Raw genomic sequence first — 57,671 nt, forward strand, 5'->3', positions numbered from 1 at the left:
GGTCATCCCGGGCCTCTTCGCCATGCAGGTGCGGGCGATCGTCGAGGCGGCGGTGGAGTGCGCCAAAGCCGGCGGCAGCCCGAAGCCCGAGATCATGGTCCCGCTGGTCGGCGCGGTCCAGGAGCTGGAGACGGTACGCGCCGAGGCCGAGAAGATCATCGCGGAGGTGACCCGGGAACAGGCCGTCGAGGTGCTGATCGGCACCATGATCGAGGTGCCCCGGGCGGCGCTGACCGCCGGGCAGATCGCCGAGGCCGCCGAGTTCTTCTCCTTCGGCACCAACGACCTGACCCAGATGGGCTGGGGCTTCTCCCGGGACGACGTGGAGGGTGCCTTCTTCTGGCGCTACCTGGAGCTGGGCATCTTCGGGATCTCGCCGTTCGAGTCGATCGACGCCGACGGGGTGGGGCGGCTGGTCCGGATCGCCACCGACGAGGGCCGGGCGGCCCGCCCCGGCCTCAAGCTCGGGGTCTGCGGCGAGCACGGCGGCGACCCCGACTCGGTGCACTTCTTCCACGAGGTGGGGCTGGACTACGTCTCCTGCTCGCCGTTCCGGGTGCCGGTGGCCCGGCTGGAGGCCGGCCGCGCGGTGGTCGAGTCCACCGGCTCCGACAGCCGCTGATCCCGTCCCGTGTGCACTGTCCGGTGCCGGTGGTGACCAACGCCGTTCACCACCGGTACCGGGCCGACGCCCGGCGCCGTGCCGGTCACTGCCGGCCGGGGAAGCGCCGGTCGCCGGAGGAGGACCAGAGGCCGGCCGGAAGGGCGGCCATCGGCGTACGGGTGGCCAGCGGTGCGTCCGGGTCGGTGGCCGGCGGGATCGCCGTCGCCACCGTCGGCTGCCGGACGGCGTCCCAGAGCGCACCGAGTCGCTGGGCGGTCGGGCGGGCCTCGGCGTGCAGCCGGAGCAGGTCGGTCTCCGGCCGGACCACGGTGGTGAGGATCGCGTCCTCGCCGGCCGGGTAGACGACGACCCAGCCCTCCGCGCCCCGGACCACGGCCTCGCACAGCGGTCCGTGCCCGACCAGTTGGGCGAAGCGGCTCCCGATCCCGAGCCCCGCCGCGGAGAGGGCGGCGATGTGGTGCGGGTCGGTGTCGGGCAGGTCACTGGCGACCAGCAGCCCGTCCACGGCAGCGAGTACGGCACCCGATATCTCCGGTACCGCGCGTCGAAGCCGGTGCAGTTCGGCCAGCAGGGCGGCATCAGTGTTCACTGGTGACTTCTCCTTGGCGTTGGTCCGTGCCGCTGGACTTTGCTCGGTGCCGTCGCTTGTCGCCTGTGGCCTCGTTGCCGCTCGACGTCGCCGGATTCCCTCCGGCGGTGCTGCCACGTCGTCCTCCGACGCGGTCCGCGCCGCCCGGGTCGGGCCGGCCGCCCCGGTGGAGCGCCGCCCGCTGCTCGCCGACCGCCGCCGGGGTCGGTGGCCCCCCGCCCGGTAACCATCCGACTCCGGCACGCTACACCGAGCGAGGTCCCGACGCCGTCCCATGACCATCGGCAATCGTCCGGCAACTCTCGGCTGTTTGGCGGTTGCGTACGGAGGGCCAGGTCAACCGCGTGGTGTGTCGGGGGTTCGTTGGCGCGCCCGACTCGGGAACCCGGGCGTAACCTGAGCGACACGCGAACTTCGTTTCCCTCGTGACGGAGGTGTGGCCCATGGGCGTCGTGTGGGAGAACCTGGTGGTCGATGCCGCCGATCCGGCCCGGCTCGCGCGCTGGTGGGCCGAGGCGATCGGCTACCAGATCGTCGCGGAGCTGCCGGACGAGGTGGAGATCCGCCGGACACCCGACACGTTGCCCGGCCTGATCTTCGTGCCGGTGCCGGAGGGCAAGGAGACGAAGAACCGACTGCACATCGACCTGCGCCCGACCGACCAGGAGGCCGAGGTCGAGCGGCTGGTCGACATGGGCGCCCGGCACGTCGACGTCGGGCAGTCGGCGGACGACACCTGGATCGTGCTCGCCGACCCGGAGGGCAACGAGTTCTGCGTACTCGCCCGGCGAAGTTGACGTGGCCGGGGGCGGCCGGGTGAAGATCGGTGGCGTGGTCAGCCAACCTGACGCGGAGCGCCGGGTGGCCGAACCGGCGAAGGACAGCGGCTACGGGCGGAGCCCGTACCAGCGGGACCGGGCCCGGGTGCTGCACTCGGCCGCGTTCCGACGGCTGGCCGCCAAGACCCAGGTGCACACCGCCGGCACCGACGACTTCCTCCGGACCCGGCTCACCCACTCGCTGGAGGTGGCCCAGATCGCCCGCGAGATGGGCGGCCGGCTCGGCTGCGACCCGGACATCGTGGACGTGGCCGGGCTCGCGCACGACCTCGGGCACCCGCCGTTCGGGCACAACGGCGAGGCCGCGCTCGACGTCCTCGCCGCCGACTGCGGCGGCTTCGAGGGCAACGCACAGACGCTGCGGGTGCTGACCCGGCTGGAAGCCAAGGTGTACGGCCCGGACGGCACCTCCGCCGGGCTCAACCTGACCCGGGCCGCCCTCGACGCCACCTGCAAATATCCCTGGCAGCGCCGGCCCGGTCAGCGCAAGTTCGGGGTGTACGCCGACGACGCCGACACCTTCGGCTGGCTGCGCCGGGGCGCCCCGGACGGCGACGTACGCTGCCTTGAGGCGCAGGTGATGGACTGGGCCGACGACGTGGCGTACTCGGTGCACGACGTCGAGGACGGCATCCACGGCGGCTACCTGCGACTCCGGCTGGCACAGTTGCGGGCCGACCCCGACGAGCGGGCCGCGCTCTGCGCCGACGTCGCCGGGCGGTACTCGACGGAGTCGGCTGACGACCTCGCCGAGGTCCTGGCCGGGCTGCTCGCCGACCCGGTGCTCGCCCCGCTCTACGACTACGACGGCAGCCACCGGGCGCTGGCCGCGTTGAAGGCGAGCACCAGCGTGCTGACCGGGCGCTTCGTGGCGGCGGCCGTCGAGGCCACCGAGCGGCGGCACGGTACCGGCCCGCTGCGCCGGTACGCCGCCGAACTGGTCGTCCCCCGACGGATCCGCGCCGAGTGCGCGCTGCTGAAGGGGATGGCGCTGCGTTACGTGATGCGCCGCCCCGGCGCACAGGACTGGTACGAGCACCAGCGGGAGATCCTGGCCGAACTGGTGGCGGCGCTGCTGACCCGGGCACCGGAGGCGCTCGACCCGGTCTTCGCACCACTGTGGAAGGCGGCGCCGGACGACCGCACCCGACTCCGGGTGGTGGTCGACCAGGTCGCCTCGCTCACCGACCCGGCCGCGGTCGCCTGGCACGGGCGGCTGAGTGCGGGTTGAGGAGCGCGGGCCCGGCGGATGCCGGGCGGCGTACTCGGATAAAGCTTCTCCAGATCTCCGTCGGCGGCGTCGGCGCAGGATCGCCGTGAATCATTCATCATCGCTTCGGATCGTGCCGCGGTAGTTTTCGATCAATAATGTTTGTCGAAGGACCTGGGAAATCGTTCCGAGATCAGTTTCGAGGAGTGGAATCGCCGCCTGTAGTGGACCGAGGTGTTGCTACCCGACGCACCTTGCCCGGGGTTGTACGCTCGATGACATACGCGATATCGGCCGGGCCGCAATTGGCGCCGCACCCGATCCACCGCGCCGGTCGAGGGGAGGCCGCATGGCCACGAGCCTGTCCCGCAAATCTCTGTACTGGACCGCCGCCGGCGTGATCGTGGCGTTTGCCGGCGTCATCGCGCCGATCGTCTTCGCCTCGTGCAGTAGCGGCGAGAGGGGAGGCAGCCAGGTGCAGTCGGGTACGGGCAACCAGCAGGCGCAGCACGGCGGTCTGAACGCGGGACGCGACATCGTCATCCAGTCCGACGAGTTCAAACGGAATGTGCACGGCCAGACTCGTGAACAGGCGCTGGCCGCAGCCGAGAAATACCAGAGCGTTGATCCGGATGAGGGGAAACCGGCGCCCTACCTCATCATCGACGCCCCGCGCCATGTCTGGGTCCGCTCCTCGGCGACCGCGACGGGCTACCACATCGGCGCCGTGTTCAACGAGGCCATCGTCTGGGCCGACTGTTCCGGCACCTCCGAGTTCGACCCTGTGCTCACCGACGAGACCGGTGGCTCGTGGCTGCGCATCCGGTGGCACACCGACCAGCCGAATGACCACATCGCGAGTTCCCAGCCCTCCGGCAGGTACGCCGGATGGGTCTACGCGGGACTGACTCTGCCGGCCGGCCACAATGGCAGGATTCCGCAGTGCGGCCGGTTATGACCGGCGAGTCGAGGACGTTCGGGAAATGCTTTCTCGTTGGCTCGGCGAGCGGAGATCGTGGCAGTGTCCGCCCCGTCTTCTCCTTCCCGGCCGGCCGCCGGTCGACGCAGCTCGGCGGGCGTACGTCGGCCGGCGGCCGCGGCGTGCTCACCAGTCCGAGTTGGACCCGTCGACGCCGAGGATGATCTGGTCGAACGAGTTGCCGTCGTTGTCGTCGGTGTAGCAGACGCTGACCTCACCCCACGGCGACGAGGCCAGCGCGACCTGCTCCTGCCGGCCGGTGCTGGTCTGCCCGAGCACCTGGCCGGGGAGCCGGCCGGTCCCGGTACCGTCCGGGTTGAAGCCCCGGGCCGCGACGTCCTGGGCAGCGGTCGCCACCGTCCAGCCGACCACCGCGTTGGCCTGGTCGTCGATGCCGACGCTCGGCGCGACCGCACCGGTGCCGGTGGACGCCTCCACGTCGTCGTGCCGGGCCGCCGCCGCGCTGCTGAACGAGCGCAGCCACACCCCGGCGGTGCCGGTGTGGTCGGACTCCCAGGCCACGGCGAAGTCACCGGTGAAGTTGGCCGCGATCGCGGGACGGCGCTGCTGGCCGCCGCTGGCCGAGTTGGCGATCCGGCGGGCGAGGTTCACCGCGCCGTTCGACCGGGCGAACCGGGCCAGCCCGATGTTGTACGACCCGTTCGCGTCGCCGTCCTCGTCCCAGACCACCAGGGCGTCACCCGAGGCGGAGACCGCCACGTCCGGCCGGTGGTGCTCGCCGGTCGACTGGCCGGCCGGCACCTCGTACGCCCTGGTGGTGTTGTTGGTGTAGCCGGCGACCCGGACGGTCGCCGGCCCGGTGCCCTGGACGTCCTCCCACACCACGCTGAAGGCGACCGCCGTGCTGCTGTTCGGCGCACCGTCGGGGTCCACCGCCACCTTCGGATAGAGCTGCTGGCCGTCGGCCGAGGCGTTGGCCCGGCCCGAGGCGAGCACGCCGCCGGTCGGCGAGACCACCCGGTACGGCACGTTGTAGAAGCCGTTGCCGTCGGGGTCGTCCGCCCAGACGACCACCACGTTGCCCCGGTCGTCGATGCCGACGTCCGGGGTGACGTGCTTCCAGTTCGTCCCGGAGGTGCCGCCGGCAGAGAGTTTCAGCTCGTAGACCGGGGTGCCGTTGTTGAACACCCGCAGGTAGACCTCCGAGTGGACGTCGTCGTCCGGCGCGGTCGCGTCGCGGTCGTCCTCCCAGACCACCGCGACCCGGCCGTTGCGGTTGGCGGCGATCGCCGGTACGTCCTGGTCGCCGGTGGCGGTGCTGTTCGCCGTGATCCAGGTGACCGGCGCGGCGGCGGCGGCCACCTCGGCCGGTGCCGGCACGGCCCGGCCGGTGGGTGCCGGCCCGGCGGTAGCGGTGGGGCTCGGAGTCGCGCTGCCGGTCGGCGTCGGAGTCGCGGTACCGCTGGGGGTCGGGAGCGGGGTGCCGCTGGGGGTCGGGAGCGCGGTGCCGGTGGGGGTCGGGGTGCCCGTCGGCGCGGGGGTCGCGGTGCCGGTCGGGGCGACCGGGCTGGGTGGTGTCGCCGGGGCCGGCGTGGTCGACGTCGCCGGGACGGCCGGCGCCGGCAGGGTCAGCAGGGAGGTGACGAGCAGCGAGACGACGGGGGTCAACGGAGGCACTTCCTCTCAACCGGCCTGGAGGCCGGGGCGGCCCTCGGCGATGACGAACGAACCGACGGTGGAGACCGGGGCACCGTGCTCGGTGACGCTGGCCACCGCCCGGAAGTCGGCCCGGAGCTGGGTACGGCCGATGGTGGTACGCACGTAGCCGCGCCGGTTGGAGAAGAACCTGATGTGCGGGTTCACGCTGCCGTTCGGGATCGCCGTGTCGGCGGAGCCGTTGCCGCCGGACGAGATCGAGGTGCAGACCAGTTCGGTGCCGATCGTCGCCGAACCCGGGTTGGCGTAGTCGGCCTTGAGGTCGTTGGCCCAGGCCTGGTGCACGTCGCCGGTGAGCACCAGCGGGTTGCGTACGCCGCGCTGGGTCCAGCCCTGCTGGATGCGGGACCGGGAGGCGCGGTAGCCGTCCCAGGAGTCCATGTTCGCCGCGCCGGCCGCGTCGAGCTGCCGGGCGAAGAAGACCTGCTGACCCATGATGTCCCAGGTGCCGAGGTGCTGGCCGAGACCGTCGAGCAGCCACGCCTCCTGGGCGGCGCCGGTCAGGGTACGGCCGGGCAGGTCGGCGTCGGCACAGACCTTGCGGCCGTCCCCGCATGCCTGGTCGTCCCGGTACTGCCGGGTGTCGAGCATGTGGAAGGTGGCGAGCTGTCCCCAGCGGATCCGCCGGTACAGCGGGATGCTGTTGCCGGACGGCGCGGAGCTGGGCCGCAGCGGCAGGTTCTCGTAGTAGGCCCGGTAGGCGGCGGTACGCCGGGCGGTCCACTGCGCCGCGGTCAGCGCCGGGGTGTTGTTCTCCCGTACCGTGCCGGCGTAGTTGTTCTCCACCTCGTGGTCGTCCGGTACCAGCAGCCACGGCGCGGCCGCGTGCGCCGCCTGGAGGTCCGGATCGGACTTGTACTGGGCGTACCGGCGGCGGTAGTCGGCGAGCGAGACGATCTCGGCGCCGACGTGCTCACGTACCGAGCCGGTGGTGGTGGCGTCCTCGTAGAGGTAGTCGCCGAGGTGCAGCACCAGCCCCGGGTTCTCCTCGGCCATCCGCCGGTAGGCGGTGTAGTAGCCGGACTCGTAGTGGGCGCAGGAGGCGAAGGCCATCACCAGGTCCCGGCCGAAGTTGCCGGCCGCCGGCGCGGTCCGGGTACGCCCCACCGGGGAGATGTGCCCCTGCGCCCGGAACCGGTAGAAGTAGTCGGCGTCCGGGGCGAGGCCACCGGCGACCACGTGTACGGAGTGCGCGTCGGCGTACCGTGCGGCGACCGAACCGGAGGCGACCAGGGAGCCGAACCGCTCGTCGGCCGAGACCTGCCACTCGACGGCGACGTCCGCGTTGGCCATCCCGCCCTGCCCGTCGGCGTTCAGCGGCGACGGGGCGAGCCGGGTCCAGAGTACGACGCTGTCCGGTGCCGGTTCACCGGAGGCGACGCCCAGCTTGAACGGGTAGGGGGTCGCGGCCACGGCACCGCGCAGCGGCAGCACGGCCGTGCCGACGGCACCGAGTCCACCCAGGACGAAGATGCGGCGATTGATCTTCTGCATGGCCGGTAACCCTGGATCCTGCGAATTAACGGGGCAAGCACCGTCGCGAAACCCCAGATGACACCGGGCTGTCGCATCGAGGCGGGCGGATGCGCGGCACCGGCGCCGCCTTGCGGACCACCGGTCCCCGGGGGCGGCGCGGTCGGCCACGGGGGAGCCATCCGCCGCCGGAGGCCCGGCCGGTCGTCGATCACCGACCTGGTGTCCCGAATCGGGGCCGTAGCGCCGGGCTGTCCGGATTGACCCGGCCCGGGGCGGTCGACCGTGGCCGTGGGCCCGCCCGGATTACCCGATCATGGCCGCACGCCCGCGCCACAGGTGGAACCCTCCTTGATAGGACCGCGTCGTCGACGAGGAGGTGGAGTGGGCATGGATCCCAGGACATTCGTGGTGGACGGCGGCACCAGCGGGCTCGGGATGGAGGTCGCCCGGATCCTCGCCGCCGACCACCGGGTCGTGATCCTCGGCAACGTCCCCGACGAGGTGTCCCGGGCCCGCGACGAACTGGGCTGCGACGGCATCGTCTGCGACATGTCCCGCAGCGATCAGGTCCGGGACGCCCTCGCGGAGACCGTCGCCCGGTACGGCCCGATCGACGGCCTGGCGCACTGCGCGGCGATGTGGGCCGGCGGCAGGCTGGAGGAACTCTCCCCGGAGACGATCCGCCGGGCGATCGAGGTGAACGTGCTGGGTACGGCGTACCTGCTGCACGAGGCGCTGCTGCGGATGCGCGAGCAGGGGTACGGCAACATCGTCTACGTCAGCGCGCTCGCCACCGACGTGCCCCGGCCGGGGATCCCGCTCTACCGGGCGACGAAGAGCTTCGGCACCAGCCTGGTCGAGTCGCTGGCCGAGGCGCAGGGCAGCAACAGCATCAAGGTGATGGAGATCCACCCGGGTCCGATGCACACCCGGCTCCAGGAGCGGGTCGGCGCCGAGTTCCTCGACACGATCTTCGCGCTGCCCGAGCAGGTGGCGACCGAGGTCGTCCGGCTGATGCTGCTCGGCGCGGACGACCTCTACGTCTCCGGGCAGAGGGTGCTCCGCGCCGACGGGCGTTGGTAAGCCGGGGCGATGGTCAGCGCCGGGCCGGCCTCCGCCGAGCCGCCACCCTCGGCGTGGGCGCCGCTGCGGGTGGCGACCTACCGCAGTCTCTGGGTGGCGATGCTGGTCGCCAACATCGGCACCTGGATGCAGACCGTCGGGGCCCAGTGGCTGCTGATCGACGAACGGAACGCCTCCACCCTGGTCTCGCTGGTGCAGACCGCCAGCAGCCTGCCGATCCTGCTGCTCGCGCTGCCGGCCGGCGCCCTGGCCGACACCCTCGACCGGCGGCGGCTGCTGATCGCCGTACAGTTCTTCATCGTCGGGGTGGGGATTGCGTTGACCCTGCTCACCGCGACCGGGCGGATGCCACCGGCACTGCTGCTCACCCTCACCTTCGCCTTCGGGGTCGGGCAGGCGCTCACCCTGCCGGCCTGGGCCGCGATCATCCCGGACCTGGTGCCGCGCAACCTGTTGCAGTCCGCCTCCGGGCTCGGCTCGATCAGTGTGAACGTGGCCCGCTCGGTCGGCCCGGCGGTGGCCGGGGTGCTGATCGCCTGGACCGGCGTACCGCTGGTCTTCGCCCTCAACACCCTGGCCTTCCTCTTCTTCGCCTTCACCCTGCTCCGGTGGCGGGCCGACAACTCCCGTTCGGTCGAGGTGCCGGAGCGGTTCACCGCGGCGCTCCGGGCCGGCGGCCGGTACGTCCGGCACTCGCCGATCGTGCAGCGGCTGCTGCTTCGGGCGCTGCTCTTCCTGGTACCCGGCAGTGCGCTCTGGGCGTTGCTGCCGCTGATCGCCAACCAGCGGCTCGGGCTGGGCGCCGGCGGGTACGGCGTACTGCTGGCCGCGCTCGGCGCCGGTGCCGTGGCCGGCGGGCTGGTGCTGCCCTGGGTCCGGAGCAGGTTCTCGCCGAACCTCTTCCTGCTGGTCGCCGGGCTGACCTACGGGGCGGCGATGCTGGTGGTGGCGCTGGTCCCGGTCGAGGTGGTGGTGCTGGTCGCGCTGGTACCGGCCGGTCTGGCCTGGGTGACAGTGCTCTCCAACGTCAACGCCGAGATCCAGCTCTTCCTCCCCGGCTGGGTACGCGCCCGCGGCCTCGCCGTCTACCAGGTGGTCTTCGCCGGAGGGCAGGCGATCGGCGCGCTCGTCTGGGGCATCGTCGCCGACACGGCGGGGCTGGTCCTCGCGCACGTCGCCGCCGGGCTGCTGATGATCCTCGGCGCGCTCACCGTGAAGATGTGGCCGCTGCCGGACCTGCGCGCCGTGGAACACGACCCGGCGACGCACTGGCCCGACCTCGACCTGGTGCACGAGCCCGACCCGAGCGTCGGGCCGGTGATGGTGGTGCTGACGTACACGGTCCGGGAGGAGCGGCGGGAGGGGTTCGTCGCGGCCATGCAGGAGGTCCGGGCGGCCCGGCAGCGCACCGGCGCGTCGCGCTGGGGCCTGTTCCGGGAGGGCGAGTCGGCCGACCTCTTCGTGGAGGTCTACGAGCTGCCCTCCTGGGACGAGCACCTGCGGCAGCACGGCGGCCGGCTGACCAAGGCCGACCAGGCCGCCGAACTGCGCGCGCTGGAACACGCCGAGGGGCTGCCGCAGGTGAGTCACCTGCTGCCGGCCCAGGCCAACCCGTGACGCCTACCACCTACCCGCTCAGGACTCGACCGGTTCCCGGGGGCCGATCGGCTCGCGGACCAGCGCGCCGTCGACGTAGCAGTACTGCCAGTCCTCGTGCGGTTCGATCGAGCGGATCAGCGGGTGCCCGGTCTGCTCGAAGTGCGCGGTCGCGTGCCGGCCCGGCGACTCGTCGCAGCAGCCGACCGCGCCGCAGGTCAGGCACATCCGCAGGTGCACCCACTCCTCACCGGCGTCGAGGCACTCCCGGCAGGCGTCCCCGTCGGTCTCGGTGATCTGGATCCGGTCCAGGTGGGTGCAGGCCGTGCTCATGGTCTCCTCGCGGACGTAGCGCCAGCGCGACCGGAGGAGCTGGTCCGGGATGACCCGGGCCAGGTAGCGGGACTGCGCCGCGAACATCGGGCTGAGCACCGCGAGGATCAGGACGTAGAGCGCGACGAACGGCCCGATCCGGTCGTCGAGCCCGGCACCGAGTGCCAGGGTGGCCAGGATCAGCGAGAACTCGCCCCGGCCCAGCACGGTCAGCCCGACGTTGGCCGCACCGCGCTGGTTGAACCCGAAGAGCGAACCGGTGATCAGCCCGGAGCCGATGTTCGCCACGATCGTCATCGCGACCGCGATCGCCACCGGTACGGCCACCGAGCCGAACGCACCGATGTCGATGCTCAGCCCGAAGCCGACGAAGAAGACGGCGGCGAAGACGTCCCGCAGCGGCAGGACCAGTCGTTCCACCCGTTCCCGTACGGCGGTCCGGGCGACGACGAGGCCGATCATGAGTGCGCCGATCGCGTCGGAGACGCCGACCTCGGCCGAGAGCCCGGCGACCAGTACCACCAGTCCGACCATCCCGATGGCGAGCAGTTCGTCCTCGCGGTCGCCGATCAGGGCGCCGATCGCCCGGGCGCCCCACTTCGCCACCGCCACCAGCAGCAGCAGGTAGCCGAAGCTCATCCCGATGTGCAGCGCGATGTCGCCCGGCGAGGTGGCACCGGCCAGGATCGGCGAGAGCAGCGCCAGGTAGATGGCGAGGAAGAGGTCCTCGATCACGATGATGCCGAGGATGATCGGGGTCTCGGCGTTGGCCAGCCGGCGCAGCTCGATGAGGAGCTTGGTGGCGATCGCCGAGGAGGAGATGCCGAGCGCTCCGGCGATCACGAACGCCTCGGGGGTGCCCCAGCCGAGGGTGAAGCCGAGCGCGAGCCCGGCCCCGACGTTCAGCCCGATCGAGCAGGCGGCGGCAATGAAGAGTCGTTTCCCGCTGCCGAAGACCTGCCGTACCGGGAACTCGACGCCGAGGTTGAACAGCAGCAGCACCAGGCCGATGGCGGCGAGCAGGGCGAGGTCCTCGGGATGCTCGACCAGTACCGGACCGGGGGTGGCCGGGCCGAGCAGGATGCCGGTCAGCATGAAGAACGGCACGCTGGGCAGGCCGATCCGGCGGCCGGCCCGGGCGAGCAGGCCGGCGACCAGCACGATCGCGCCGAACCCGATCAGATCGGCGTGCATGGGGACTCCAATCGGATGCCGTCGCGCCGGGCGGGAACCCGGTGACGTCAGGCGAAGGGCGGGCGGAGGTCAGGCGAGGGAGGGCGGGCGGAGGAGGGCGGGCCACGGAGGGGCGGGCACGGGGGAGTCGGGCGAAGGGCGGGTGGAGGCGGGCCGGAGCGGGTCAGGCGAAGAAGGTCCCGCCGAGCACGGCGCCGACCTTGCGGGACTGCTCCTCGGAGAGTTCGACCACCGCGGTGGGCTCGTCCGAGCGGGAGGTGAAGACGTAGAGGTCGCGGGTGCCGTCCCGGCGTACCACGATCGAGACGCGGGTGCCGCCGTGCCCGAGATCGATGTCGTACCGCTTGCCGATGCCCGGCAGCTCCTGCACGTGTACGCCCTGGCCCATGACCTTCTCCCCAGACGAATGGCCGCCCCGCAGCCGGCTGGTGGTCGGCGACCGGCCGGTCAGAGGGTGATCCGTGTCGCCAGCCTACGACCCGGCCCGGCGGATCGGCGGCCCCGGGGACACCCCGGAACCCGCAGTTAGGGTAGCCTAAACTAATGGCGGAGAGTTCGAACGGAACCGGGGTCAGGTACGCCAGCGTACTGCGCACGGCGTGGCTCACGCCGCACATGATCCGGGTGGTGCTCGGCGGGGAGGGCCTGGCCGGATTCGCGGCCGACACCTACACCGACCACTACGTGAAGTTGATCTTTCCGCCGGCCGGCGTCGACTACCCGGTGCCACTCGACCTCGACCTGATCAAACGCGAGCTGCCCCGCGACCAGTGGCCCCGGCTGCGCACCTACACCGTGCGGGCCTGGGACGCGGTGGCCCGGGAGCTGACCCTGGACTTCGTCTACCACGGCGACGAGGGGCTGGCCGGTCCGTGGGCCGCGGCGGCCCGCCCCGGCGACCGGGTGATGTTCCGGGGCCCCGGCGGCGGGTACGCCCCGGACCCGCTGGCCGACTGGCACCTGCTGGTCGGCGACGAGAGCGCGCTGCCGGCGATCGGTGCGGCGCTGGAGCGGCTGCCGTACGCCGTCCCGGCCCGGGTCTTCGTCGAGGTCTCCGGGCCGGACGAGGAGCAGGAACTGCGCACCGAGGCTTGCGCCGAGATCGTCTGGGTGCACCGTGCCGGCCGGGTCGTCGGCGAGGCCCTGGTCGAGGCGGTACGCGCGGCCACCTTCCCGCCCGGCGATCTGCACGCCTTCGTGCACGGCGAGGCATACTTCGTCCGCGAGCTGCGCCGGATGCTCCGTGCCGAACTGCGGGTGCCGAAGGAGCGGCTCTCCATCTCCGGCTACTGGCGTCGCGGCGACGACGACGAGAGCTGGCGGTCCGCCAAGCCCGACTGGAACCGGCAGGTCGAGGCCGAGGAGTCGGCGACCGTCGGCTGAACCGCGTCGCACCGCCACCCCTTCGCCGTGCACGTCAGCCCGGCAGGGCAGGATGTAGCCCGGAGGGGGTGAGGCGGTGGCCGGGCGGATCCGCGACGAGGACATCGCGCTGGTACGGGAGCGCACCTCGATCGCCGACATCATCTCCGAGACGGTCACCCTCAAGTCGGCCGGCGGCGGCAATCTCAAGGGACTCTGCCCGTTCCACGACGAGAAGACCCCGTCGTTCACCGTGGCACCTGCCCGAAACGTCTATTTCTGCCACGGCTGTGGGGCCGGCGGGGACGCCATCAAGTTCCTGATGGACGCCGAGCACCTGACCTTCGTCGAGTCCGTCGAACGCCTCGCCGACCGGGCCAACATCCAACTGCGCTACATCGAGGCCGGTCCCGCGCCCGTCCGTCCCCAGCAGGGGCAGAAGCAGCGGCTGGTCGCCGCGCACGCCGCCGCCGCCGAGTTCTACGCCGGCCAGCTCGGCACCGCCGGGGCCCGGGCGGCCCGGGAGTTCCTGGCCCAGCGCGGCTTCGACCGCGCGGCGGCGCAGACGTACGGCTGCGGCTTCGCCCCGGACGCCTGGGACCTGCTCACCAAGCACCTGCGGCAGAAGGGCTTCACCGGCCAGGAACTGGTCACCGCCGGGCTGGCCCGCGAGGCGCGCTCCGGCTCGCTCATCGACCGGTTCCGGCGCCGGCTGCTCTGGCCGATCAAGGACCTGACCGGCGACGTGATCGGCTTCGGTGCCCGCAAGCTCTTCTCCGACGACGACGGGCCCAAATACCTGAACACCCCCGAGACGCCGATCTACAAGAAGTCGCACGTGCTCTACGGCATCTCGCAGGCGAAGCGGGAGATCGCCCGGCAGGGGCGGGCGGTGATCGTCGAGGGGTACACCGACGTGATGGCGTGCCACCTGGCCGGCGTACCGACGGCGGTGGCGACCTGCGGCACGGCGTTCGGCGCGGACCACATCTCGGTGCTCCGCCGGCTGCTGATGGACACCGACGCGGTGGCCGGCGAGATCATCTTCACCTTCGACGGCGACGCCGCCGGGCAGAAGGCGGCGCTGCGGGCCTTCGAGGACGACCAGCGGTTCGTCGGGCGTACCTTCATCGCGGTCAGCCCGGACAACATGGACCCCTGCGAGCTGCGGCTGGCAAAGGGCGACCTGGCGGTGCGGGACCTGGTCGCCCGCCGCGAGCCGCTGGTCGACTTCGCGCTGCGCCAGGTGCTCGGCCGGTACGACCTGGACACCGTCGACGGCCGGGTCGAGGCGATGCGCCGGGCGGCGCCGCTGGTGGCCAAGCTCAAGGACCGGGAGAAGCGTCCGGAGTACGTCCGCAAGCTCGCCGGTGACCTCGGCATGGAGATCGAGCCGGTGCAGCGGGCGGTGCTCGCCGCCGCCGCGCAGGGGGCCGGGCAGTCCCGTCGGGGCAACGGCGCCGGACCGACCCCGCCGCAGCGGGCGGCACCGGTGGTGGACAACCCGCAGTCGCTGGTGGAGCGGGAGGCGCTCAAGCTCGCCCTCCAGGTGCCGGTGCTGGCCGGCCCGATGTTCGACGCGCTCGCGCCGGAGGTCTACCTGCACCCCGTACACCGGGTGGTGCGGGCCGCGATCGAGGCGGCCGGCGGCGCGACGGCGGCGACCACCGGCGCGGTCTGGATCGAGCGGGTCCGCGACGCCTGCGGCGACCTGGCCGCCGCGGCGCTGGTCGGCGAGTTGGCCGTGGAGCCGCTGCGGCTGGACACCGACCCCGATCCCCGGTACGTCTCGATCACCCTGGCCCGGCTGGAGTGGGGCTCGGTGACCAGCCGGATCCGGGACCTGAAGTCGAAGGTGCAGCGGGTCAACCCGACGGCCAACAAGGACGAGTACTTCGCGCTCTTCGGTGAGCTGCTCTCCCTGGAGCAGCACGCGCGAGCCCTGCGCGAGCAGGCGATGGGGGGTCTGTAGCCGATGGAGGCGTTCAACCTGTTCCGCCGTGGCCGGAAGCTGCCGGCCGACCAGCGTCCGGCGCTGGAGTCCGGCGAGCGGGTGCTCGACTGGGCCCGGGTGGGCGACGGCGAGGAGATCGTGGTGGTCACCGACCGTGGGCTCTGGCTGCCGGGGGACGCCGCGAGGCTGGGCTGGCACGACGTGCACAAGGCGGTCTGGTCGGGTCGGGACCTGGCGGTCACCCCGGCCGAGCCGGTGGTGCAGCGGGACGACTACCGGGTGGTGGCCGACGGGCCGGTCCGGACCTACCTGCTTCTCGATCCGGGTGACGTACCGCACCAGGTGCGGGCCCGGGTGACCCGCTCGGTGGCGTACACGGCGCATCACCGGTTGCCCGACGGCGGCCTGCGGATCGCGGCCCGGCAGGTGCGGGGGGTCGACGGCCTGACCTGGACGGTCCGCTACGACCCCGGTACGCCGGTCGAGGACCCGGCCGTGGTGGCCGAGACCGACCGGCTGGTGACGGCGGCCCGGTCCGGCACCGACCCTGACCTCTGAGTTCACCGGCCCCGGAAACTCGGTGGGGCGTGTCGGACCTGGCGGTTATGGTCGAGCCCGTGGCTAAGGACGGGATTCTCATCCAGGCGCGAGGGCTGGTCAAGCGGTTCGGGGACTTCACCGCTGTCGATGGGATCGACGTCGACGTGCGGGCGGGGGAGGCGTTCGGGTTCCTCGGCCCCAACGGTGCCGGCAAGAGCTCGACCATGCGGATGGTCGGCTGTGTCTCGCCGCCGACCGGTGGCGAGTTGCGGATCATGGGGATGGATCCCCGGCGGGACGGGCCGGCGATCCGGGCCCGGCTCGGCGTCTGCCCGCAGTTGGACAACCTCGACCCGGAGCTGACCGTCCGGGAGAACCTGACCACCTACGCGCGCTACTTCGGCATCCCGCGCCGGGTGGCCCGGGAGCGCGCCGCCGAGCTGCTCGACTTCGTGCAGCTCGCCGAGCGGGCGGGCAGCAAGGTGGAACCGCTCTCCGGGGGTATGAAGCGCCGGTTGACCATCGCCCGCGCGCTGGTCAACGAGCCCGACATCGTGCTGCTCGACGAGCCGACCACCGGGCTGGACCCGCAGGCCCGGCACCTGGTCTGGGAGCGGCTGTTCCGGCTCAAGCAGCAGGGGGTCACGCTGGTGTTGACCACCCACTACATGGACGAGGCGGAGCAGCTCTGCGACCGGCTGGTGGTGATGGACGGCGGCCGGATCGTCGCCGAGGGCTCGCCGCGCGCGCTGATCGACCGCTACGCGACCCGGGAGGTGGTCGAGCTGCGCTTCGCCGGTGAGAGCCAGGAGGCCTTCGCGGGCAAGCTGGACGGGCTCGCCGAGCGGGTCGAGGTGCTGCCGGACCGGATCCTGCTCTACGTCACCGACGGCGACGCCGCGGTGGCCGAGGTGCACGCCCGGGCGCTGACCCCGGCCAGCGTGCTGGTCCGGCGCAGCAGCCTGGAGGACGTCTTCCTGCATCTGACCGGCCGGACGTTGGTGGACTGAGATGGCGCTCCTGGAGGCCACGGCGGCCACCCGCCCCCGGGCCGGACTGGTCGGGCGGTTCCCCGCGCTGGCGGTGCTCGAATACAACCTCGTCGCCTACCGCCGCACCTGGCGGGCCGGTGTCTTCTCGTCGTTCCTGCTGCCCCTGCTCACCATGGTCGGCTTCGGGGTGGGCGTCGGGGCGTACGTCGAGGCGCCGGTGGCCGGGGTGCCCTACCTCGACTTCCTGGTGCCGGGGTTGATCGCCTCGACCGCGCTCCAGGTGGCGATCGGCGAGTCGACCTGGCCGGTGCTCGGCAACTTCGAGTGGATCAAGATCTACTTCGCCCAGGCGGCGACGCCGCTGCGGGTGGCCGACATCCTCGGCGGGCAGCTCGGCTTCGTGCTGTTCCGGGTGCTCACCAGCGGCCTCGCCTTCCTGCTCGTGGCGGCGGCCTTCGGCGCGCTGCACTCGCCGTGGGCGCTGGCGACCCTGCCACTGGTGGCGCTGATCGGGGCGGCGGTGGCGGCACCGGTCTTCGCCTACAGCTCATCGGTACGCAGCGACAGCTATCTGGCGCTGCTGTTCCGGTTCGCGGTGATCCCGATGACCCTCTTCGCCGGGGTCTTCTTCCCGGTCGAGTCGCTGCCAGTGGTGCTGCGCTGGCTGGCGTACGCGTCGCCGCTCTGGCACGGCGTGGACCTGTGCCGGGCCGCCACCCTCGGCGTCGCGCCCGCCTGGTCGGTCCCCGGACACCTGCTCTACCTCGCGGCCTGGGTCGCCATCGGCTGGTGGCTGGCGCACTCGGCGTTCCGCCGCCGGCTGGTGGTCTGAGCCGTCGCCGGCCGGCCCGCCCCGTTCCCGCCTGTTCCGATACGAAGAGAGGCTTCCGTGGTCAGCATCGTCCTGCCTCGGCTGATCAGTTTCGAGGGCGCACCCCGCCGCGCGGCCTCGGTGGCCGAGCGCAACGTCGCGGCGCTGAAGTCCGCGTACTGGGTGGTGCTGATCTCGGGCTTCTTCGAGCCGTTGCTCTATCTGCTCTCCATCGGCGTCGGGGTGGGTGCGCTGGTCGGCGACCTGACGCTGCCGAGCGGCACCGTGGTGTCGTACGCCGCGTTCGTGGCACCGGCGATGCTGGCCGCCTCGGCGATGAGCGGGGCGCTGGCGGAAACGACGTTCAATTTCTTCGGCAAGATGAAGTACATGAAGCTGTACGACGGGATCCTCGCCACCCCGGTGCAGCCGTTCGAGATCGCCCTCGGCGAGCTGGGCTGGGCGATGCTCCGGGGCAGCCTCTATTCGGCGGCGTTCCTGGCCGTGATGGTGGGGCTGGACCTGACCAGCGGGATCCGCGCGTTGGTCGCCTTTCCGGCCGCCGTACTGGTCGGCTTCGCGTTCGGCGCGCTGGGCATGGCGCTCTCCACCTTCATGCGCAGTTGGCAGGACTTCGACCTGATGGGCTCGGCCCAGTTCGCGCTCTTCCTCTTCTCCGGGACGTTCGTGCCGGCCGAGGCGTACCCGGCGGTGCTGCGCTGGGTGGTCGAGGTGACGCCGCTCTACCGCGCGGTGCACCTGGTCCGGGGCATCACCGTGCAGGGCGGCGGTTGGGGCGAACTCGGCGACGTCCTCTACCTGGTCGGCGTGACCGCGCTCGGGCTGGTGGTCGCGGGACGCCGGATGGGCCGGCTGCTCTGCAAGTGAACCCGCGTGCCCGGACGTCCCCGGGCGGGGTCTACCGCACCGGCTACACCCGTTGGACCGGAGCCGGCTATCCAAGCCGACTACCGTGAGTAGCTGACTGGTAGCCCGATTCTGGCGGTGGTCGCACCGTCCCGGGTGGCGCCGTTCGAGGGAGAGCGGGATGGCCGAGGAGCGACGGGCCGGCAGACCGAGCCGGCTGCCCCGAAGTGCCTGGGGCGCGGTGCTGCGGCGGACCCTGCGCGAGGCGCAGGAGGACAACGTCACGGACTGGGCGGCGGCGCTGACCTACTACGGGGTGCTGTCGCTCTTTCCGGCCCTGCTGGTGCTGGTGGCGGTGCTGGGCCTGCTCGGCGACGCGGCGGTGCGCGGTGTGCAGGACGTGATCCGGGACGTGGTGCCGGCGGCGTCCGCCCGGGACATCCTGCTGACCGCGATCACCCAGGTCCAGGGGAGTGCCGGGACGGCCGGCCTGGTCGCGGTGCTCGGCATCCTCGGCGCGTTCTGGACGGCGTCCGGCTACATCGGTGCCTTCAGTCGGGCCGCCAACGCGATCTACGACGTGCCGGAGGGGCGTCCGCTCGCCCGGACCCTGCTGCTCCGGATCGGCCTGACCGCCCTGATCGGGCTGCTGGTGCTGATCAGCCTGGTGCTGCTGGTGTTCAGTGGGCGGCTCTCGGCGCAGGTGGGTCGGCGGCTGGGTGTCGGCGAGGCCGGAGTGACGGCCTGGGACATCGGCAAGTGGCCGGTACTGGTCCTGCTGGTCAGTCTGATCTTCGCGGTGCTCTACTGGGCGGCACCCAACGCCCGGCAGCGCTTCCGGTGGATCAGCCCCGGTGGCGTCTTCGCCGTCGTGGCCTGGGCGGTCGTCTCCGCCGGCTTCGCGCTCTACGTGAGCTACTTCGCCTCGTACAACCGGACCTACGGCTCGCTGGCCGGGGTGATCGTCTTCCTCGTCTGGCTCTGGCTCTCCAACGTCGCGATCCTGCTCGGTGCCGAGCTGAGCGCGGAGTTGGAACGGGAGCGGACGATCCGGTCGGGCGGTTCGGCGGAGCGGGAGCCGTACGTCTCGCTGCGGGACGACCGCAAGCTCCGGAAGCGGCGGGGTCGCGGTGAGTGACCCCGCGCTTTCCTTGATCAACAACTAACTTTCGTCCGTTAGGACAAAAGTTAGCGTCATCTTGGATGAAGCTCTAGACACCGCCTCCGGAAGCCTCCTACTGTGTCGAACACAACGCGCTGGCGTTGCGTCGACGTGAACGTGAGCCTGACGGAGGTGAGTCCCTGTGCGCACCCCGGAAGCGCTGCATCTGCGGCTGCTGCGGCTGTTGCGCGACGAGGGGGCGGTGTCCAGGGCCGAACTCGCCGACCGGTTGCAGATTCCTCGGCCGCGCCTGCTCGCCGAGCTGGAGCGGCTGGTCAGCCTCGGCTACGTGGCGGAGGCCGGACTCGCCGCCTCCCGGGGCGGTCGCCGCTCCACGCTGGTCGAACTCAGCCCCGACCTGCGGTTCGCCGCCGTCGACCTGGGCGCCAGCTCGATCGACGTCGAGGTGGTCAACGGCAGGCTCGAACCCGTCGCCGCGTACGCCGAGACCACCGACATCCGCTCCGGCCCCAAGGTGATCCTGCAACGGGTGCACGAACTCCTGCACAAGGCCAGGGTCGACGGGGCGTACGAGCGGCTGCACGCCGTAGGCATCGGCGTACCGGGGCCGGTGAGCTTCCGGGACGGCGTACCGGTCTCGCCGCCGATCATGCCCGGCTGGGACCGGTTCCCCGTCCGGGAGCTGCTGACCCGCGAGCACGGCTGCCCGGCGGTGGTGGACAACGACGTCAACATCATGGCCATCGGCGAGCGGCACGGCGGAGTGGCGCACTCGGTCGACGACTTCCTGTTCGTCAAGATCGGCACCGGCATCGGCTGCGGCATCTACCTCTCCGGCGAGGTCTACCGGGGCACCGACGGCTGTGCCGGCGACATCGGGCACATCCAGGTCGACTCGCACGGCCCGATGTGCTCGTGCGGCAACGTCGGCTGCCTGGAGGCGCTGTTCAGCGGGGCCGCGCTGGCCAAGGAGGCCACCGTGGCGGCCCGCAGCGGCACCTCACCGGCGCTGGCCGAGCGACTCGCCGCCACCGGTACGGTCACCGCGCTCGACGTCGCCGAGGGCGCCATCGAGGGGGACGTGACCTGCATCCGGCTGATCCGCGACGGTGGGCGGCGGGTCGGCGGCGTACTCGCCGGCCTGGTCAGCTTCGCCAACCCGTCGATGATCGTCATCGGCGGCGGGCTGGCCCAGCTCGGCCACATCCTGCTGGCGGAGATCCGCAGCGTGGTCTACCGACGCTCGCTGCCGCTGGCCACCGGCAACCTGCCGGTGGTGCTCTCCGAACTCGGTTCCCGGGCCGGGGTCACCGGCGCGGCCGTGCTCGCCACCGACGTCGCGTTCGCGGAGGCGTCATGACCGGCCGGAGCGCAAGCCCCTGCCGGCCCGCTCGGTCGGGTCGTGGCGGCGACGAGCCAAACGAGGAGACGTCATGACCGAACCCGACCAGCGGTCCGGCGATGCCGAGCGGACCGGCGCCGACGAGACCGCCCCGGCCGGCGTACGGAACCCGACCGGGACCGGCCCGGTGGGTGACCCGCCGCCGCTGGTCACCCCGCCCGCCGACACGGTGCCCGGCGAGGTCGTCCTCCGGCTCACCGACGTGGTCAAGACCTTTCCCGGGGTACGCGCCCTGGACGGGGTGCAGCTCGAGGTGCGGGCCGGCGAGGTGCACTGCCTGCTCGGCCAGAACGGCGCCGGGAAGTCGACGCTGATCAAGGTCCTCTCCGGTGCGCACCAGCCCGACTCGGGGCAGGTGGAGTGGCTCGGCGAGCCGGTCACGCATCGCAACCCGCAGGCCGCGATGAAGGCCGGCATCGCCACCATCTACCAGGAACTCGACCTGGTCGAGGACCTGTCGGTCGCCGAGAACGCCTTCCTCGGGCACGAACCGAAGACTCTCGGCTTCGTCCGGCGCGGCTACATGGCCCGGCAGACCCGGGAGATCCTGGGCCGGCTCGGGCACCCGGAGATTCCGCCCCGCCGGATGGTGCGCTCGCTGCCCTCGGCCGGCAAGCAGATCGTCAGCATGGCCCGGGCGCTCTCGCACGAGGCGCGACTGATCATCATGGACGAGCCGAGCGCCGTACTGGCGCACGACGAGGTCGGCAACCTGTTCCGGATCATCCGGGAGCTGACCGCCCAGGGCATCGCGGTCATCTACATCTCGCACCGGCTGGAGGAGATCCGCGAGATCGGTGACCGGGTCACCGTACTCAAGGACGGCCGGACCACCGCGGCGAACCTGCCGGCCCGATCCACCCCGACCCGCGACCTGGTCAGCCGGATGACCGGCCGGACCATCGAGTACGTCTTCCCGGACCGCCCCGCCGAGGCCCCGGCCGCCGCGACCCTGCTGGAGGTGCGCGAACTCGGCCGGGAGGGCGAGTTCGCCGACGTGTCGCTGACCGTGCGGGCCGGCGAGATCGTCGGCATCGCCGGTCTGGTCGGCTCGGGCCGCTCCGAGCTGCTGGAGACGATCTTCGGGGCCCGCCGGGCCAGCTCCGGCACGGTCTCGATGGCCGGCCGGCCGGTCCGGCCGGGCAGTGTCGGCGCCGCCGTCCGGGCCGGGATGGGGATGGCCCCGGAGGAGCGCAAGAGCCAGGCGCTGCTGCTCGGCGAGCCGATCTACCGCAACGTCACGCTGGCCACCTTCACCCGCTGGGCCCGGCTGGGCTTCACCGACGCGCGCCGGGAGCGGGCCGAGGCGAACGAGGTCGCCGACCGGCTGGAGCTGCGGCCCCGGGACGTCCGGCGACCGGTCCGGACGCTCTCCGGCGGCAACCAGCAGAAGGTCGTGGTCGGCCGCTGGCTGCTCGGCGACACGAAACTGCTGCTGCTCGACGAGCCGACCCGGGGCGTCGACGTCGGCGCCCGCGCCGAGCTGTACCAGGTGATCCGGGCGCTGGCCGCCCGGGGAGTGGGCGTACTGCTGGTCTCCAGCGAGGTGCCGGAGGTGCTCGGCCTGGCCGACCGCGTGCTGGTGATGCGGGAGGGCCGGGTGGTGCACGAAGCGCCGGCCGGAGAACTCGACGAAGACACCGTGCTCGACCTCGTGATGGCGGGGTCGCTGATGGAGGGGGCGCCAGCGTGACCGAACGTACCGAGACCGCCGCGCCGGCGGGAACGGCGCCGCCGGTTGACCGGCCGTCGCCGGTGTCGCCGGCACCGGCCGGAGCGCCGGTGCACAAGGGCGCCGGTGCGCCCGGGAACGGCACCGGCCGGTGGAGCGGCGACGCGGGTGAGACCTTCCGGCGCAACCTGGGCCTGGTCGGGGTACTGGTGGTGCTGATCATCATCGGCGTCGTCACCCGCCCCGACCTGTACGGCGACCCGTCCTGGGTCCGGGCGAACATCTTCTCGATCCTCACCCTGGCCTCGGTGGTCGGCGTGGTGACCGTCGGGATGACCTTCGTGATCATCGGTGGCGGGATCGACCTCTCGGTCGGCGCGATCGTGGCGTTGGCCGGGGTCTGGAGCACCACGGTCGCGACCCAGAGCTACGGCGCCGGGGGGATGATCTTCACGGCGATCGTGGTGGCGGTCTGCGTCGGGCTGGTCAACGGCTTCCTGATCTCGTACGGCCGGCTGGTGCCGTTCATCGCCACCCTGGCCATGCTGGTCGCCGCCCGGGGTCTCGCCGCCGAGATCTCCGACAAGCAGACCCAGGTCTCCAACAACGCGACCATCAACGGCATCGCGAGTACGGACCTCCTCGGCATCCCGGTGCTGGTCTTCATCCTCGCCGGGGTGGTCGCGGCCGGCTGGGTGCTGCTCAACCGCACCACCTTCGGCCGGCGTACGGTCGCGGTCGGCGGCAACCCGGAGGCGGCCCGGCTGGCCGGCATCAACGTACGCCGGCACAGCATGCTGCTCTACGCGCTCTCCGGCCTCTGCTGCGGAATCGCCGCGATCATGCTCACCGCCCAGGCGAACTCCGCACAGGCGGCGATGGCGAACCTCTACGAACTCGACGCGATCGCCGCGGCGATCATCGGTGGCACGCTGCTCAGCGGCGGCCGGGGCACGATCATCGGCTCCCTGCTCGGTGTGATCATCTTCGCCACCATCACCAACCTGTTCGCGATCAACGGCCTCTCCACCGAGGCGCAGAACATGGTCAAGGGCGGCATCATCGTCGCCGCCGTACTGGTCCAGCAGTTCCGGTTCAAGTCGGTCACCCAGCTCCTCGCCAGAAACAAGCTCAGCTCGACGAACTGACGCACCGCAGCAATCCGGTGGCGCCCGCCGCCGGTGGCCCACCCCGGCCACCGGCCGGTGGACCTCACCCACCTCACCCCACCCGAAGTCGAAATAACCAGGAGGTCGTTATGACCCAGCACGATCCGCTCCGGCCGGTGCGTGACCTGTCCCGCCGCCGGCTGCTGCTCGGCGGGGCGGCGGTGGGCGCCGGTGCCCTGCTCACCGCCTGCACCAGCAATGACACCGGCTCCGGTTCCGGCGGGAACGAGCAGGTCAAGGAGGCGGACAACGCCGCCAACCCGAACAGCGCGCCGGGCGAGCGGGTGGTCATCGGCTTCTCCGCCCCGGCCGCCGACCACGGCTGGCTCGCCGCCATCACCAAGAACGCCGAGGCGCAGGCGAAGGTCTTCTCGGACGTGGAGTTCAAGACGGTGGCCGCCGGTGCGGACGCCGCCGCCCAGCGGGCCGCGCTCTCCACGCTGATCTCGCAGAAGCCGAACGTGATCGTCATGCTGCCGCACGACGGCAAGGAGCTGAACGCCTCCGGGCTGGAGGCGATGAAGGCCGGCATCCCGGTGGTCAACCTGGACCGGGCGTTCCCGGACGCGCTGGCCTACCGGCTCCAGATCAAGGGCGACAACTACGGCATGGGCGTCGCGGCCGGCCGCTACATCGGCGAGCAGATGAAGGCCAAGGGCATCGCCAACCCGATCATCGGCGAGATCGCCGGCATGGACGAGCTGGAGCTGACCAAGGAGCGGTCCGCCGGCTTCGCCGCCGAACTGGCCGTCTACGGCTTCAAGGTGGCCAACCGCCGCGCCGCCCGGTTCACCGCCGACACCGGCCAGAGCGAGGCCTCGCAGCTGCTCCAGGCGTTGCCCAAGATGGACGCGCTGTGGAACCACGACGACGACCAGGGCATCGGGGTACTCGCGGCGATCAAGCAGGCCAACCGTTCCGAGTTCATCATGGTCGGCGGCGCCGGCTCCAAGGCCGCCATCGACGCGATCGCGGCCGACAACAGCGTCCTGAAGGCAACCGTCACCTACAGCCCCTCGATGGCCTCGTCGGCGATCTCGCTGGCCCGGCTCATCGGCCAGGGCAAGGGCATGTCCGACCTGGTCGAGCTGCAGGTGCCGAAGGAGATCACTCTGGCCTCCGAGACGATCACGAAGGAGAACGCGAGCCAGTACGCCAAGCTCGGGTTCTGACACACCGGGGGGAGACCCACCTTGTCCACGAATGAGAAAGAACTGCGGGTCGGCATGGTCGGCTACGCGTTCATGGGCGCCGCGCACTCGCAGGCGTGGCGGACCGTGAACCGCGTCTTCGACCTGCCGGTACGTGCCCGGATGGCCCTGATCTGCGGCCGGGACGAGTCCAAGGTCGCCGACGCGGCCGGCCGGCTCGGCTGGGAGGGCCACACCACCGACTGGCGCGAGCTGATCGCCCGGGACGACATCGACATCGTCGACGTCTGTACGCCCGGCGACAGCCACGCCGAGATCACCATCGCGGCCCTGGAGGCGGGCAAGCACGTACTGTGCGAGAAGCCGCTGGCCAACACGGTCGAGGAGGCTCGGGCCATGGTCGCCGCGGCGGCCAAGGCCCAGACGGTGGGCGTACGGGCCATGTGCGGGTTCAACTACCGCCGGGTACCCGCGGTCAGCCTGATGCGGGAGTTGGTCGCCTCCGGCCGGCTCGGCGCGATTCGGCACGTCCGCGCGGTCTACCTGCAGGACTGGATCACCGACCCGCAGTTCCCGCTGGTGTGGCGGCTGCAGAAGGACAAGGCGGGGTCCGGTGCGCTCGGCGACATCGGGGCGCACATCATCGACCTGACCCAGTTCGTGACCGGTCAGCGGATCGCCGGGGTCAGCGCGATCACCGAGACCTTCGTCAAGGAGCGTCCGCTGCCGGCAGAGTCGAGCGGGCTGGCCGCCTCGGCCGACGGTGCCGGGGCCGCCATGGGTCAGGTCACCGTCGACGACGCGGCGGTCTTCGTGGCCCGGCTCGACGGCGGCGCGCTCGCCACCTACGAGGCGACCCGGTTCGCCACCGGGCGGCGCAACGGACTGCGGGTCGAGATCAACGGTTCGCTCGGCTCGGTGGCGTTCGACCTGGAACGCCTCAACGAGCTGGAGTTCTACGACGCCACGGAGCCCGGTGCCGAGCAGGGCTTCCGGCGGATCCTGGTGACCGAGGGCGACCACCCGTACATGGCGGCATGGTGGCCGCCGGGACACATCATCGGCTACGAGCACTCGTTCACGCACGAGCTGCGGGACTTCCTCGCGGCGATCGCCAGCGGATCGGACCCGTCCCCGTCGTTCACCGAAGCGCTCCAGGTCCAGCTCGTGCTGGACGCCGTGGAGCGCTCGGCGGAGCTGGGCTCGTCCTTCACCGCGGTGGAGCAGGTACCCGCTCCGGTCACCGCGTAACTCGCACGACCGGCGTACGCCGGCTTCGCAGCCCCCGGGCGCGGAGCCGGCACCGCCGGAAGAAGTTGTCCACCCGTCGGGTGGCCCGGCCCGGGCTTGGGCCGGAACCCGACCCGAGAAGCTTTCCGGAACGACCGGCGAGGGTCCGGTCGCGGTTGCGCCCCGCGACCGGAGGGAGGTCGACCCGGAAGGAGTGCGCACGCGCACGGCGGAGTCCGCTCCAGCCGTGCCGGGCGACAGGTGACACGGCCGTCCGGTGTGGCCGGACCGGGATTCCCCGGTCGCACCGGACGCCGGAACCGCACCGGCCGACCCCCGGCCGGTGGTACCACCGCCGCCGGTGACCCCCGGACCGGCCCCGCAGCACGACCCGTCCCGGCCACCCGGCCGGGGCCGCCCCGACGACTTCGCCCGACGACTTCGCCTCGCCGTCCACAGTGGCCGGTGGTGGCACAACTCCACAGCGAGACCTGCGACCGGAGCCGGCAACCCCCGCCGCCCGGCCGCACCGGACCGGGGGAGGCAGGACCGCGACGCCGACCGGCCCTGCCTACCAAGCCCCGTCCGCCCGCACGGTCACGGACCCGAGCAGTGTCGTTGCCGCCGACTCCGGCGCTGCCGCACGGGATGTTCCACCGCGACGGTCGGGCGGGCGGGGCGCTTTTCACAGCTGCGAGGCAAGATGTCCCGATAGGTGGACTCGGTGGGCCGATCCGAGACATGGCACGGTTCGTCGTAGTACACCCCCGGTCGGCCCAGGGGCCGTGCCGGCACCGGAGGGAGGAGCACTATGCGTACGGGTATCTGGCTGGTTGGCGGGCGTGGTTCGGTCGCCGTGACCAGTACGGTCGGGGCGCTGGCCCTGCGAGCCGGGCTGGCCGAGCCGACAGGCTGCGTGACCGAGCTGCCGGCCCTGCGTAGCGCCGCCCTGCCGGCCCTGGCCGACCTGGTCTTCGGTGGGCACGACATCGCCACCACCCCGCTGGTGAAGAAGGCCGAGGCGCTGGCCGAGGCGGGCGTACTGCCGGCCCGGCTGGTGGCGGCGCTGGCCGAGGAACTCGGCGCGGTCGAGGCCGAGCTGCGGCCGGCACCGAGCGGTGGCCCGCAGGCGGCCACCGTCGAGACGATCGTCGCCGACCTGACGGGATTCCGGGAACGGCACCGACTCGACCGGGTGGTGGTGGTCAACGTCTCCTCGACCGAGCCGGCCCCGCAGGCGCACCCGGCACACGCCCGGCTCTCCGAACTGGACGCCGCGCTCACCCAGGGCAGCCCACTGCCGGTCAGCTCCACGTACGCCTACGCCGCCTTCACCGCCGGATGTTCCTATGTGGACTTCACCCCGTCCACCGGCGCCCGGCTCCCCGCCCTGGCCGAGCTGGCCCGTCAGGCCGGCCTCCCGTACGCCGGGCACGACGGCAAGACCGGCGAGACGCTGGTGAAGTCGGTCCTCGCCCCGATGTTCGCGATGCGGAACCTGCGGGTACGGAGCTGGTCCGGCACCAACCTGCTCGGCGGCGGCGACGGCGCCAACCTGGCCGAACCGGCGGCGAACGCGGCCAAGTCCGCCAGCAAGCAGCGGGTACTCGGCGAGACCCTCGGCTACGTCCCGCAGGGCAACACCCGGATCGAGTACGTCGACGACATCGGCGACTTCAAGACCGCCTGGGACCTGGTCACCTTCGCCGGCTTCCTCGGTACCCCGATGCGGATGGAGTTCACCTGGCACGGCTGCGACTCCTCCCTCGCCGCGCCGCTGGTGCTCGACCTGGCCCGGCTGACCGCCGCCGCGCACCGGGCCGGCCGGACCGGCCCCCTCACCGAGCTGGCGTTCTTCTTCAAGGACCCGCTCGGCGAGGTGCCGCACGCCCTCGCCGAACAGTGGGCCACGCTGCGCGCCTTCGTCCGCGAGCTGGACGCCGCGCTGACTTCGGGGGACTCGGATGCCGTCACTGCGTGACCTGACCGAGCTGGTCCGGGCGCCGGCCGCGCTCTCGGTCCCCGGGGACGTGGTGGCCGGGGCGGCCGCCGCCGACGCGCTGGACCGCCGGGTACCGGGGCTGGCCGGGGCCTCCGTGCTGCTCTACTGGGCCGGGATGGCCGCCAACGACCTCGCGGACCGCGAACTCGACGCGCGGGAGCGGCCCGAGCGGCCGATCCCGAGCGGCCGGGTCTCGCCGGGGTTCGCCCTCGGCGTCTCGGCCGGGCTCACCGCCGCCGGGATCGGGCTCGCCGGGCTGGCCGGTGGCCGCCGGGCGCTGGCCGTGGCGGTGCCGCTGGCCGGCGCGGTCTGGGCGTACGACCTCTGGGCCAAGAACACCGCGGCCGGGCCGGCGGTGATGGCCACCTGCCGGGGGCTGGACGTGCTGCTCGGCGCGAGCCGGGGTCGGATGGTCCGGGCGGTACCGGCGGCGCTGACGGTGGCCGCGCACACGTACACGGTCACCGAACTCTCCCGACGGGAGGTATCCGGGGCGACCCGGGCGCTGCCGGCGGCGACCCTGGCCGGTACCGCCGCGGTGGCCGCTGCCGCGGTCACCCGCTGCACCGAGCCGGCCCGCCGCACCGGCCGGCGCACCCTGGTCCCGGCCGCCCTCGCCGGCTGGTACGGACTCCAGTACGGCACCGCGCAGGCCCGGGTGGCGGCCGACCCGCAGGCGTCCCGGGTCCGGGCGGCGGTCGGCGCCGGCATCACCGGCCTGCCCGCGCTCCAGGGCGCGCTGGTCGCCCGGACCGGTGCCACGCTGCTCGGCGTCGCGGTTGCCGCCGCCGCCCCGATCGGGCGACGGCTCGCCCGACTGGTGTCGCCGACGTGAGCGCTTCCGGGGCCGCCGCCGCACTGCCCGGCCTGCGGTTCGGGTACGGGACCAACGGCTTCGCCAACCACCGCCTCGACGACGCGCTGCGGGTCATCGCCGACCTCGGTTACCAGGGTGTGGCGCTGACCCTGGACCACGACCACCTGGACCCGTTCGCCCCGGAGCTGGCGGCCCGGGTGGCGGCGGTGGGCCGGAGCCTCGCCGCGCACGGCCTCGGGGTGGTGATCGAGACCGGGGCACGCTACCTGCTCGACCCCTGGCGCAAGCACGCCCCGACGCTGCTGCACGACGACAACGCGCTACGGGTCGAGTTCCTCCGCCGGGCCGTCGCGATCGGCGCCGACCTGGGCGCCGAGGCGGTCTCCTTCTGGTCCGGGGTACGACCGGCCGGCGTCGAGCCGGCGACCGCCTGGGATCGGCTCGTCGCCGGCTGTGCCGAACTGGTCGAGGTCGCCGACGCCGCCGGGATGCCGCTCGGCTTCGAGCCGGAGCCGGGCATGCTGGTGGCGGAGATCGCCGACTGGTGGCGGCTGCGGGACGCCCTGGGCGGCCCGCCCGGCTTCGGCATCACCCTCGACATCGGACACTGCCGGTGCCTGGAGCCGCAGCCGGTGCCCGACTGCGTCGCGCAGGTGGCTCCGCACCTGGTCAACGTGCAGATCGACGACATGCGCCGGGGCGTGCACGAGCACCTGGAGTTCGGCACCGGGGAGATCGACTTCCCGCCCGTACTGCGGGCGCTGGCCGAGGCCGGTTACGCCGGACTGGTCGCCGTCGAGCTGCCCCGGCACTCGCACGCCGCCCCCACCGTGGCGGCGCAGTCGATCGACTTCCTCCGGGGCGCCGCCGCCGACGCCGGGCTCACCGAGGCGCGGGGCGGCGCACTGCCGGACCGGGGGCGGTGACCGGCACACCGGACCGACCACGTACCACCACCGGGGGGACCGCGACCACCATCCACACCGGAAAGACTGGGGAGGACCGGATGGAACCGGAACCGGAACTGGAACGACTGCGGGCGGCGCTGCTGGCCGTACCCGACGGGCGGCCGCCCGAGCCATGGCTGGCCGAGGCGTTACGCCGGGTCGGGGCCGAACCGTCGGCGATCGGGCGGCTCTTCGCGGCGGCCGGCCGCAGGTGCGGCCGGGCGCCCCTGCCCGACCTGCCGCAGTGGTCCGCCGACGACGCGGCCCGGGTACTGCTGCTCGGCGCGCTGCCCCCGGCCGAGCTGCCCGGCCAGATCGAGGCCCGCTACCGCGAGGGCGACGCGGCCGAGAAGCGGGCGGTACTCCGGGCACTGCCGCTGCTGCCGGTCGGCGACGCCGGGGTACCGCTGCTGCACGACGCGATCCGGACCAACGACACCCGGCTGGTCGCCGCCGCCCTCGGCCCGTACGCCGACCGGCTCGACCAGGCCGCCTGGCGGCAGGCGGTGCTCAAGTGCGTCTTCACCGGCATCCCGCTGGCCGCCGTGCACGGGCTCGACCGGCGGGCCGACGCCGAGCTGGCCGGCATGCTGGCCGGGTTCGCCGACGAGCGCCGGGCGGCCGGCCGTGAGATGCCGGCCGACGCGACCGCGTTGCTGGATCGACTGAGCGCCCTGCACCGGTCGGGGACCCCGACCGGGCCGGCTGCGGAGGAGGCGTAATGAGGATCTTCGACCCGCACATCCACATGACCTCGCGGACCACCGACGACTACGAGCGGATGGCCGCCGCCGGGGTACGCGCCCTGGTGGAGCCGGCGTTCTGGCTCGGTCAGCCCCGGACCAGCGCCGCCTCCTTCGTCGACTACTTCGACTCCCTCGTCGGCTGGGAGCCGTTCCGGGCCGGCCAGTTCGGCATCCGGCACCACGCCACGATCGCGCTGAACCCGAAGGAGGCCAACGACCCGCGCTGCCGGGAGGTGCTCGAGCTGCTGCCCCGCTATCTCGACAAGGACGGCGTGGTGGCGGTCGGCGAGGTCGGCTACGACTCGATGACGCCGGAGGAGGACGAGGTTTTCGCCGCCCAGCTCGCCCTGGCGGTCGAACACGAGCTGCCGGCCCTGGTGCACACCCCGCACCGGGACAAGGCCCGGGGCACCGAACGCAGCCTGGCGGTGGTCGCCGAGTCCGGGCTCGACCCCGGCCGGGTGGTGATCGACCACCTCAACGAGGTGACCGTGCCGCTGGTCCGGGACACCGGCTGCTGGCTCGGCTTCTCCATCTATCCCGAGACGAAGATGTCGCCGCCGAGGATGGTCGAGCTGCTCCGCAGGTACGGCACCGAGCGGATGCTGGTCAACTCGGCCGCCGACTGGGGCCGGTCGGACCCGCTGCTGACCCGGGCCACCGGCGAGGCGATGTTGGCCGCCGGATTCGACGCCGACGATGTCGACCGGGTGCTCTGGCGCAACCCGGTGGAGTTCTACGGCCAGTCCGGCCGGCTGGACCTCGACCCGGACGAGTCGTCCGGCGAGGCGCCGCCGGTCACCTTCGAGGGGAACTCGATCCTGCGGGGCGGTAGCTGATGCGGCTGCGGCACGCCGACGGGCAACTGGTGCACCTGAGCTACTGCACCAACGTGCATCCGGCCGAGGACCTGGCCGGGGTGCTGGGACAGCTCGACACGTACGCGGTGCCGATCCGGGAACGGCTGGGCGCCGACGTACTCGGACTGGGGCTGTGGCTGGCCGCGCCGGTGGCGGCCGGACTCGCCGCCGACCCGCAGACCCGGCGGCGGCTGCGCGCCGAGCTGACCGCGCGCGGGCTGGAGGTGGTGACCCTGAACGGCTTCCCCTACCAGTCCTTCCACGCCCCGGTGGTGAAGCAGGCCGTCTACCACCCGGACTGGACCACCCGGGAGCGGCTGGTCTACACCCTGAACCTGGCCACCGTACTGGTCGACCTGCTTCCCGACGACGCCGTCCGGGGCTCGGTCTCCACCCTGCCGCTGGCCTGGCGCCAGCCGTGGGAGCGGCGGCAGGCCGACCGGGCGGCCCGGGTGCTCGACGAGCTGGCCGCCGGGCTGACCCAGATCGCCTGGCGTACCGGCCGGGCGGTCCGGGTCGGCTTCGAGCCGGAGCCGGGCTGCGTGGTCGAGTCGACGGGCCAGGCGGTAGCCGCACTGTCCCGGGTGGACACCGACCGGCTCGGCATCTGCCTCGACCTGGCCCACCTCGCCTGCGCCTGGGAGGATCCGGCGCAGGCGCTGGGCCGGCTCCGCGCCGCCGGGCTGCCGGTGGTGAAGGTGCAGGTCTCGGCCGCGCTGGCCGCCGCCGACCCGGTCGCCGCCGCCGACGTGCTGCGCGGGTACGTCGAACCGCGTTTCCTGCACCAGACCCGCGCCGAGCCGTGCCGGCACTCCGCCGACCCGGCCGACCCGGCACACGCCGCCGACGACCTCGACGCGGCGCTGGACGCCGGGCTGCCCGGCGCCTGGCGGGTGCACTACCACGTACCGCTGCACGCCGTACCCGCCGCGCCGCTGGAGTCCACCGTGCCGGTGCTCCGGGACGCGCTGCGGGAGCTGTTCGCCGGGCCGGTCGCCGGCTGCGACCACCTGGACGTCGAGACGTACACCTGGGGGGTGCTGCCGGCCGGGCAGCGCCCGGGGTCGGACGCGGAGCTGGCCGGCGGGATCGCCGCCGAACTGGCCTTCGCCCGCGACGAACTCGTCGCGCTCGGGCTGACCGAGGACTCCGGCGCCCCCGTACCCGCGCCGAGGAGGCACGATGGCTGACCCGTTGGTCGTGATCGACGTGGTCGGGCTGACCCCCCGACTGCTCGCCCACATGCCCCGGCTGCGCGCCGTGGCCGACGCCGGCTGCCAGGCCGAACTCGGCACCGTGCTGCCGGCGGTCACCTGCTCGGCCCAGGCGACGCTGCTCACCGGGGCGCTGCCGGCCGCGCACGGCATCGTCGGCAACGGCTGGTACTTCCGGGACCTCGGCGAGGTCTTCCTCTGGCGGCAGCACCACGCGCTGATGGGTGGGGAGAAGGTCTGGCAGGCGGCCCGCCGGGAGCGCCCGGACTACACGGTGGCGAACGTCTGCTGGTGGTACGCGATGGGCGCCGACGTGAACTGGACGGTGACGCCCCGGCCGATCTACTACGCCGACGGGCGCAAGGAGCCGGACTGCTACACCGACCCGCCGGAGCTGCACGACGAGCTGACCGGGAAGCTGGGCGGGTTCCCGCTCTTCACGTACTGGGGTCCGGGGGCGGGGCTGCCGTCGTCGCGGTGGATCTGCCGGGCGGCCGAGCAGATCATGGTGGAGAAGAATCCCGACCTGACCCTGGTCTACGTCCCGCACCTCGACTACGACCTGCAACGCTTCGGCCCGTCCTCGCCGCAGGCGGCGGCCGCCGCGACCGAACTGGACGGGGTACTCGGCCCGCTGCTGGACGCGGCGGCCGCCCGGAACGCGACAGTGGTGGTGCTGTCGGAGTACGGCATCACCGAGGCGAGCCGGCCGGTGGACGTGAACCGGCTGCTCCGGGCCGAGGGGCTGCTCCGGGTCTACACCCAGGACGGGATGGAGTACCTGGACCCGTGGACCTCCCGGGCGTTCGCGGTCGCCGACCACCAGATCGCGCACGTCTACGTGAAGGACCCGGCCGACGTGCCGGCGGTGGCGAAGCTCTGCGCGGGGCTGAGCGGGGTAGCGCAGGTGCTGGACGCCGCCGGCAAGGCGGAGCACGGGCTGGACCACGAGCGGGCCGGCGAACTCGTGCTGGTCGCCGAGCCGGACGCCTGGTTCACCTACTACTACTGGTTGGACGACGCCCGGGCCCCGGACTTCGCCCGGCTGGTGGAGATCCACCGCAAACCCGGGTACGACCCGGCCGAGCTCTTCTTCGACCCGGCCGCGCCGGGCGCGGCGAAGCGCCGGGCGGCGGTGGCGCTGGCCCGCAAGAAGCTCGGGATGCGCTACCTGATGAGCGTGGTCGGGCTGGATGCCGGCGCGCGGGCGGTACGCGGCTCGCACGGCCGGCTGCCGGCCGATCCGGCGGACGGCCCGGTGTTGATCTGCTCGGACCGGTCGGTGGCCCGGGACCGCTACCAGGCCACCGAGGTCAAGAGCCTGCTGCTCCGCCTCTCCGGCGTCGATCCCGCCGCGACCGGGGGAGGGCGGTCATGACGGCGACCGTGCCGGAGGTGGATCTCGGCGAACTACGGAAGCGCTTCGACGCCCAGCTCGTCGCCTTCCTCGACCGGCAGGACCCGGACTGGCCGGACGGGGCGCCCCGGGGCGTCTTCACCACCCTGCACCGGTTCGTGCTGGCCGGCGGCAAGCGGCTGCGCCCGCTCTTCTGCTACTGGGGCTGGCGGGCCGCCGGTGGCGCGGACGGTACCCCGATCGTGGCCGCCGCCGCCGCGCTGGAGCTGTTCCACGCCTTCGCGCTGATCCACGACGACATCATGGACGGCAGCGACCGGCGCCGGGGCGAGCCCTCGGTGCACCGGCTCTTCGCCGACCTGCACGCCCGGTCGGCCTGGCGCGGCGACCCGGCCTCGTACGGGCGCAGTACCGCACTGCTCTGCGGTGATCTCTGCGCCGCCTGGGCGGACCAGCTCTTCCACGAGTGCGGGCTGACCCCGGAGGAGGTGCACCGGGGGTACGGCGTCTTCGCGACCATGCGTACCGAGGTGATCGCCGGGCAGTATCTGGATCTGGTCTCGGGGGTGGGGGACGGGTCGGTGGCGAGCGCCCTGACGGTGATCCGGATGAAGGCCGCCCGTTACACGGTGACCCGGCCGTTGCAGATCGGTGCCGCGCTGGCGGCGGGCTCGCCGGAGCTGCTGGCCGCGCTGGCCGCCTTCGGTGACCCGCTCGGCGACGCGTTCCAGCTCCGGGACGACGTGCTCGGGGTCTTCGGCGACCCGGCATTGACCGGCAAGTCGATTCTGGAGGATCTGCGGGAGGGAAAGCCGACGGTGATGATGGCGCTGGCCCGGGGAAGTGCGGACCGGGCCCAGGCGCGGCGGTTGAAGGCGCTCTTCGGCAACCCGGAGCTGGATCCGGACGGAGCGGCCGAGCTGCGGGCCATCATCGTCGACACCGGCGCGCTGGACCGGATAGAGCAGATGATCAAGGTACGCGTCGACGCGGCGCTGGCCGCGCTCGCCGACACGCCACTGGGTGACGAGACCGCGGGCGTACTGGCCGCGCTGGCCGCGCAGACGGTCGACCGGCAGTTGTAGCCGCTGGCGACGAAGCGCGGCCCACGCTCCACAGTGGTACGCAGAGCGCCCTGTCGATCACCGACGGCGCAACTTTTCGCCGTGTCGACAAAAGTTCATGTTGACGTGGCAGAAGGTATGGACACATCAACACATGGAAATTACTGTGTCGAGCACAGCTCAGAGTTGTTACGTCGAGGTAACCGACGGCGCGGTTTGCCCACGACAGCGATCGACGTACCGGTGTGCCCATGCCGGTGCACGGTCGCGGCTTGGCGGGAACGGCGGCCCCCGGGCGGAGATCCACCCCGACGGCATCTGGCGCGACGGCGAGCGCCCTGCCTGTACGCAACTGTTCAGGACGGGAGTGCACGACCATGTCTTCCACCGACCATCCACATCCGCCCCGCCGACCCCTGGCCGGTCGAGCCTCTGCCAGACAACGGCGGTGGGCCTCCGGTGCGGCGCTGCTGCTGGCCGCCACCACGCTCCCGGCGGTGATCGCCCCGGCCACCCCCGCCGTGGCGCACCCGATCAACGCCTCCGACTTCCAGCAGGTGACCCTGGCCCGGGGCGTCGCCGAGGTGGGCGAGCCGATGACCATCGCCGTGCTGCCGGACCGCTCCGTGCTGCACACCGCCCGCAACGGCACGCTGCGCCGCACCGACGCGGCCGGCAACACGGCGGTACTCGGCACGCTGCCGGTCTACACCCATGACGAGGAGGGGTTGCAGGGCGTCGGCGCCGACCCCGGCTTCGCCACCAACCGGCAGATCTACCTCTACTACGCCCCGCCGCTGAGCACCCCGGCCGGTGACGCGCCGGCCACCGGCACGGCGGCGCAGTTCGCGCCCTTCGCCGGGGTCAACCGGCTCTCCCGGTTCACCCTGAACGCCGACTTCACCCTCAACATGGCAAGCCAGGTGACCGTGCTGGACGTGCCGGCGGACCGGGGGATGTGCTGCCACGTCGGCGGCGACATCGACTTCGACGCCGCCGGCAACCTCTATCTCTCCACAGGGGACGACAGCAACCCCTTCGAGTCCGGCGGCTACGCGCCGATCGACGAGCGGACCAACCGCTATCCGGCGTACGACGCACAGCGCTCGGCCGGGAACACCAACGACCTGCGGGGCAAGATCCTGCGGATCAAGGTGAACGCCAACGGGACGTACTCGATCCCGAGCGGGAACCTCTTCGCGCCCGGCACCGCGAACACCCGGCCCGAAATCTACGCGATGGGCTTCCGCAACCCGTTCCGGATGAGCGTCGACAAGGCCACCGGGCACGTCTACGTCGGCGACTACGGCCCGGACGCCGGCTCCACCAACCCCAACCGGGGCCCGAGCGGGCAGGTCGAGTTCAACCGGATCACCTCGCCCGGCAACTACGGCTGGCCGTACTGCACCGGGACGAACACCAGCACCGAGACGTACAACGAGTGGACCTTCCCGGACGGGCCCAGCGGGGCGAAGTACAACTGCACCGGCGGGCCGACCAACAACTCGTTCCGGAACACCGGCCAGTCCACCCTGCCGGCCGCCCGCCCGGCCTGGATCCGGTACGCCGGCGACGCCGGCACCCCGGCCGCGTTCGGCGGCGGCTCGGAGTCGCCGATGGCCGGCCCGGTCTACCGGTACAACGCGTCGAACCCGTCGGCCACCAAGTTCCCGCAGTCCTTCGACGGCCAGTTCTTCGCCACCGAGTTCGGCCGGGGCTGGATCAAGCCGATCCACCTCAACACCGACGGCTCGCCCGGCACCATCGACACCTTCCCGTGGGTCGGCAAGCAGGTGATGGACTCGGCGTTCGGGCCGGACGGCTCGTACTACGTACTCGACTACGGCACCGGCTACTTCAACGGGGACGCCAACTCGGCGCTCTACCGCTTCGACTACGTCGGCGGCGGCAACCGGGCCCCGATCGCGGTGGCCAGCGCCAACCCGACCTCCGGGGTCGCCCCGCTGACCGTGAACTTCTCCTCGGCCGGCTCGTCCGACCCCGAGGGCGGGGCGCTGAGCTACTCCTGGGCGTTCGGCGACGGCAGCACGTCGACGGCGGCGAACCCGACGAAGACGTACAGCGCGAACGGCACCTACACGGCGACGCTGACCGTACGCGACCCGGCCGGCGCCACCGGCACCGCCAGCGTCACCATCGGGGTCGGCAACACCGCGCCCACGGTGACCATCACCGCCCCGGCCGTCGGGCAACTCGTCGCCTTCGGTGACGCGGTGCCGTTCTCGATCACCGTCACCGACCCGGAGGACGGCACCATCGACTGCTCCCGGGTCAAGATGAACTACGTCCTCGGGCACGACAGCCACGGCCACCTGATCACCACCGCCACCGGCTGCTCCGGCACCATCACCATCCCGGTCGACGGCGAGCACGACGACGCGGCGAACATCTTCCCGATCTTCGACGCCGAGTACACCGACCGGGGCGGGCTGACCACGCACAGCCAGCACGAGCTGACCCCGAAGCGCCGGCAGGCCGAGCACTACGAGACCTCGTCCGGGGTGAACAGGTTCGCCAAGACCACGGCCGAGGGCGGCCAGACCGTCGGTGACATCAACAACGGGGACTGGATCGCCTTCACGCCGTACCGGCTGGCCAACGCCACCTCGTTCAGCGCCCGGGTCTCGTCGGCCGGGGCCGGCGGCACCATCCAGGTGCGGGCCGGCTCCGCCACCGGCACCGTACTGGGCAGCGCCACCGTGCCGGTCACCGGCGGCTGGGACACCTTCACCACCGTCACCGGCACGATCGCCAACCCGCCGGCCGGCACCACCACGCTCTACCTGACCTTCGCCGGCTCCGGCACCGGTGCCCTCTACGACGTGGACGCCTTCACCATCAACACCGGCAGCTCCGGTGGCGGTGGCGGCACCGGCCCGATCGTCGGGCTGGCCGGAAAGTGCCTGGAGATCGAGGGCGGCGGCACCGCCGACGGCAGCCAGGCGCAGATCTGGAACTGCACCGGATCGGCCCACCAGACCTGGACCAGGAACGGCCAGACCCTACGTACCCTGGGCAAGTGTCTGGACGTCTCCGGCGCGGGCACCGCCAACGGCACCAAGATCCAGCTCTGGACCTGCAACGGCACCGCCGCCCAGAACTGGGCCCCGCAGGCCGACGGCTCGGTGCGCAACGCCGGCTCGGCCAAGTGCCTGGACGTCTCCGACAACAGCTCCGCCGACGGGCAGAACGTGCACCTCTGGGACTGCATAGCCGGCGCCGCCAACCAAAAGTGGACCCTGCCCTGACGTGTAAGGAAGGGCCCCCGCTTATCGCATTTTGTAGATGCGGGGGCCCTTCCTAACCGCCCTCACAAGGGAGAGCGACGATGCGACTGTTCCGCAGCAGAACCCGGACGACCGTCCGGCCCCTCCTTGCCATCGCCACCACCGCGGCGGCGGTGCTGGCCTGCACCACGGTGCCGGCCGGCCCGGCCAGCGCCGCCGACGCCCCCTACGACGTGCTGGTCTTCTCCAAGACCGCCGGGTTCCGGCACGACTCGATCGCCGCCGGCACCCAGGCGATCCGCGAACTCGGCGCGGCGAACAACTTCACCGTGACCGCCACCGAGGACGCCGCCGCGTTCAGCACCGCCAACCTCGGCCAGTACGAGGTGGTGGTCTTCCTGAACACCACCGGCGACACCCTGAACGCCGCCCAGCAGAGCGCCTTCGAGTCGTACATCCGCAGCGGCAAGGGGTACGTCGGGGTGCACGCCGCCGCCGACACCGAGTACGACTGGCCGTTCTACGGCAACCTGGTCGGGGCGTACTTCGCCTCGCACCCGGCGATCCAGCAGGCCAACGTGAAGGCGGTGGACCGGGGGCACGCGGCGACGGCGCACCTGCCGCAGACCTGGACCCGCACCGACGAGTGGTACAACTACCGCACCAACGCCCGGTCCACCGCGCGGGTGCTGGCGACGCTGGACGAGTCGTCGTACTCCGGTGGCGGGATGGGGGCGGACCACCCGCACGCCTGGTGCAAGTCGTACGAGGGCGGCCGCTCCTTCTACACCGGCGGCGGCCACACCCAGGCGTCGTACGCCGAGCCGGCGTTCCGGGCGCACCTGCTCGGCGGCATCCGGTACGCGGCCGGTCGCAGCAAGGCCGACTGCCGGCCCGAGTCCGGCTACACGACCCTGTACAACGGCTCCACCACCGGCTGGTCCCAGGCCGGACCGGGCAGCTTCACCAACGCCGACGCCACGCTGACCTCGGTCGGCGGCATGGGCCTGTACTGGTACAGCGCCAAGCAGTTCAGCTCGTACTCGCTGAAGCTGGACTGGCGGATGGCCGGCGACGACAACTCCGGGATCTTCATCGGCTTCCCGCCGTCGTCCGACCCCTGGTCGGCGGTTGACAACGGCTACGAGATCCAGATCGACGCCACCGACGCGGCCGACCGGACCACCGGGGCGGTCTACACCTTCAAGTCCGCCGACATCGCGGCCCGGGACGCCGCGCTGAACCCGCCCGGCGAGTGGAACAGCTACGAGCTGCTGGTCGAGGGGGAGCGGCTGCGGATCTACCTCAACGGTGTGCTGGTCAACGACTTCACCAACACCAACCCGGTGCGGTCGCTGGCCGGGCACATCGGCATCCAGAACCACGGCACCGGCGACGACGTCTCGTTCCGGAACATCCGGATCAAGGAACTCGGTGGCGGCCCCGGACCGGACCCGGGCCAGAACACCACGGTCCAGGCCGAGGCGTTCAGCGCGCAGAGCGGGGTCCAGGTGGTCGGCAAGGCCGGCGCCAACGGCGGTTCGACGATCGGGTACCTGGACCCGGGTGACTGGGCGGCCTACAACGGGCAGAACCTGACCGGGGTCACCTCGCTGCGGGCCCGGGTCGTCTCCGGCGGTGCCGGTGGCACCCTCCAGGTCCGGACCGGTTCGCAGACCGGCCCGGTGCACGGGACCGCGACGATCTCCAACACCGGTGGCTGGGAGAGCTACGCCGAGGTGAGTACCGCGCTGACCGGCCTGCCGAGCGGCACCGGGAACCTCTACCTCACCGTCGCCGGTTCCGGCACCGGCCTCTACGACGTCGACGAGTTCACCCTGGTGCGTGCGACGAGCGGCGGCGGTGGGTCCGGGACCGGGCCGGTGGTCGGGCTGGCCGGCAAGTGTCTGGAGATCGACGGTGGCGGCTCCGCCGACGGTACGCAGGCACAGCTCAACACCTGCGTCGCCAACTCGGCCCGGCAGACCTGGACCCGTACCGGCCAGACCCTCCGGGCGCTCGGCAAGTGTCTCGACATCTCCGGCTCGGGTACCGCGAACGGCACCAGGGTCCAGCTCTGGACCTGCAACTCCACCGGGGCACAGAACTGGGCCGCCCAGGCCGACGGGACCCTGCGCAACCCCGGCTCCGGCAAGTGCCTGGACGTGTCGAACAACAGCTCGGCGGACGGCCAGGACGTACACCTGTGGGACTGCGTCGCCGGCGCCGCCAACCAGAAGTGGACGTTGCCCTGAGCTGAGCGGGTGGCGGGCGGCGCGCCATCCCCACCACCCGCCCAGCGCGCCCCCGCCGCCCGCCGCCAAGGGAGACGGATCGGCCGCGAACAGTGCACAGGGTCGGACCGTCCCCGCCCCGCCTTCCGGGCCCTCGGATCCGGGAGGCGGGGCTTCCTTGCGCCGGGCGGCACGGCCTAGAGTGGTCGTGGCGATCCTCGGTGATGGCCGGCGACCAGGCGGGAGGCGCAACCCGCCCGGCTCGGGTGCGGCTGCGCACGTGCCGACCACACCGCCGGGGAAGTTCCCGCCACCGTTCCGGACGGCCACCCTCGCCCCGGTCCACCGGCGCCGCCTGCGGCGCAGTCGCGAATCCCGCGTGACCAACAGGGAGAAAGACCATGGCGCGACCCATCACGCTCTTCACCGGCCAGTGGGCCGACCTACCGTTCGAGGAGGTGTGCCGGCTCGCCTCGGAGTGGGGCTACGACGGGCTGGAGATCGCCTGCTGGGGTGATCACTTCGAGGTCGACAAGGCGCTCGCCGACGACTCGTACGTCGACCGCAAGCGCCAGACGCTGGCCAAGTACAACCTCAAGGTCTGGACGATCTCCAACCACCTGGTCGGGCAGGCGGTCTGCGACCACCCGATCGACGAGCGGCACCAGGACATCCTGCCGGCCCGGATCTGGGGTGACGGGGAGCCGGAGGGGGTCCGGCAGCGGGCCGCCGAGGAGATCAAGGACACCGCACGGGCGGCGGCGAAGCTCGGCGTCAAGACCGTCGTCGGCTTCACCGGCTCGTCGATCTGGCACACCCTGGCGATGTTCCCGCCGGTTCCGCCGTCGATGATCGAAAAGGGCTACCAGGACTTCGCCGACCGGTGGAACCCGATCCTGGACGTCTTCGACGAGGTGGGGGTGCGGTTCGCGCACGAGGTGCACCCGAGCGAGATCGCGTACGACTACTGGACCACCCGGCGGACCCTGGAGGCGATCGGGCACCGGCCGGCGTTCGGGCTGAACTGGGACCCGTCGCACTTCGTCTGGCAGGAACTCGACCCGGTGAACTTCATCTTCGACTTCGCCGACCGGATCTACCACGTCGACTGCAAGGACGCGAAGGTGCGTACCGGGGACGGGCGGCGGGGCCGGCTCGCCTCCCACCTGCCCTGGGCGGACCTGCGCCGGGGCTGGGACTTCGTCTCGACCGGGCACGGCGACGTGCCGTGGGAGGACTCGTTCCGGGCGCTGAACGCGATCGGCTACGACGGCCCGATCTCGATCGAGTGGGAGGACGCCGGGATGGACCGGCTGGTCGGGGCGCCCGAGGCGTTGCAGTTCGTCCGCCGGCTCGCCTTCGACGCCCCGAGCGCGGCCTTCGACGCCGCGTTCAGCAGCAAGGAGTGAGCCGCCGGCGTCGGCGACCCACACCGGCCGGCGGGTAGGCGACGGCTCCGCCAGCCGACGGGCTCCGTCAGCCGACGGCTCCGTGTACGGAGAACGGCGCGGGGCCGACCCAGGATCGGGTCGGCCCCGCGCCGTTCACGCGATGTGGTGCACGTGCTCAGAAGGTGGTGCCGTTCGCTCCCGAGGCCGCCCGGGAGGCGGGAGCGGTCGTCGAGGACTTCGTACCCGTTCCCGACTTCGTGCTCGATCCGGTCGTCGTGCTCGACCCGGAGGCCGTACCCGATCCGGTTGCTGCCGTGCTCGATCCGGTCGCCGTGCCCGATCCGGACGTGCTGCCCGACCCGGCGGTCGCGTTCGTGCGACCGCTGTCGTCGGTGTCCGACTCGGACGAGCTGCCGTTGCCCAGGGCGATCTTCTCGCCCAGCCTGGTGTGGCTGAGCCGGTCCTTGCCCTCGGTGTACAGCCGGGAAGCCTGGGCCTGAGCCACCCCGGCCGCCTCCTGCACCGTCGGGTGGTCGAGGACCTGACGACCCTTGAGAACCAGCTCCTCGTACCTCTCCCGGCCCGCGCGGGCGCCCAGGACGAAGCCCACAGCCAGCCCGCCGACGAACCACAGCTTTCCGCGCATGACGGCTCCTCTCCGTGTTCTGACGCGGTCAGCGCCCCCGGCTTCCCGTTGGGCGACCGTGTCGCGCCTGCGTCGTCTGTCCCCAGGTCCGTACCCATCCTCCACCGATGTCATGCCTGGTTGTGGCCCCCGTGCCGTTTTGTCCAGATAACTGGCCTGGAGCACCCCCGGACAACCGGCCCGGAGCGCCTCCGGCGATAACCCGGTAGCCCGGTACCCCCACCCGTCCTGTACTCTTGTCCCGTCGCACGGCGCCGGAGAGATCCAGTGCCGGCCAATGCGATCCCCCGTAGCTCAATTGGCAGAGCAGCCGGCTGTTAACCGGCAGGTTTTTGGTTCGAGTCCAAACGGGGGAGCTTTCCCAACATCCCGCCCGTCGGCCCCGCCGACGGGCATCGTCATATCTGGGGTCCGTCCGGCCTCCGGCGCCCGCCGGCCCACGGTGGCGGTCGCTTCTCGTGACACACCTCGCCCGGACCGGCGGCGCGGTGACCGGGCGGCACGGACGCGCACGGGACGGATGGGTGGGAAATGGCTGGATCGCGGCGCCGGGCCGCCCTGCTGCTCGCCGCCCTGCTCGCGGTCGGCTGGCTGGCGGTGGGTGCGCTGTCGACGCCGTACCCGGGCAGGCTCAGCGAGGTCGCCACCAACGACAACGCCGCGTTCCTGCCGGCGGACGCCGAGGCCACCCGGGGTGAACGGCTCGCCGCCGGATTCGTCGAGCGGCCGACCATACCGGCACTGGTGGTCTACGCCCGGGACAGTGGGGTCACCGACGCCGACCGGCAGCGGGTGAGCGGCGACCTGGCCCGGTTCGCCACCGTACCGGGGGTGGTGGCGCCGCTGCCGCCGCCGATACCCAGCGCCGACGGCAAGGCGCTCCAGGTGATCGTGCCGGTCGACAACACCGAGGACGACCGGACCCGCGAGGTGGTCGGTGAGCTGCGCCGGATCGCCGAGCACGGCGCCGACCCCGGCCGGGTCGTCGTGGTCGGCGGCCCGGCCGGAATGCTCGGCGACCTGATCGAGGTCTTCTCGTCGATCGACGGGCCGCTGCTGCTGGTCACCCTCGGGGTGGTCTTCGTCATCCTGCTGGTGGTCTACCGCAGCCCGGTGCTCTGGATCGTCCCGCTGCTCGCCGCCGGCCTGTCGTACGCGCTCGCCGCCCTGGCGGTCTACTTCCTGGCCAAGAACGGCGTGATCACGCTCAACGGGCAGGCACAGGGCATCCTCACCGTGCTCGTCTTCGGGGCGGGCACCGACTACGCCCTGCTGCTGATCGCCCGCTACCGCGAAGAACTGTGCCGGCACCACGACACCGCCACCGCGATCCTCGCCGCCTGGCGGGGCGCCGCCCCGGCCATCTTCGCCTCCGGCGGCACCGTCATCGCCGGGCTGCTCTGCCTGCTGCTCTCCACCCTCAGCTCCAACCAGGCCATGGGGCCGGTCGCGGCGGTCGGCATCGGCGCCACCCTGGTGGTGATGCTGACCTTCCTGCCCGCACTGCTGCTGCTCGGCGGGCGGTGGGCGTTCTGGCCCCGGTCGCCGTACGTCGAGCACGCCGCGACCGTCGGCCGGCTGTGGAAACCGGTCGCGCACTTCATCGCCCGCCGGGCCCGGCTCGTCTGGGTGCTGACCACCCTCGCCCTGATCGCGCTCGGCTTCGGCCTGACCCAGCTCGGTGCCACCCGGCTGAGCCAGTCCGAGCTGTTCACCAACAAGACCGACTCGGTCCTCGCCCAGGAGGTGATCGACCGGCACTATCCGGGTGGGCTGGGCAGCCCCGTCACCATCTTCCCGCTGGCCGGCGCGGCCGACCGGGTGGAAGCGGCGGCCCGCGCCGTACCGGGAGTGGCCGAGGTGCGCGCCGTCCCGGCCGGCGACCCGAACGCGACCGGTTCGGAAGCCGCTCCGGGTGCCCCGGGTGCGTCCGGCGGGCCGCCGAAGGTGGTGGACGGCCGGGTCCAGCTCCAGGCCACCCTGACGGCGCCGGCCGACAGCGCCGAGGCGGAGCAGACGGTACGCGAGCTGCGCGTCGCCGTACACGCGGTGCCGGACGCGGACGCGGTGGTCGGCGGCTCCTCCGCGGTCAGCGTGGACACCGCCGACGCCACCACCCGGGACCGGAACGTGATCATCCCGGCCGTGCTCGGGGTGATCGCGGTGATCCTGGCCCTGCTGCTCCGGGCCCTGCTCGCGCCGATCCTGCTGATCCTCACCGTGGTGCTGTCGTTCCTGGCCACCCTCGGGCTCTGCGCGTTCCTCTTCCGGTACGCCTTCGGCTTCCCCGGGGTCGACGCGTCGTTTCCGCTCTTCGCGTTCGTCTTCCTCGTCGCGCTCGGCATCGACTACAACATCTTCCTGATGAGCCGGGTCCGGGAGGAGTCGGTGCACCGGGGCACCCGGTCCGGGGTGTTGCGCGGGCTGGTGGTCACCGGCGGCGTGATCACCTCGGCCGGGTTCGTGCTGGCGGCGACCTTCTCGGCACTGGCCGTACTGCCACTGGTGATCCTGATCGAGCTGGGGTTGGCGGTCGCGCTCGGCGTCCTGCTGGACACCATCGTCGTACGCTCCCTGCTGGTGCCGGCGCTGACCTACGACATCGGGCCGGCGGTCTGGTGGCCGTCCAGGTTGTCCCGGATCCGCGGCCACCCGGAGAACCATCCGGAGACACGGTGAGCGGCGTGCCCGAACTGCCGGCGCAGACCGATGTGGTGATCGTCGGCGGCGGGATGGCCGGGCTCGCCGCCGCCCGTCGACTGCACCGGGCCGGTACGCCCTGGCTGCTGGTCGAGGCCGCCGAGCGGCTCGGCGGCCGGGTCGGTACGGAGGCGGTGGACGGCTACCTGATCGATCGCGGCTTCCAGGTGGTGAACACCGGGTATCCGCGGCTCTCTGCGCTGGTGGACCTGACCTCGCTGGGACTCGGCTACTTCACCCAGGGCGTACTGGTGCGCCGGGGCGGGACCCTGCACCGGATGGTCCACCCGCTGCGGGACCCGTTCGGCGCGACCCGTACGGTGCTGACCGGCCTCGCCGACGCGGCCGGGCTCGGGCGGCTCGGGAACGTACCGGCGGGCCAGGATCTCGACCGGGTCGTCGGCGGGCGGCTCGCGGACGTACGCCGGATCAGCAGTGTCGGCCGGGCCACGGACCGGCTCCGGCTGGCGGCGCTGGCGGCCCGATGTGCTGGCTACCCGGTGGACCGGCTGCTCGCGGCCCCGGAGACCAGCACCGAGACGGCGCTGCGCCGGGCCGGGCTCTCCGACCGGATCGTCGAGGAACTCCTCCGGCCGTTCCTCTCCGGAGTCTTCGGCGAGCGGGAGCTGCACACCTCCAGCCACGCCTTCGCGATGGTCGTCCGGTCGTTCGCCCGGGGCCGGATCGGGCTGCCGGCGGCCGGGATCGCGGCGCTGCCCGAGGCCCTCGCCACCCCGCTGCCGGGGTCGCTGATCGCGCTCGGCGTCGCCGCCACGTCGCTGCGGCCCGGACTGGTCCGCACCTCGGCCGGGGCGGTCCGCTGCCGGGCCGTACTCGTCGCCACCGACCCGCGCGCCGCGACCGCCCTGCTGCCGCCACTGCGCCGGGTACGCATGCACGCCCTGACCACCTACTACCACTCGACGGTCGAACCGCCGCTGGACGAGCCGATCCTGCTGCTCGACGGGGACCGGCGGGAACTGGTCGCCAACACGACGGTGGTGAGCCACGCCGCGCCGACGTACGCCCCGGCCGGGCGGCACCTGGTGGCGACCTCGGTGGCCGGGCCGATGGTGCCGCCCGAGCCGGTGGTCCGGGCCGAGCTGGCCCGGCTCTACGGCCGCCGGGTCGACGACTGGGAGCACCTGACCACCGTCCCGGTGCCGGAGGCGCTGCCGGCCGCGCCGGCACCGCAGGGGCGGCTGCGCAAGCCGGTCGCGCTGGGGGAGGGGATCTTCGTGGCCGGGGACCACCGGGCGAGCCCGTCCATGCAGGGCGCGCTGGCCAGCGGCTGGCGGGCGGCCGGCGCGATCGACGGGTACCTGCGGGGTTGACCTCGCCTGCGCCGGGTGCGGACCCGGCCGCCCGCTCGGCGTCGCCGCGAGGTCGATGCCGATTGGTATTCTCGCCGTGCCGGAAGCCGTCGGGGCGGTGCCGAACCGGCGAGCGATCCGGTGGGCCGGACGGGCCGACTCGATCTTCGCTGGTGGGCGCCGCATGTCGGTGGCCGGTCGACGCCGTGCCGGGTTACTATCCCGGCGCCCGTTTCGGGGCGGTAGCTCAGCAGGTTAGAGCAGGGGACTCATAATCCCTCGGTCGCGGGTTCGAGTCCCGCCCGCCCCACCACGCTTTACCAGGAGAAATGCCGCTGTCGCAGGCGTTCGAGTTGATCTCTGTACAACCTAGGTACAACCGCGTCATGGCTGTTCAGGGGTAGCCGGTTGTACGCCGAGCAGGGCTCGCCTGGCCCTACGGTCGGCCCCGGTGCACCCGTTCGGGGCAGATCTTGGCTCAGATCGGCGGCCAGGCCCGATGCCGTCGGCACTACCGGCGTCGGGCGGGGCGTGCCCCGGTGACCGCCGCTCGCACAGGCATCGGTCGCAGGCCGGCGACCTGCACGAAGATCTCGCGCTTCTCGACTGCCTCGCCGCTGCGGTCGAGGACGTACCCGGTGAGCCAGCACCACCCGTGGTAGGTGGGCTTTTGGCTGACGCTGGTCACCCGTAGCCACAAGGCGCGGGGACCTGCGAACTGAACGCTTGCCGCGCCGTCCACCCGCACCACGTCGCCCGGGCGCGGTGGCTGGTGCATCAGGGCACCGGGATCAGGAAGCCCGGTCCATCGGGGTTGATGCGTACCCAGCAGTCCGCCGGGTCACCGCAGACGGGGCACTTGCCGTCCGCGTCGGGGCTGTGGTCGTTGGCCAGTTTGTAGCCGTTGATCAGGATGTCGACGGAGGTGAAGGGCACCGGGTCATCGGGGTCGTTCGTCCAGCCGACGAAGCGGTTGTGGAGCCACCCGGCGGGTACGTGGCGCAGATCTTCGGCGGCCTGCATCATGGTGTACGCCAGGTACATCACCATCGAGGTGTACTGATCGGCAAACGCGTCGCTTATCTCCTCGCGTCGGGTCACGCACGGCCAGTCGGCGGCGCACTCGCGGCATGTCCACTCGGGCACGGACGGTTCGTGGTCGCTCATCCCTGCTCCTCATTGGAGGGGCAGAACGGTCGTGGACCTTCTGTCTCCCGACCGCCCCGCCCCAGCTCTCGGGACCGTCAGGACGACGGACCTTCCGCCGCCCTGACGGGGCTAAGCCACCGGTTTGCCGAACCAAGGGGTTAGCCACGAGCAAACCTACGTCAGATAGTGACGTAGATAAACGGTCGACACGAGTTTTTCTACGTCACTTGCTGATGAAGGTTGCGGCGTGATCAGATGGGAGAGCCGAACCAAGGGGTTACTACCATGCCCTCTGCACCTGCCGACTACCGACGGATCGCGGACGAGATCACCGCGAAGATCAAGAGCGGCGAGCTGCCGCCGGGGACGAAGCTGCCCAGCACGAGCAAGCTCGCTGACGAGTACGACGTGAGCCCAGCGACTGCGTACCGAGCCGTATCACTCCTACACGATCGGGATCTGGTGATTGGCCAGCCTGGACGCGGTGTGTACGTGGCCGGGAAGGAGTAGCCGAGGCGGCACTCAGGGCGCCTCGCCATCAGGTCGACGATCCCCGATATCTGCGGTAGTCAGCGCGGATACCGTTGGTGTCGGGTTTCAGTCTCGATCTTTCGGTGGGTAGATCTACATGCGACGGAGGGTCACAATGATCGCTCCGGACTGTAGGGGGAGCCATGACTGTCGCTGTCGATGACCCGACTCCACTCCGTGGGGATCTGGATCAGAAGCAGTGTATGGAGACGCTCCAGGAGGCATACCTGCACGCCGTGGCTGCGGCGGCCCGCTGTTCCCTTTCAAAGCCTAATAGGGATCGCGGGATCGACTGGAAGATCAGCCACCAATCGACAGAGCATCTTCATGACTTCGAGGTTGATCTCCGGGTCCAACTGAAGAGTACGTACCAGATTGCTCCGGGGAGTGACCTGGATTCAGTTCCGATCTCCCTGCCAAACAGTCAGTTAGCCCGCCTGGCACACTCGCCCGTCATTACTTCGACCATCTTGATCGCAATGCTGGTCCCTCGTGATATAGGCCAGTGGATTGAGGTTAGTTCTAATCACATGATGCTCCGTCATTGTTGCTATTGGCGGAACCTTGAAGGGCACCCGATTACCGGCAAGGATGAGACGGTCGTTAGGGTGCCGACGTCTCAGGTCTTTGACGAGTTCGCTCTCTGCGACATCATGCGGCGCATCGGAGCTGGTGGTCGAGCATGACCATCCCGACGGACGCCGTGGCGCTAGATGGCTCGTGGATTAGCCCGAGCCAGACTGTGGCGTACCTACAGCGCCACGGCTGGACGATCCGTGGCGGGCGCGACGGCTTATACCTACGATTAGCTCCACCCACCATCGGTCGAAGTGTTGTTGTTCCGCTAGATGCAGGACATGCAGACTTTCGGAACCTGCTGACCGATGCAGTTGCCGCCGTCGGTGACATCTCCGGCCTAGATTATGAGCGAATGCTTACCAGGCTCGACGTTGGTATCGGCGACCTGGTTCGGTTCCGTAAAGAGATGCCTACACCACATGGGACGATCCCTTGGTCGTCTGGTCAATCGCTGATCGCCTCGTCTACTCGCCTGCTTGAAGCGGCTGCCAAAGCTCAGCGCGAGAAGGCCCAGTATTTCGGCAACAAGCACTGGACTTCTGCCAAGGCGTATATGAACAGTGTCCGAATGGGGCAGACGGAAGTGGGTAGCTATGTCGTCACGGCGCTCACGCCCGTAGGCGATATTGCTGGAGTAGACGTGCCGTTGCCCGGATTCGGCGAGGCTCTAACTGGCCGTGAGGTTACCCGCACCTTGGTGTCGAGCTTGGAGGCCACGCGGGAGGCGACAGATCAGTTCAACCGGACGTCATCTAGTGCAGTTTTCGACGAAGCCGTGCAGTACGGAGTCTCGTATGAGCTGACGCAGGCCCTATCCAGGCTTGTCTCCAACTCAGACGGGGCAGAGGTGGGCGTGGAGTGGCGGGACTGGAGTGAAAACGCGTCCGGTCCAACCTACGTCCAGTTCGAGCCGTCGGACGTTACCGCCCTTGAGAGTGCCAGCGTGCGATTCGCCAGGACCGAGCCTCCGGTCGGCGTCACGACACTCGGGACGGTGACCCTGCTCGACCGGCCCAGGCCCGGTGCTGCCGGCGTGATCCGCTTGAACGTCATCGAAGGCTCGCAAGCCAAGAAGCTCCGGGTCCGGCTGCCCGAGGAGCTGTACGACCTAGCGATCCAGGCTTTCCGGGAAGGACTTGCGATGCGGTTGTCCGGCCGCCAGGAGAAGGAGGGGCGGTTGTACTGGCTGTATGACCCGCAAGGGATCGACCTGGTTGAGGTTCCGTCGGCAGTAGCACTTGAGCCTGACGAGCGGGATAGCGACGACGACGACCTCGATCAGCCTCTGTTCTAGGCAGGCACTATCAACATCGATACTGGTGGTTTGCGTGTGGAAGCGGCGGCGGATAGTGCCCAGGAAGGGATGTCGCACGCCCCACGTACCTTGTCGGTCATGACTGAAAATCTTTGGGATACCACCGACTTCCCGGTACTCAAGGCCGCCGTCGATCTCTGTAACGAAAGTCGTGGTGACGCGGCGGTTGGTGCCATCGTTGCGCGGACCGGCCTCGATCAGCAGACCGTGATGGCCTCGCTTCGTCGCCTTGAGGCCGAACATCCGCCCTTCTTTGAGAAGATGCACAAGATGTCGTTCGGGGGAGTGTCGCATGTGTTCCAGCCGACTGGGCATGCGCAGCGAACGATCAAGGCGTGGCCCAAGGCCGAGGACAAGCTGGAAGAGTTGATCAAGATGCTCGGTGCCATTGCCGAGCAGGAGAACGACCCCGAGAAGGCAGGTCGCCTCACCAGGGTCCGGGACTATCTGGCCGCCGGTGGCCGGGACTTGGCGATCAACGTGATCTCCGGCCTCATTACCGGAGGATGACGGGCGAGTGTTGGGGCCGCCAGCCGGTAGGCTAGCGGCCCTGATACGCCGGTTTCGTATCCGAACATCCGGTAAGCGGATCTTCTGCGTTACCGCAGAAGGGTTAGCGACGCCATGCCCGGAAGAGCTCCGTTAGAGCCTTGATGATATTCGCTCGCTCTTTAGAGTCTGCATCCCGGAGGGCGAGCCTGGTGATCATGACTCTGCCCAAGACGCTGACCAGAGAAACGCCGAGGATGGAGATCGCCAACCATGGGCTTGCGTTCACAACTGGCTCAAGATTCGAGAGCGTCACGCCCCTGCCTCTCGCTCTTGGTCGAGTGAGGCGCGCACGACTCAGCTCGACCAGTCCACAACGACTGGTGTTGCTGAGTCCGTGCCAACCGGCCGGGGCATGGATCTCAGTTCACTGTGGACCTGTCCAGCCACAGCAGGATGCTTCTTGAGTCGCTACGGCCCCTTGCCGATGGGTCCTACCTCAATCAGATTGAGGGATTACAGACCGGGACCTTCGTCGCCGTCAGACGATGACGCGTCGCTAGTGTAGCCGATGTCCGTGACGGTGCCACCTGAGAGGTCCAGGGCCGACGCACTATGCGGCGGTGGGTAGTGGTGAAGTAGTCGGGCTTTCGGCTTCCGTTCTGTGACGGTTTGGCCGGATGATCAGGCTGGCAACTCCGTCCAACGTCCTTGCTGACCGCTGACGCCCTCGGCAACGTTCTGCACGAAGTGCCGTCCCGGACCGCGCAGCGTCACGACCAGGTCGGCCGTGTCGTCGCCGTAGTCGTGGACGATGTCGGCTGGGAAGGTGTCGCCGGCGGCGACGGCGGGAAGGCCGCCGAAGCCGCCGTTGGTGTTGCGCATCCGGACGTAGTGCGCTTGCGTCTCATCGAACGTGTACAAGACCCTTTGTCCCAGTGCCATTGCCCTCTCCGTCTCTTGTGGACGTGTGTGCCCTTGCCGGGCACACGTAGAAGGCTATGGATGAGGCGTGCTGGTCTGGCGATCCGTTTTGGTGCAGGCAAAGACCCCGTCCATCACTCGACAGACGGGGTCTCAGTTGTACGGGATGGCTAACCGGCTCGACGCCTACGCCGCTCGGCGCCCAGGTCAACGACCCCGGCCTCTGTAGCCGATTCTGCGGGGCGGACCGGCGTCGGCGGGGGAGTAGTCGCCCGTTTGCGCCCCTCGGCGAGCAGTGCGGCGAACGCGGCCGACACGTCACGTGACTGATGTTCGAGGACGTGCCCGTACACGTCCAGGGTCATCGACGGCTTGCTGTGCCCGAGCCGCCGAGCGACCTCGCCCACTCGTCCCTCTCCCACGAGCAGGAGCATCGCGGAAGCGTGGAAATGGCGGACGTCGTGGAAGCGCGCGTATTCGAGCCCGAGCGCCTTGACGACCGGCTTGAAGACTCGGTTGTTGAAGTTGTTGTGCCGGTACGGCTGGTCGCCGTCCCCGAACACGAAGTCATCCGGTGCCATGCCGGCAACGTGGGCGGCAAGGCGACGGCACAGGTCCGCGCTCAGGTTGTCGACCGTCCGGAACCCCGCCTTGGTCTTCGGAGTGCCGAGGACGACCTTGCCGTTCACCTCCTGGCTTGTCTCCTCCACGACCAGCAGACGGCGGTCTGGGTTCAGCCGATGCACCCGCAATCCGGCCAGCTCGCCGGCCCGGCAGCCGCTCTCCACGGCCAACTCCACCAGCAGACGCCACCGGTCGGGGCGGTCGCCGCGTGCGTCTGGTATCGAGGCCAGGATGCGCGCGATGTCCACGGGTTGTAGGACGATCTCTACCCGCTTGCTGCCCTTCTTGGGCTTGGCTACCTCTCGCGCTGGGTTGGCCCTGATGTATCCGCTCTTCACCGCGTGGTCGAACACCTTCCGAAGCACGTGGAGGATGTGCCCGACCGTTGAGGCTGCGTGCGTGGCCATGGCGTCGCCGATCAGCGTGGAGCACTCCTCGTAGCCGAGCCGGCCGACCGGTACGGCATGGAAGGGTTCGAGGGAGTGACGCATGATCCGCTCGTACCCGTACCGGGTGCTCTCCTTCAGTCGCCGGACGGCCGGCGTCCGCAACCATGCTTCGGCCACGCTGAGGAACGTGACGGCACCCGCGCTCCTGGCGACGAAAGTCCCGGCGTCCACCGACGCTCGCGCTTCGTTACGAGCGCGGCGAGCCTCCTCCTTGTCGTCGTAGGTGCCGACGTGGCGGAGCTTGCCGAGCGCATCCTTGATCTGGACCTCCCAGCGGACGATTTTGCGTCCGTCCGGGTAGGTGCGGGTTGCCTTCCGTACCCCGGGGATGTTGGTGCGCTCCTTGACGACTCTTGCCCGTGCCATGTCAGTTCTCCTCGGGGGCGAGCGCGATAGGTGTCGTCGGCTGCGAAGCGCACGCTTCGAGCGCGGCTGCGGCCTCGGCGTCCAGTTCAAGGCCGCGCAGGATGCGGCGGATGGTGGAGTGACGCCAGGGACCGCCGCTTACGGTCGGCACACCACGCGTAGAAAGCTCGGTGGCTATGCCCCGGTGGCTCAGCCCGTCTTCGTGGCGCAGCGTCGCGACCAAGGTGGTTACGTCGTCGGTGTACTGGCGCGGCCGACCCAGCCGTACGCCCTGGCGCTTGAGTGCCTGTAGTCCCTCGCTGGTGCGCTGGCCGATCAGCTCTCGCTCAAGCTGTGCCCAGATCGCCGCCATACCGGCGAAGGCTCGGCCGTACGGGGTGGATAGATCGAACCGCGGATCGAGAACGACGAGGTTCCACTTCCGCCGCTGGGCTCGCTCAACCATCGTGGCGAAGTCGATGACACTGCGGCTGAGGCGATCCAGCCTGGCAACCGCCATGCCCGCGTACTCCCGGCGGTGGAGCGCGGTCAGCGACTCCTGTAGCGCCGGACGTTTGGTGTCCTTGGCGCTGTACCCGGGGTCGATCTTCCACGTCAGGTCCCAGCCCTGCCGATCGCCTTCGTGCTGGATGTCGTACCGCTGGGCTTCGAGGCCGTAGCCGTCCTCGGCCTGCTCCTCGGTGCTCACCCGGAGGTAGCCGATCATCGGGATCAGCCCGTCGGCGGTCGAGCGCCGCACGGCGGTAGCCGCACGACGCTGCCGCGCCTTGGTGGCGGTGCTCATTCCTCGCCGTCCTCGTCGCTGGCGAACAGGACCTCGGTGACCCCGTCGGCGTACAGGTCGTCGTGCTCGCCGGCCTCGATGGCGTCCATGAGGTCGAGAACGCCGAGTGCGCGGCGGACCGTGGGACGGCTGGTCTGGCACTCCTCCGCGATTTGGCGTACCGACGCGCCCTGGTCGAGGCGCAGCCGGTACCACTCGGCTACTTCCAGGGCTTCACCCGTCAGCCACATCAACCGCCGAGTGGTCCCGTTGCCCCGGAGACGGAACAGCCGCACTGTCCCGGCCGCGCAGGCAGCAGCCAACAGCGACGGCGCGTTGTCGGTGGTCTCCTCGCCGTCGTCCTCGTCGTTCACCTCGTCCGGGGTGCCCTGCTCATCGGCCTGGTCGACGTCGGTCCGGTCGGTGGCGTCCGATGCACCCTCGGCGGCCTCCACGTTCGGGGTGTCGACCACCAGTGCCGACGTAGCGGCCTCTGCGGGTGTCTGGTCCGCCAGGGGCACGGCCTGGGCGGGTTCGTGGCTCTGCTCGGCGATGGGGTCGGTTGCCGGCTCGGTAGTGGCCTCGGCGATGGGGTCGGTTGCCGGCTCGGTAGTGGCCTCGGTGGTGGGGGTGGTGTCGGTGGTCGGGGCGGTCATGGCTTCTCTCCCTGGTCCGGGTGCTCCGCTGAGCGCCTTGCAGGAGTCAGTACATAGAAGATCATCGAAAAGGTTCAGGAGATCGAGAGAGGTTTCTCGTCCTCATCGAGCCGCTACGCAGCGTTAGCTGTGCGGCGGGCTCGAAGGGGTCGTTACGCGTTCGACCGTGGGGGAGGGGCGAGGGGATACGGGAGTGCCCTCCCGGCGGGGCTACTCCTCCTCCTCCTCGTCTTCGATGTCCGAGGTGCGCCGGTCGTACCGGCTGGACCGATCGATGACGCCGTCTGTACGGATGACGGCCGCGAGGAAGCCGTGATGCGGCTCGGTACCCATCTCCACCTTCGAGCTGGGGCCGAGCCCGGCTCGGTCGAGGATGGCCGTAGCCGCGCGGATGCGGTCCGCGTCGCTGGTGCCGGTGTCCCGGACGACCTTCGCCAGTGCGGTGATGGCGGGGTCAGCGAGCGCGAGCAACCGGAGCGCGGCTGCCTTGCGAACCTGCGGAGCGCTTCCGCCGTGGCGCAGGCATACGGTCCCGCCCGGGATCGCGTACATCCGACAGAGCCGACCCTTGCGGTTGTGCGCCGTGCATCGGCCTTCCCGATCCTTGTCCTCATGGGCTTCCGGCGACCCATGGGGTTCGTCCGGCACCGCGTTCAGACGACGCCTTGCTTTACGTGCGGTCATCTCTCTTTCCTCCTTGTTTGGCGCCACCCCGTTCAGGTAGCCGACTCCGTTCGGGGCACCCGACCCCGTTCCCGTTCGGCCCTACTACGTAGGGGCCGTGAACGGGATACGGGAACGGCATTGGGCGTTCCCGGCTGAACGGCTGAACGGCGTTGCGTGAACGGCGTGGCTCATGGCTAAATCACCATGACTCGCTTGCTCTCTTCGAGGTGCTTCAGTCCAGCCGGAGTGAGGGAGTGATAGATTACCCGTCCGGCCTTCTCTGTATTGATGTACTCCCGCTCTATGCCGATCTTGATGAGCGGGCCGACCTTCGTGGCGTGGCCAATCGCTTGCTTCCGCAGATCCTCAAAGCCGAGCCGTCCTTTTTCCTTGAGGACGCTGAGGATGTTTTCGACGCTCGGCTCTGCGGTCGTCTTCTTGGCGCTGACCCGTTGCGGCTCCGCTGTCTCCTCCATGACGCAGGATGGGTCCAGCTCGACCCGACGAAGCCAAATCCGCTGTCCGCTCGGCCCGTCCTTGACCTTCTTGCGCGTCAGCGACACGACGTGACTGTCGTCGTCCTCGATGCGTTGCAGCACAAGGGCTTCATCCGCGTTGTGCTCGAACTGGCTGCCGCCCCGAGCGCGGTCCTGGGCTCCCCATCCGGTGTGATGGACCATCAGCGTCGTTCCGTCTATCTCGGCGGCGAGGTCCGACAGTCTGCGCGTGATGATCGGGGCGTCTGCCGTCTCGTCCAGGTCAGGGGCGAGCGAGGAGAGCGTGTCGAACACGACCAGCCGGGCGCCTCGGCGCTTGGCCAGCGCGGTCAGCTCCTCCCAGAACCCTTCCTCGGACAGCGACGCTGGCTTCATCAGCACCGTCAGCATGTCCGGCGGCACCGGGGTTCCGTTGGCCTCCTCCCACGCTGCGATCCGGTCGTCTATGCCGTATGCGCCTTCGCCGACCACATAGATGACTGGCGCGGCTCCGACCAGGACAGACCGGCCGAGCCAAGGCTTACCCGTGGCGACCGAACAGGCGAACCCGAGAGCCACGAAGGTCTTGTTCGTGTCGCCGCGACCGATCATGAGGACGTAGGAACGCAGCGAGATCATGCCCTCAATCAATGGCTCCGGCTTCGGCAACCGCGCCAGGTCGCTGCGGGTCAGGATTCGGCCGAGCCGGCCGTACTCTCCGCCCGTCTGATCCTCGCCCGGCCGCACCGCAAGGCGAAACAGTTCCTCGGTTGAGTGCCCAGTCCCTAGGTAGTCATCGAGTCCGACCTTGCCTCCGTCCGCTCCCGGTGGGAGATACACCCATCGAACCCCCGCGCCCCGTTTAGTCAGGTACGCCGTCAGGGCTTCAAGTGCCTTGTGTACCTTCGGATTCGTCATGACGTCGCTGTCGTATGCGACGTACACGTCTCGCCCACGCAGCGGGACGCTCCTCCACTCCGGCAGCGGTCCTGACTTGTCTCGCCAGCACCAGACTCCGGTCAGTCCGAGGCAGGCGAGTCCCTTGCTCGCCGCCGCATCGGCCTTCTTGACGCCCTCCGTGATGAGCAGCGGCTCGCTACTGCGCCGGATCCTCCTGCGGACCCTCGGCGGGAAGTCGATGCGAATCTTTGACCCCGAAGGGGTCATGTACTTCCACGTCTTCCCGTCTCGCCCTACGAACGGCTTGTCGGCCTTCAACTGCTTCTGGCATGGCTCGCCATCCGGCCCGTAGAGCGGCACCAGGAGGCCGCTACGCGCTTGAACGCCTCTGAAGCCCAGCGCCATAGCCTCGGCCTTGTCTACGCTGCGGTAGCCGCGAGCCTTGCGGGTCTTCGGACCTATGCCGCTCGCCTTCAGTTCGGTGAGGTGTGTTGGATTGAGGCGAGGCGCTGTAGGTGCGCTAGGCTTGGTCACTGTTCACTTCACTTTCTGATCGGGCGTCCTGGCGGGGGCGCCCCGATCGCTATTCGGATTTCTCGCGCTCGGCTCGTTCGCGTTCAGAACGACGCTTCGGTTCCTCATGCTGCCCTCTGACATCGACACACCGGCTCAAGCGGCACGACCACCAAGCCGTTGTCACCGGAGTTCAGTAGCTCGCAGATCCGTGAGTCCACGCGATCGCGTACGGCGCGATGCTCGCTCGCACGGACAGCTCCGTACCATCGATAGCCGAGCCTCAGTCGTAGCTGTTGCAAGGGCAAGACGGGGCCGTTCCCACTAGCGCGATAGTCATTGATTGCCGCTTGGGCTCGAAGCCCGTCTGAGGAGGATCCGGTATTGAGCGGAGCAACCTGCACCCCGTACTCATGCGCGAGAAGGCGCAACCGCGCTCGTCGCCAAATCCTTGGGGCATCGGTGGTGGCCGGGGGTAGAGTGGTAGCTGCATTCATTTCCTCTTCCTTCCTTTGGGGCCGGGGGGCGGCCCTTCTCCGACCGACCCCCGCTCCGTCCGTGTGATTACCTGCGCTTCCGCTTCGGCGGATAGTCCACATCCGCAGACCAGGTGAGCGACGGCCGATCGAGGAACTTGCCGAAGCGCTGGTAGAAATGATCGAGGTATCGATGGGGGTTGGCTCGAATGATCTCGGTGACGTAGATCTGCCGCTCCACCTCGTTGCGCCTGGTCCGCAACCAATCGAGTTGGGCGCGCAGTTGGGCGAGTTGGCTGACCGACTCACCGACTGACACGTCTCGCTCCTTGATGCCAAGGTGAAGATCGACGAGCGCGCTTTCGATGTCGTTGGAGACGTC

The 57,671-nt window shown here is 70.9% G+C and carries 49 protein-coding genes and 2 tRNA genes (2 of these 51 only partly in view); 37 read left to right on the forward strand and 14 right to left on the reverse strand.

Annotated features, from left to right (window positions below):
* Positions 1–622, forward strand: the end of a protein-coding gene (gene ppdK / locus V1634_RS29530) for a pyruvate, phosphate dikinase (protein ID WP_331211002.1). Its footprint begins 2,087 nt before the window's first position; the window shows 622 of its 2,709 coding nt (coding positions 2,088–2,709); its start codon lies beyond the left edge, outside the window; the stop codon is at positions 620–622.
* Positions 623–707: 85 nt separating this feature from the next.
* On the opposite strand, the gene V1634_RS29535 is transcribed toward ppdK, so the two are convergent.
* Positions 708–1,214, reverse strand: coding sequence for a roadblock/LC7 domain-containing protein (locus V1634_RS29535; protein ID WP_331211003.1), 507 nt, complete (start codon positions 1,212–1,214; stop codon positions 708–710).
* A 443-nt stretch (positions 1,215–1,657) separates the two neighbouring features.
* Here V1634_RS29535 and V1634_RS29540 point away from each other — a divergent pair, with 443 nt between their 5' ends.
* The 3 genes from V1634_RS29540 to V1634_RS29550 all read left to right on the forward strand — a co-directional run bounded on the left by V1634_RS29540 (position 1,658) and on the right by V1634_RS29550 (position 4,221).
* Positions 1,658–2,011 carry a VOC family protein gene (locus tag V1634_RS29540; RefSeq protein ID WP_331211004.1) on the forward strand — a complete coding sequence of 118 codons (354 nt, stop codon included), beginning with the start codon at positions 1,658–1,660 and terminating at the stop codon, positions 2,009–2,011.
* A 34-nt stretch (positions 2,012–2,045) separates the two neighbouring features.
* The gene (locus V1634_RS29545) at positions 2,046–3,284 is read left to right on the forward strand and encodes a deoxyguanosinetriphosphate triphosphohydrolase (protein WP_331211005.1); all 1,239 of its coding nucleotides are present in this window, start codon (positions 2,046–2,048) and stop codon (positions 3,282–3,284) included.
* A gap of 328 nt (positions 3,285–3,612) precedes the next feature.
* On the forward strand, positions 3,613–4,221 hold the full coding sequence (locus tag V1634_RS29550) for a hypothetical protein (protein ID WP_331211006.1): 609 nt from the start codon (positions 3,613–3,615) through the stop codon (positions 4,219–4,221).
* 147 nt (positions 4,222–4,368) lie between these two features.
* On the opposite strand, the gene V1634_RS29555 is transcribed toward V1634_RS29550, so the two are convergent.
* Positions 4,369–5,871 (reverse strand): hypothetical protein, encoded by a 1,503-nt coding sequence (locus V1634_RS29555; RefSeq protein ID WP_331211007.1) that lies wholly within the window; start codon positions 5,869–5,871, stop codon positions 4,369–4,371.
* Between the two features lie 15 nt (positions 5,872–5,886).
* Positions 5,887–7,413, reverse strand: a complete 1,527-nt coding sequence (locus tag V1634_RS29560; protein ID WP_331211008.1) for an alkaline phosphatase D family protein — start codon at positions 7,411–7,413, stop codon at positions 5,887–5,889.
* Between the two features lie 369 nt (positions 7,414–7,782).
* Here V1634_RS29560 and V1634_RS29565 point away from each other — a divergent pair, with 369 nt between their 5' ends.
* Both V1634_RS29565 and V1634_RS29570 read left to right on the forward strand, forming a co-directional pair.
* Positions 7,783–8,478 carry an SDR family NAD(P)-dependent oxidoreductase gene (locus tag V1634_RS29565; protein ID WP_331211009.1) on the forward strand — a complete coding sequence of 232 codons (696 nt, stop codon included), beginning with the start codon at positions 7,783–7,785 and terminating at the stop codon, positions 8,476–8,478.
* A 9-nt stretch (positions 8,479–8,487) separates the two neighbouring features.
* Positions 8,488–10,095, forward strand: coding sequence for an MFS transporter (locus tag V1634_RS29570; protein ID WP_331211011.1), 1,608 nt, complete (start codon positions 8,488–8,490; stop codon positions 10,093–10,095).
* 18 nt (positions 10,096–10,113) lie between these two features.
* On the opposite strand, the gene V1634_RS29575 is transcribed toward V1634_RS29570, so the two are convergent.
* Together V1634_RS29575 and V1634_RS29580 are read right to left on the reverse strand one after the other, a co-directional pair.
* On the reverse strand, positions 10,114–11,601 hold the full coding sequence (locus V1634_RS29575) for a cation:proton antiporter domain-containing protein (protein ID WP_331211012.1): 1,488 nt from the start codon (positions 11,599–11,601) through the stop codon (positions 10,114–10,116).
* Between the two features lie 163 nt (positions 11,602–11,764).
* Positions 11,765–11,989 carry a potassium transporter TrkA gene (locus V1634_RS29580; RefSeq protein WP_331211013.1) on the reverse strand — a complete coding sequence of 75 codons (225 nt, stop codon included), beginning with the start codon at positions 11,987–11,989 and terminating at the stop codon, positions 11,765–11,767.
* A 155-nt stretch (positions 11,990–12,144) separates the two neighbouring features.
* Between V1634_RS29580 and V1634_RS29585 the strand changes: the two genes are divergently transcribed.
* From V1634_RS29585 to V1634_RS29695, 23 genes are all read left to right on the forward strand, one after another.
* On the forward strand, positions 12,145–12,984 hold the full coding sequence (locus V1634_RS29585) for a siderophore-interacting protein (RefSeq protein WP_331211014.1): 840 nt from the start codon (positions 12,145–12,147) through the stop codon (positions 12,982–12,984).
* A 76-nt stretch (positions 12,985–13,060) separates the two neighbouring features.
* Positions 13,061–14,935 carry a DNA primase gene (gene dnaG, locus V1634_RS29590; protein ID WP_331211015.1) on the forward strand — a complete coding sequence of 625 codons (1,875 nt, stop codon included), beginning with the start codon at positions 13,061–13,063 and terminating at the stop codon, positions 14,933–14,935.
* Positions 14,936–14,938: 3 nt separating this feature from the next.
* Positions 14,939–15,475 carry a hypothetical protein gene (locus V1634_RS29595; protein WP_331211016.1) on the forward strand — a complete coding sequence of 179 codons (537 nt, stop codon included), beginning with the start codon at positions 14,939–14,941 and terminating at the stop codon, positions 15,473–15,475.
* Between the two features lie 59 nt (positions 15,476–15,534).
* Positions 15,535–16,467, forward strand: coding sequence for an ABC transporter ATP-binding protein (locus V1634_RS29600; RefSeq protein WP_331211017.1), 933 nt, complete (start codon positions 15,535–15,537; stop codon positions 16,465–16,467).
* Between the two features lie 10 nt (positions 16,468–16,477).
* The gene (locus V1634_RS29605; RefSeq protein WP_407951870.1) at positions 16,478–17,281 is read left to right on the forward strand and encodes an ABC transporter permease; all 804 of its coding nucleotides are present in this window, start codon (positions 16,478–16,480) and stop codon (positions 17,279–17,281) included.
* A 57-nt stretch (positions 17,282–17,338) separates the two neighbouring features.
* Positions 17,339–18,148, forward strand: coding sequence for an ABC transporter permease (locus V1634_RS29610; RefSeq protein WP_331211019.1), 810 nt, complete (start codon positions 17,339–17,341; stop codon positions 18,146–18,148).
* A 160-nt stretch (positions 18,149–18,308) separates the two neighbouring features.
* Positions 18,309–19,265, forward strand: a complete 957-nt coding sequence (locus V1634_RS29615) for a YihY/virulence factor BrkB family protein (protein WP_331211020.1) — start codon at positions 18,309–18,311, stop codon at positions 19,263–19,265.
* 166 nt (positions 19,266–19,431) lie between these two features.
* Positions 19,432–20,610, forward strand: a complete 1,179-nt coding sequence (locus V1634_RS29620) for an ROK family transcriptional regulator (RefSeq protein ID WP_331211021.1) — start codon at positions 19,432–19,434, stop codon at positions 20,608–20,610.
* Positions 20,611–20,683: 73 nt separating this feature from the next.
* Positions 20,684–22,345: a sugar ABC transporter ATP-binding protein gene (locus V1634_RS29625; RefSeq protein ID WP_331211022.1), complete on the forward strand. Its 1,662-nt coding sequence runs from the start codon at positions 20,684–20,686 to the stop codon at positions 22,343–22,345.
* Positions 22,342–23,472, forward strand: coding sequence for an ABC transporter permease (locus tag V1634_RS29630; RefSeq protein ID WP_331211023.1), 1,131 nt, complete (start codon positions 22,342–22,344; stop codon positions 23,470–23,472). The genes V1634_RS29625 and V1634_RS29630 overlap by 4 nt, the downstream gene beginning before the upstream one ends.
* Positions 23,473–23,582: 110 nt before the next feature.
* Positions 23,583–24,665, forward strand: a complete 1,083-nt coding sequence (locus V1634_RS29635) for a substrate-binding domain-containing protein (protein ID WP_331211024.1) — start codon at positions 23,583–23,585, stop codon at positions 24,663–24,665.
* 54 nt (positions 24,666–24,719) lie between these two features.
* Positions 24,720–25,895 (forward strand): Gfo/Idh/MocA family protein, encoded by a 1,176-nt coding sequence (locus V1634_RS29640; protein WP_407951871.1) that lies wholly within the window; start codon positions 24,720–24,722, stop codon positions 25,893–25,895.
* A gap of 790 nt (positions 25,896–26,685) precedes the next feature.
* The gene (locus V1634_RS29645) at positions 26,686–27,855 is read left to right on the forward strand and encodes an inositol-3-phosphate synthase (RefSeq protein WP_331211026.1); all 1,170 of its coding nucleotides are present in this window, start codon (positions 26,686–26,688) and stop codon (positions 27,853–27,855) included.
* Positions 27,839–28,711, forward strand: coding sequence for an SCO3242 family prenyltransferase (locus V1634_RS29650; RefSeq protein WP_331211027.1), 873 nt, complete (start codon positions 27,839–27,841; stop codon positions 28,709–28,711). The genes V1634_RS29645 and V1634_RS29650 overlap by 17 nt, the downstream gene beginning before the upstream one ends.
* The gene (locus V1634_RS29655; protein WP_331211028.1) at positions 28,708–29,619 is read left to right on the forward strand and encodes a sugar phosphate isomerase/epimerase family protein; all 912 of its coding nucleotides are present in this window, start codon (positions 28,708–28,710) and stop codon (positions 29,617–29,619) included. The genes V1634_RS29650 and V1634_RS29655 overlap by 4 nt, the downstream gene beginning before the upstream one ends.
* Before the next feature lie 80 nt (positions 29,620–29,699).
* Complete coding sequence (locus tag V1634_RS29660) at positions 29,700–30,362, forward strand: EboA domain-containing protein (RefSeq protein WP_331211030.1); 663 nt, start codon at positions 29,700–29,702, stop codon at positions 30,360–30,362.
* Positions 30,362–31,225: a TatD family hydrolase gene (locus V1634_RS29665; RefSeq protein WP_331211031.1), complete on the forward strand. Its 864-nt coding sequence runs from the start codon at positions 30,362–30,364 to the stop codon at positions 31,223–31,225. Before V1634_RS29660 ends, V1634_RS29665 begins: the two co-directional genes overlap by 1 nt.
* Complete coding sequence (eboE, locus tag V1634_RS29670) at positions 31,225–32,436, forward strand: metabolite traffic protein EboE (RefSeq protein ID WP_331211032.1); 1,212 nt, start codon at positions 31,225–31,227, stop codon at positions 32,434–32,436. The genes V1634_RS29665 and eboE overlap by 1 nt, the downstream gene beginning before the upstream one ends.
* Positions 32,429–33,838: an alkaline phosphatase family protein gene (locus V1634_RS29675; protein WP_331211033.1), complete on the forward strand. Its 1,410-nt coding sequence runs from the start codon at positions 32,429–32,431 to the stop codon at positions 33,836–33,838. Before eboE ends, V1634_RS29675 begins: the two co-directional genes overlap by 8 nt.
* Positions 33,835–34,902 carry a polyprenyl synthetase family protein gene (locus V1634_RS29680; protein WP_331211034.1) on the forward strand — a complete coding sequence of 356 codons (1,068 nt, stop codon included), beginning with the start codon at positions 33,835–33,837 and terminating at the stop codon, positions 34,900–34,902. Before V1634_RS29675 ends, V1634_RS29680 begins: the two co-directional genes overlap by 4 nt.
* Positions 34,903–35,258: 356 nt before the next feature.
* A complete protein-coding gene (locus V1634_RS29685; RefSeq protein ID WP_331211035.1) occupies positions 35,259–38,150 on the forward strand; it encodes a PQQ-dependent sugar dehydrogenase in 2,892 nt (963 codons plus the stop codon).
* An 80-nt stretch (positions 38,151–38,230) separates the two neighbouring features.
* Positions 38,231–40,384: a ThuA domain-containing protein gene (locus V1634_RS29690; protein WP_331211036.1), complete on the forward strand. Its 2,154-nt coding sequence runs from the start codon at positions 38,231–38,233 to the stop codon at positions 40,382–40,384.
* A gap of 380 nt (positions 40,385–40,764) precedes the next feature.
* The gene (locus V1634_RS29695; protein WP_278063537.1) at positions 40,765–41,772 is read left to right on the forward strand and encodes a sugar phosphate isomerase/epimerase family protein; all 1,008 of its coding nucleotides are present in this window, start codon (positions 40,765–40,767) and stop codon (positions 41,770–41,772) included.
* Positions 41,773–41,929: 157 nt separating this feature from the next.
* Here the strand turns inward: V1634_RS29695 and V1634_RS29700 are convergent, their stop codons facing one another.
* Entirely contained in the window at positions 41,930–42,400 is a 471-nt protein-coding gene (locus tag V1634_RS29700; protein ID WP_331211037.1) for a hypothetical protein, read from the reverse strand.
* A gap of 283 nt (positions 42,401–42,683) precedes the next feature.
* Between V1634_RS29700 and V1634_RS29705 the strand changes: the two genes are divergently transcribed.
* The 4 genes from V1634_RS29705 to V1634_RS29720 all read left to right on the forward strand — a co-directional run bounded on the left by V1634_RS29705 (position 42,684) and on the right by V1634_RS29720 (position 46,726).
* A tRNA-Asn gene (locus V1634_RS29705) sits at positions 42,684–42,756 on the forward strand.
* Between the two features lie 175 nt (positions 42,757–42,931).
* The gene (locus V1634_RS29710) at positions 42,932–45,079 is read left to right on the forward strand and encodes an MMPL family transporter (RefSeq protein WP_331211038.1); all 2,148 of its coding nucleotides are present in this window, start codon (positions 42,932–42,934) and stop codon (positions 45,077–45,079) included.
* A gap of 14 nt (positions 45,080–45,093) precedes the next feature.
* A complete protein-coding gene (locus tag V1634_RS29715) occupies positions 45,094–46,434 on the forward strand; it encodes an FAD-dependent oxidoreductase (protein WP_331211077.1) in 1,341 nt (446 codons plus the stop codon).
* A gap of 215 nt (positions 46,435–46,649) precedes the next feature.
* A tRNA-Ile gene (locus V1634_RS29720) sits at positions 46,650–46,726 on the forward strand.
* Positions 46,727–47,190: 464 nt separating this feature from the next.
* Here V1634_RS29720 and V1634_RS29725 read toward each other — a convergent pair.
* Positions 47,191–47,580 carry a hypothetical protein gene (locus V1634_RS29725; protein ID WP_331211039.1) on the reverse strand — a complete coding sequence of 130 codons (390 nt, stop codon included), beginning with the start codon at positions 47,578–47,580 and terminating at the stop codon, positions 47,191–47,193.
* Positions 47,581–47,847: 267 nt separating this feature from the next.
* On the opposite strand from V1634_RS29725, the gene V1634_RS29730 reads away from it, so the two are divergent.
* The 4 genes from V1634_RS29730 (at position 47,848) to V1634_RS29740 (ending at position 50,497) form a co-directional block, all read left to right on the forward strand.
* Entirely contained in the window at positions 47,848–48,072 is a 225-nt protein-coding gene (locus V1634_RS29730; protein ID WP_331211040.1) for a winged helix-turn-helix domain-containing protein, read from the forward strand.
* A 224-nt stretch (positions 48,073–48,296) separates the two neighbouring features.
* Positions 48,297–48,779: a DUF4365 domain-containing protein gene (locus V1634_RS35555; RefSeq protein WP_407951868.1), complete on the forward strand. Its 483-nt coding sequence runs from the start codon at positions 48,297–48,299 to the stop codon at positions 48,777–48,779.
* The gene (locus tag V1634_RS29735; protein ID WP_331211041.1) at positions 48,776–49,966 is read left to right on the forward strand and encodes a hypothetical protein; all 1,191 of its coding nucleotides are present in this window, start codon (positions 48,776–48,778) and stop codon (positions 49,964–49,966) included. The genes V1634_RS35555 and V1634_RS29735 overlap by 4 nt, the downstream gene beginning before the upstream one ends.
* A 99-nt stretch (positions 49,967–50,065) precedes the next feature.
* Positions 50,066–50,497, forward strand: a complete 432-nt coding sequence (locus tag V1634_RS29740) for a hypothetical protein (protein ID WP_331211042.1) — start codon at positions 50,066–50,068, stop codon at positions 50,495–50,497.
* Positions 50,498–51,160: 663 nt separating this feature from the next.
* On the opposite strand, the gene V1634_RS29745 is transcribed toward V1634_RS29740, so the two are convergent.
* From V1634_RS29745 to V1634_RS29775, 7 genes are all read right to left on the reverse strand, one after another.
* A complete protein-coding gene (locus V1634_RS29745) occupies positions 51,161–51,421 on the reverse strand; it encodes a hypothetical protein (protein WP_331211043.1) in 261 nt (86 codons plus the stop codon).
* Positions 51,422–51,570: 149 nt separating this feature from the next.
* Positions 51,571–52,839 (reverse strand): tyrosine-type recombinase/integrase, encoded by a 1,269-nt coding sequence (locus tag V1634_RS29750; protein WP_331211044.1) that lies wholly within the window; start codon positions 52,837–52,839, stop codon positions 51,571–51,573.
* A gap of 1 nt (position 52,840) precedes the next feature.
* Complete coding sequence (locus V1634_RS29755; RefSeq protein ID WP_331211045.1) at positions 52,841–53,623, reverse strand: recombinase family protein; 783 nt, start codon at positions 53,621–53,623, stop codon at positions 52,841–52,843.
* The gene (locus V1634_RS29760; protein ID WP_331211046.1) at positions 53,620–54,258 is read right to left on the reverse strand and encodes a hypothetical protein; all 639 of its coding nucleotides are present in this window, start codon (positions 54,256–54,258) and stop codon (positions 53,620–53,622) included. Before V1634_RS29760 ends, V1634_RS29755 begins: the two co-directional genes overlap by 4 nt.
* A gap of 210 nt (positions 54,259–54,468) precedes the next feature.
* A complete protein-coding gene (locus V1634_RS29765) occupies positions 54,469–54,942 on the reverse strand; it encodes a hypothetical protein (protein WP_331211047.1) in 474 nt (157 codons plus the stop codon).
* Between the two features lie 176 nt (positions 54,943–55,118).
* Positions 55,119–56,834: an AAA family ATPase gene (locus tag V1634_RS29770; RefSeq protein WP_331211048.1), complete on the reverse strand. Its 1,716-nt coding sequence runs from the start codon at positions 56,832–56,834 to the stop codon at positions 55,119–55,121.
* Between the two features lie 543 nt (positions 56,835–57,377).
* Positions 57,378–57,671, reverse strand: partial view of a hypothetical protein gene (locus tag V1634_RS29775; RefSeq protein ID WP_331211049.1) — the 3' portion only. Its footprint extends 231 nt past the window's final position; the window shows 294 of its 525 coding nt (coding positions 232–525); the start codon falls outside the window, past its right edge; it ends in the stop codon at positions 57,378–57,380.

The sequence above is a fragment of the Plantactinospora veratri genome (genome assembly GCF_036421995.1).
In the GTDB taxonomy this organism is placed as follows: Bacteria; Actinomycetota; Actinomycetes; order Mycobacteriales; family Micromonosporaceae; genus Plantactinospora; species Plantactinospora veratri.

Coding starts and splice junctions, on each gene's coding strand:
- V1634_RS29540 (WP_331211004.1), top strand. CDS start 1,658: ATGGGCGTCGTGTGGGAGAACCTGGTGGTCGATGCCGCCGATCCGGCC.
- V1634_RS29550 (WP_331211006.1), top strand. CDS start 3,613: ATGGCCACGAGCCTGTCCCGCAAATCTCTGTACTGGACCGCCGCCGGC.
- V1634_RS29560 (WP_331211008.1), bottom strand. CDS start 7,413: ATGCAGAAGATCAATCGCCGCATCTTCGTCCTGGGTGGACTCGGTGCC.
- V1634_RS29565 (WP_331211009.1), top strand. CDS start 7,783: ATGGATCCCAGGACATTCGTGGTGGACGGCGGCACCAGCGGGCTCGGG.
- V1634_RS29570 (WP_331211011.1), top strand. CDS start 8,488: ATGGTCAGCGCCGGGCCGGCCTCCGCCGAGCCGCCACCCTCGGCGTGG.
- V1634_RS29575 (WP_331211012.1), bottom strand. CDS start 11,601: ATGCACGCCGATCTGATCGGGTTCGGCGCGATCGTGCTGGTCGCCGGC.
- V1634_RS29580 (WP_331211013.1), bottom strand. CDS start 11,989: ATGGGCCAGGGCGTACACGTGCAGGAGCTGCCGGGCATCGGCAAGCGG.
- V1634_RS29585 (WP_331211014.1), top strand. CDS start 12,145: ATGGCGGAGAGTTCGAACGGAACCGGGGTCAGGTACGCCAGCGTACTG.
- V1634_RS29595 (WP_331211016.1), top strand. CDS start 14,939: ATGGAGGCGTTCAACCTGTTCCGCCGTGGCCGGAAGCTGCCGGCCGAC.
- V1634_RS29615 (WP_331211020.1), top strand. CDS start 18,309: ATGGCCGAGGAGCGACGGGCCGGCAGACCGAGCCGGCTGCCCCGAAGT.
- V1634_RS29625 (WP_331211022.1), top strand. CDS start 20,684: ATGACCGAACCCGACCAGCGGTCCGGCGATGCCGAGCGGACCGGCGCC.
- V1634_RS29635 (WP_331211024.1), top strand. CDS start 23,583: ATGACCCAGCACGATCCGCTCCGGCCGGTGCGTGACCTGTCCCGCCGC.
- V1634_RS29640 (WP_407951871.1), top strand. CDS start 24,720: ATGGTCGGCTACGCGTTCATGGGCGCCGCGCACTCGCAGGCGTGGCGG.
- V1634_RS29645 (WP_331211026.1), top strand. CDS start 26,686: ATGCGTACGGGTATCTGGCTGGTTGGCGGGCGTGGTTCGGTCGCCGTG.
- V1634_RS29650 (WP_331211027.1), top strand. CDS start 27,839: ATGCCGTCACTGCGTGACCTGACCGAGCTGGTCCGGGCGCCGGCCGCG.
- V1634_RS29660 (WP_331211030.1), top strand. CDS start 29,700: ATGGAACCGGAACCGGAACTGGAACGACTGCGGGCGGCGCTGCTGGCC.
- V1634_RS29665 (WP_331211031.1), top strand. CDS start 30,362: ATGAGGATCTTCGACCCGCACATCCACATGACCTCGCGGACCACCGAC.
- eboE (WP_331211032.1), top strand. CDS start 31,225: ATGCGGCTGCGGCACGCCGACGGGCAACTGGTGCACCTGAGCTACTGC.
- V1634_RS29675 (WP_331211033.1), top strand. CDS start 32,429: ATGGCTGACCCGTTGGTCGTGATCGACGTGGTCGGGCTGACCCCCCGA.
- V1634_RS29680 (WP_331211034.1), top strand. CDS start 33,835: ATGACGGCGACCGTGCCGGAGGTGGATCTCGGCGAACTACGGAAGCGC.
- V1634_RS29685 (WP_331211035.1), top strand. CDS start 35,259: ATGTCTTCCACCGACCATCCACATCCGCCCCGCCGACCCCTGGCCGGT.
- V1634_RS29690 (WP_331211036.1), top strand. CDS start 38,231: ATGCGACTGTTCCGCAGCAGAACCCGGACGACCGTCCGGCCCCTCCTT.
- V1634_RS29695 (WP_278063537.1), top strand. CDS start 40,765: ATGGCGCGACCCATCACGCTCTTCACCGGCCAGTGGGCCGACCTACCG.
- V1634_RS29700 (WP_331211037.1), bottom strand. CDS start 42,400: ATGCGCGGAAAGCTGTGGTTCGTCGGCGGGCTGGCTGTGGGCTTCGTC.
- V1634_RS29710 (WP_331211038.1), top strand. CDS start 42,932: ATGGCTGGATCGCGGCGCCGGGCCGCCCTGCTGCTCGCCGCCCTGCTC.
- V1634_RS29725 (WP_331211039.1), bottom strand. CDS start 47,580: ATGAGCGACCACGAACCGTCCGTGCCCGAGTGGACATGCCGCGAGTGC.
- V1634_RS29730 (WP_331211040.1), top strand. CDS start 47,848: ATGCCCTCTGCACCTGCCGACTACCGACGGATCGCGGACGAGATCACC.
- V1634_RS35555 (WP_407951868.1), top strand. CDS start 48,297: ATGGAGACGCTCCAGGAGGCATACCTGCACGCCGTGGCTGCGGCGGCC.
- V1634_RS29735 (WP_331211041.1), top strand. CDS start 48,776: ATGACCATCCCGACGGACGCCGTGGCGCTAGATGGCTCGTGGATTAGC.
- V1634_RS29740 (WP_331211042.1), top strand. CDS start 50,066: ATGACTGAAAATCTTTGGGATACCACCGACTTCCCGGTACTCAAGGCC.
- V1634_RS29745 (WP_331211043.1), bottom strand. CDS start 51,421: ATGGCACTGGGACAAAGGGTCTTGTACACGTTCGATGAGACGCAAGCG.
- V1634_RS29750 (WP_331211044.1), bottom strand. CDS start 52,839: ATGGCACGGGCAAGAGTCGTCAAGGAGCGCACCAACATCCCCGGGGTA.
- V1634_RS29755 (WP_331211045.1), bottom strand. CDS start 53,623: ATGAGCACCGCCACCAAGGCGCGGCAGCGTCGTGCGGCTACCGCCGTG.
- V1634_RS29760 (WP_331211046.1), bottom strand. CDS start 54,258: ATGACCGCCCCGACCACCGACACCACCCCCACCACCGAGGCCACTACC.
- V1634_RS29765 (WP_331211047.1), bottom strand. CDS start 54,942: ATGACCGCACGTAAAGCAAGGCGTCGTCTGAACGCGGTGCCGGACGAA.